Source organism: Anaerosporobacter mobilis DSM 15930, assembly GCF_900142955.1.
Lineage (GTDB): Bacteria > Bacillota > Clostridia > Lachnospirales > Lachnospiraceae > Anaerosporobacter > Anaerosporobacter mobilis.
The window spans coordinates 212,581-270,251 of record NZ_FRCP01000007.1 but is presented as its reverse complement, the minus strand read 5'-3'; the positions used below and the strand labels follow the sequence as shown (position 1 = coordinate 270,251).

Annotated in this window: 52 protein-coding genes and 1 tRNA gene (2 of these 53 only partly in view); 47 read left to right on the top strand and 6 right to left on the bottom strand. The window is 35.5% G+C overall.

What is annotated here, in order from left to right; genetic code table 11:
- On the top strand, positions 1-254 hold the 3' portion of the coding sequence (locus BUB90_RS06145; protein WP_073284640.1) for a DegV family protein. Its footprint begins 616 nt before the window's first position; the window shows 254 of its 870 coding nt (coding positions 617-870); the start codon falls outside the window, past its left edge; the stop codon is at positions 252-254.
- Positions 255-366: 112 nt separating this feature from the next.
- Here BUB90_RS06145 and BUB90_RS06140 read toward each other — a convergent pair whose 3' ends face one another.
- Positions 367-870 (bottom strand): GNAT family N-acetyltransferase, encoded by a 504-nt coding sequence (locus BUB90_RS06140; protein WP_073284638.1) that lies wholly within the window; start codon positions 868-870, stop codon positions 367-369.
- A 448-nt stretch (positions 871-1,318) separates the two neighbouring features.
- Between BUB90_RS06140 and BUB90_RS06135 the strand changes: the two genes are divergently transcribed.
- From BUB90_RS06135 to BUB90_RS06045, 20 genes are all read left to right on the top strand, one after another.
- A complete protein-coding gene (locus BUB90_RS06135; RefSeq protein ID WP_073284635.1) occupies positions 1,319-1,975 on the top strand; it encodes a TetR/AcrR family transcriptional regulator in 657 nt (218 codons plus the stop codon).
- A 77-nt stretch (positions 1,976-2,052) separates the two neighbouring features.
- Positions 2,053-2,922 (top strand): methionyl aminopeptidase, encoded by an 870-nt coding sequence (locus BUB90_RS06130; RefSeq protein ID WP_073284632.1) that lies wholly within the window; start codon positions 2,053-2,055, stop codon positions 2,920-2,922.
- 135 nt (positions 2,923-3,057) lie between these two features.
- The gene (gene rplS / locus BUB90_RS06125) at positions 3,058-3,405 is read left to right on the top strand and encodes a 50S ribosomal protein L19 (RefSeq protein ID WP_073284629.1); all 348 of its coding nucleotides are present in this window, start codon (positions 3,058-3,060) and stop codon (positions 3,403-3,405) included.
- A gap of 88 nt (positions 3,406-3,493) precedes the next feature.
- On the top strand, positions 3,494-4,099 hold the full coding sequence (gene lepB / locus BUB90_RS06120; RefSeq protein ID WP_073284626.1) for a signal peptidase I: 606 nt from the start codon (positions 3,494-3,496) through the stop codon (positions 4,097-4,099).
- 58 nt (positions 4,100-4,157) lie between these two features.
- On the top strand, positions 4,158-5,057 hold the full coding sequence (gene ylqF / locus BUB90_RS06115) for a ribosome biogenesis GTPase YlqF (RefSeq protein WP_073284623.1): 900 nt from the start codon (positions 4,158-4,160) through the stop codon (positions 5,055-5,057).
- 315 nt (positions 5,058-5,372) lie between these two features.
- The gene (locus BUB90_RS06110) at positions 5,373-6,143 is read left to right on the top strand and encodes a ribonuclease HII (protein ID WP_073284619.1); all 771 of its coding nucleotides are present in this window, start codon (positions 5,373-5,375) and stop codon (positions 6,141-6,143) included.
- A gap of 100 nt (positions 6,144-6,243) precedes the next feature.
- A complete protein-coding gene (gene fliK, locus BUB90_RS06105; RefSeq protein ID WP_170865447.1) occupies positions 6,244-7,788 on the top strand; it encodes a flagellar hook-length control protein FliK in 1,545 nt (514 codons plus the stop codon).
- 76 nt (positions 7,789-7,864) lie between these two features.
- On the top strand, positions 7,865-8,194 hold the full coding sequence (locus tag BUB90_RS06100; protein ID WP_073284611.1) for an EscU/YscU/HrcU family type III secretion system export apparatus switch protein: 330 nt from the start codon (positions 7,865-7,867) through the stop codon (positions 8,192-8,194).
- 94 nt (positions 8,195-8,288) lie between these two features.
- Positions 8,289-8,645 carry a YraN family protein gene (locus BUB90_RS06095; protein WP_073284607.1) on the top strand — a complete coding sequence of 119 codons (357 nt, stop codon included), beginning with the start codon at positions 8,289-8,291 and terminating at the stop codon, positions 8,643-8,645.
- A 16-nt stretch (positions 8,646-8,661) separates the two neighbouring features.
- Positions 8,662-10,266: a purple acid phosphatase family protein gene (locus BUB90_RS06090; protein ID WP_170865446.1), complete on the top strand. Its 1,605-nt coding sequence runs from the start codon at positions 8,662-8,664 to the stop codon at positions 10,264-10,266.
- 297 nt (positions 10,267-10,563) lie between these two features.
- Positions 10,564-11,916, top strand: coding sequence for an urease accessory protein UreH domain-containing protein (locus BUB90_RS06085; RefSeq protein ID WP_084139124.1), 1,353 nt, complete (start codon positions 10,564-10,566; stop codon positions 11,914-11,916).
- Positions 11,917-11,985: 69 nt separating this feature from the next.
- Positions 11,986-12,138: a hypothetical protein gene (locus tag BUB90_RS23430; protein ID WP_170865445.1), complete on the top strand. Its 153-nt coding sequence runs from the start codon at positions 11,986-11,988 to the stop codon at positions 12,136-12,138.
- Positions 12,135-12,644 carry a DUF2318 domain-containing protein gene (locus tag BUB90_RS06080; protein ID WP_330393754.1) on the top strand — a complete coding sequence of 170 codons (510 nt, stop codon included), beginning with the start codon at positions 12,135-12,137 and terminating at the stop codon, positions 12,642-12,644. The genes BUB90_RS23430 and BUB90_RS06080 overlap by 4 nt, the downstream gene beginning before the upstream one ends.
- A gap of 207 nt (positions 12,645-12,851) precedes the next feature.
- The gene (locus BUB90_RS06075) at positions 12,852-13,553 is read left to right on the top strand and encodes a response regulator transcription factor (RefSeq protein ID WP_073284597.1); all 702 of its coding nucleotides are present in this window, start codon (positions 12,852-12,854) and stop codon (positions 13,551-13,553) included.
- A 2-nt stretch (positions 13,554-13,555) separates the two neighbouring features.
- Positions 13,556-14,941 (top strand): sensor histidine kinase, encoded by a 1,386-nt coding sequence (locus tag BUB90_RS06070; RefSeq protein WP_073284594.1) that lies wholly within the window; start codon positions 13,556-13,558, stop codon positions 14,939-14,941.
- A gap of 84 nt (positions 14,942-15,025) precedes the next feature.
- A complete protein-coding gene (pgeF, locus tag BUB90_RS06065; protein ID WP_084139123.1) occupies positions 15,026-15,916 on the top strand; it encodes a peptidoglycan editing factor PgeF in 891 nt (296 codons plus the stop codon).
- Between the two features lie 301 nt (positions 15,917-16,217).
- Positions 16,218-17,537 (top strand): SPFH domain-containing protein, encoded by a 1,320-nt coding sequence (locus tag BUB90_RS06060; protein ID WP_073284591.1) that lies wholly within the window; start codon positions 16,218-16,220, stop codon positions 17,535-17,537.
- Between the two features lie 9 nt (positions 17,538-17,546).
- Positions 17,547-18,251, top strand: coding sequence for a hypothetical protein (locus BUB90_RS06055; RefSeq protein ID WP_073284588.1), 705 nt, complete (start codon positions 17,547-17,549; stop codon positions 18,249-18,251).
- Position 18,252: 1 nt separating this feature from the next.
- Positions 18,253-18,831 (top strand): hypothetical protein, encoded by a 579-nt coding sequence (locus tag BUB90_RS06050; RefSeq protein WP_073284585.1) that lies wholly within the window; start codon positions 18,253-18,255, stop codon positions 18,829-18,831.
- 14 nt (positions 18,832-18,845) lie between these two features.
- Positions 18,846-19,694, top strand: a complete 849-nt coding sequence (locus BUB90_RS06045) for an RDD family protein (RefSeq protein WP_073284580.1) — start codon at positions 18,846-18,848, stop codon at positions 19,692-19,694.
- Between the two features lie 84 nt (positions 19,695-19,778).
- On the opposite strand, the gene BUB90_RS06040 is transcribed toward BUB90_RS06045, so the two are convergent.
- Complete coding sequence (locus tag BUB90_RS06040) at positions 19,779-20,954, bottom strand: ribose-phosphate pyrophosphokinase (RefSeq protein ID WP_073284577.1); 1,176 nt, start codon at positions 20,952-20,954, stop codon at positions 19,779-19,781.
- Positions 20,955-21,270: 316 nt separating this feature from the next.
- Here BUB90_RS06040 and BUB90_RS06035 point away from each other — a divergent pair, with 316 nt between their 5' ends.
- From BUB90_RS06035 to BUB90_RS05995, 9 genes are all read left to right on the top strand, one after another.
- On the top strand, positions 21,271-22,581 hold the full coding sequence (locus BUB90_RS06035) for a DUF512 domain-containing protein (protein ID WP_073284574.1): 1,311 nt from the start codon (positions 21,271-21,273) through the stop codon (positions 22,579-22,581).
- 232 nt (positions 22,582-22,813) lie between these two features.
- Positions 22,814-24,139, top strand: a complete 1,326-nt coding sequence (der, locus tag BUB90_RS06030) for a ribosome biogenesis GTPase Der (RefSeq protein ID WP_073284571.1) — start codon at positions 22,814-22,816, stop codon at positions 24,137-24,139.
- Between the two features lie 4 nt (positions 24,140-24,143).
- Positions 24,144-24,770: a glycerol-3-phosphate 1-O-acyltransferase PlsY gene (gene plsY, locus BUB90_RS06025; protein WP_073284937.1), complete on the top strand. Its 627-nt coding sequence runs from the start codon at positions 24,144-24,146 to the stop codon at positions 24,768-24,770.
- 27 nt (positions 24,771-24,797) lie between these two features.
- Positions 24,798-25,811 carry an NAD(P)H-dependent glycerol-3-phosphate dehydrogenase gene (locus tag BUB90_RS06020; RefSeq protein ID WP_073284568.1) on the top strand — a complete coding sequence of 338 codons (1,014 nt, stop codon included), beginning with the start codon at positions 24,798-24,800 and terminating at the stop codon, positions 25,809-25,811.
- Positions 25,812-25,896: 85 nt separating this feature from the next.
- Positions 25,897-26,559, top strand: coding sequence for an SOS response-associated peptidase (locus tag BUB90_RS06015; protein WP_073284564.1), 663 nt, complete (start codon positions 25,897-25,899; stop codon positions 26,557-26,559).
- 306 nt (positions 26,560-26,865) lie between these two features.
- Entirely contained in the window at positions 26,866-31,230 is a 4,365-nt protein-coding gene (locus BUB90_RS06010; RefSeq protein WP_073284561.1) for a S8 family serine peptidase, read from the top strand.
- Positions 31,231-31,419: 189 nt separating this feature from the next.
- Positions 31,420-32,778 carry a DNA polymerase Y family protein gene (locus tag BUB90_RS06005; protein WP_073284558.1) on the top strand — a complete coding sequence of 453 codons (1,359 nt, stop codon included), beginning with the start codon at positions 31,420-31,422 and terminating at the stop codon, positions 32,776-32,778.
- A 136-nt stretch (positions 32,779-32,914) separates the two neighbouring features.
- Positions 32,915-33,166 (top strand): hypothetical protein, encoded by a 252-nt coding sequence (locus tag BUB90_RS06000; protein WP_073284554.1) that lies wholly within the window; start codon positions 32,915-32,917, stop codon positions 33,164-33,166.
- Between the two features lie 223 nt (positions 33,167-33,389).
- Positions 33,390-35,060, top strand: a complete 1,671-nt coding sequence (locus BUB90_RS05995) for a formate--tetrahydrofolate ligase (protein WP_073284551.1) — start codon at positions 33,390-33,392, stop codon at positions 35,058-35,060.
- 263 nt (positions 35,061-35,323) lie between these two features.
- Here the strand turns inward: BUB90_RS05995 and BUB90_RS05990 are convergent, their stop codons facing one another.
- Entirely contained in the window at positions 35,324-35,848 is a 525-nt protein-coding gene (locus tag BUB90_RS05990) for a peptidylprolyl isomerase (RefSeq protein ID WP_073284548.1), read from the bottom strand.
- A 227-nt stretch (positions 35,849-36,075) separates the two neighbouring features.
- On the opposite strand from BUB90_RS05990, the gene BUB90_RS05985 reads away from it, so the two are divergent.
- Positions 36,076-36,231 (top strand): hypothetical protein, encoded by a 156-nt coding sequence (locus BUB90_RS05985; protein WP_084139122.1) that lies wholly within the window; start codon positions 36,076-36,078, stop codon positions 36,229-36,231.
- An 83-nt stretch (positions 36,232-36,314) separates the two neighbouring features.
- The gene (locus tag BUB90_RS05980; protein WP_073284544.1) at positions 36,315-37,199 is read left to right on the top strand and encodes a sigma-70 domain-containing protein; all 885 of its coding nucleotides are present in this window, start codon (positions 36,315-36,317) and stop codon (positions 37,197-37,199) included.
- A gap of 169 nt (positions 37,200-37,368) precedes the next feature.
- Here the strand turns inward: BUB90_RS05980 and BUB90_RS05975 are convergent, their stop codons facing one another.
- From BUB90_RS05975 to BUB90_RS05965, 3 genes are read right to left on the bottom strand one after another with little or no spacing between them, the layout of a single operon-like run.
- Entirely contained in the window at positions 37,369-38,145 is a 777-nt protein-coding gene (locus BUB90_RS05975; protein ID WP_073284541.1) for a hypothetical protein, read from the bottom strand.
- The gene (locus tag BUB90_RS05970) at positions 38,127-38,861 is read right to left on the bottom strand and encodes an ABC transporter ATP-binding protein (RefSeq protein WP_073284537.1); all 735 of its coding nucleotides are present in this window, start codon (positions 38,859-38,861) and stop codon (positions 38,127-38,129) included. The genes BUB90_RS05975 and BUB90_RS05970 overlap by 19 nt, the downstream gene beginning before the upstream one ends.
- 55 nt (positions 38,862-38,916) lie before the next feature.
- Positions 38,917-39,303, bottom strand: coding sequence for a GntR family transcriptional regulator (locus tag BUB90_RS05965; RefSeq protein WP_073284533.1), 387 nt, complete (start codon positions 39,301-39,303; stop codon positions 38,917-38,919).
- 242 nt (positions 39,304-39,545) lie between these two features.
- Between BUB90_RS05965 and BUB90_RS05960 the strand changes: the two genes are divergently transcribed.
- From BUB90_RS05960 to BUB90_RS05885, 15 genes are all read left to right on the top strand, one after another.
- Positions 39,546-39,628: transfer RNA gene (locus BUB90_RS05960), tRNA-Leu, on the top strand.
- A 259-nt stretch (positions 39,629-39,887) separates the two neighbouring features.
- Complete coding sequence (locus BUB90_RS05955; protein ID WP_073284530.1) at positions 39,888-40,445, top strand: anti-sigma factor family protein; 558 nt, start codon at positions 39,888-39,890, stop codon at positions 40,443-40,445.
- Positions 40,446-40,523: 78 nt separating this feature from the next.
- Positions 40,524-43,211 carry a DNA polymerase I gene (polA, locus tag BUB90_RS05950; RefSeq protein WP_073284526.1) on the top strand — a complete coding sequence of 896 codons (2,688 nt, stop codon included), beginning with the start codon at positions 40,524-40,526 and terminating at the stop codon, positions 43,209-43,211.
- Positions 43,212-43,306: 95 nt separating this feature from the next.
- The gene (gene coaE / locus BUB90_RS05945; protein WP_073284523.1) at positions 43,307-43,915 is read left to right on the top strand and encodes a dephospho-CoA kinase; all 609 of its coding nucleotides are present in this window, start codon (positions 43,307-43,309) and stop codon (positions 43,913-43,915) included.
- Between the two features lie 77 nt (positions 43,916-43,992).
- Positions 43,993-46,101, top strand: a complete 2,109-nt coding sequence (gene pilM / locus BUB90_RS05940) for a pilus assembly protein PilM (RefSeq protein ID WP_073284520.1) — start codon at positions 43,993-43,995, stop codon at positions 46,099-46,101.
- Positions 46,102-46,104: 3 nt separating this feature from the next.
- Positions 46,105-47,802 (top strand): GGDEF domain-containing protein, encoded by a 1,698-nt coding sequence (locus tag BUB90_RS05935; protein ID WP_073284517.1) that lies wholly within the window; start codon positions 46,105-46,107, stop codon positions 47,800-47,802.
- A gap of 237 nt (positions 47,803-48,039) precedes the next feature.
- On the top strand, positions 48,040-48,834 hold the full coding sequence (locus BUB90_RS05930; protein WP_073284514.1) for an MBL fold metallo-hydrolase: 795 nt from the start codon (positions 48,040-48,042) through the stop codon (positions 48,832-48,834).
- A gap of 82 nt (positions 48,835-48,916) precedes the next feature.
- Positions 48,917-49,189, top strand: a complete 273-nt coding sequence (locus BUB90_RS05925; RefSeq protein WP_073284511.1) for an ACT domain-containing protein — start codon at positions 48,917-48,919, stop codon at positions 49,187-49,189.
- A gap of 36 nt (positions 49,190-49,225) precedes the next feature.
- Entirely contained in the window at positions 49,226-50,590 is a 1,365-nt protein-coding gene (locus tag BUB90_RS05920; RefSeq protein ID WP_073284508.1) for a PFL family protein, read from the top strand.
- A gap of 340 nt (positions 50,591-50,930) precedes the next feature.
- The gene (locus tag BUB90_RS05910) at positions 50,931-52,388 is read left to right on the top strand and encodes an aminoacyl-histidine dipeptidase (RefSeq protein WP_073284500.1); all 1,458 of its coding nucleotides are present in this window, start codon (positions 50,931-50,933) and stop codon (positions 52,386-52,388) included.
- 94 nt (positions 52,389-52,482) lie between these two features.
- Positions 52,483-53,706, top strand: a complete 1,224-nt coding sequence (locus BUB90_RS05905) for a CapA family protein (RefSeq protein ID WP_073284497.1) — start codon at positions 52,483-52,485, stop codon at positions 53,704-53,706.
- 81 nt (positions 53,707-53,787) lie between these two features.
- Positions 53,788-55,092 carry an LCP family protein gene (locus BUB90_RS05900; protein ID WP_073284494.1) on the top strand — a complete coding sequence of 435 codons (1,305 nt, stop codon included), beginning with the start codon at positions 53,788-53,790 and terminating at the stop codon, positions 55,090-55,092.
- A 117-nt stretch (positions 55,093-55,209) separates the two neighbouring features.
- Positions 55,210-56,085 carry a M23 family metallopeptidase gene (locus tag BUB90_RS05895; RefSeq protein WP_073284491.1) on the top strand — a complete coding sequence of 292 codons (876 nt, stop codon included), beginning with the start codon at positions 55,210-55,212 and terminating at the stop codon, positions 56,083-56,085.
- 75 nt (positions 56,086-56,160) lie between these two features.
- Positions 56,161-56,964, top strand: coding sequence for a GTP pyrophosphokinase (locus BUB90_RS05890; RefSeq protein WP_073284488.1), 804 nt, complete (start codon positions 56,161-56,163; stop codon positions 56,962-56,964).
- Positions 56,965-57,031: 67 nt separating this feature from the next.
- Positions 57,032-57,671: the 5' portion of an RsmB/NOP family class I SAM-dependent RNA methyltransferase gene (locus BUB90_RS05885; RefSeq protein ID WP_073284485.1), read on the top strand. The gene runs 833 nt beyond the window's last position; the window shows 640 of its 1,473 coding nt (coding positions 1-640); its start codon is at positions 57,032-57,034; its stop codon lies off the right edge, out of view.

The window sequence follows — 57,671 nt, the reverse complement described above, 5'->3', positions numbered from 1 at the left end:
AAGCGAAAAAAGTTATGATTGAAGCGATGCGAAAAGATATGGAAGAACGTTTTGGTTGTACGGAAGATAATCATACAATTCATCTACAAGCTGCTTATGCAGGGAATGAAGAAGAAGCAGTATCCTGGAAAGAAGAATTACAAAGTGAGTTTCCTAACTATGAGATTCATATGGACCCCTTATCATTAAGTATTGCATGCCATATTGGTTATGGCGCATTAGCAATTGCTTGCACGAAAAAAATAGAATTATAGACAGTATCAATGAAAACAATATCTTAAAATAGTAATTATAAAATAGTAATTTTATAAGAAAGACAATGATCAAGATAAAATAGTATTGAACATTGTCTTTCTTTTATTTTCTTTATTCTTTAATATAAGCCATGTCATATAAATCCCATTTTTCATCCTTGTAATCAAAGAATGCAGGGTGAAATTCTTCATCAATCATGCCAATCGATTTGTAGCAGTTGTGAGCAGCTTCGTTGTTAGCAAATACACCAAGAGTAACACGAGTCATCTTCAATATCTCGGTAGCATATTGAATTGCAAGAGAGACCATCTCTTTGCCGTAGCCTTTGCCACGATAAGTAGTATCTACCACAATGAAGCCAAGGTGAATACTTCGCTTCTCGTAATCTGCATTACGCATGGAAAAATGGCCCACAGGGGTACCATCTTCATCTAAAGCAACGAATATCCATGCGTTAGGATCTTCATCAAAACGATTTTTATATTCTATGAGTTGTTCCATAGTAAGTGGGTATGTAAACTTATTGGCACTCCACATGGTGAAAGATTTTTCGTCTTGGAACCATTGTAACAGATAAGGAGCATCACATAATTTGAAAGGTCGTAAACGTAACATAGTTGTCCTCCGAGAATTAGCTATTTTCTAGATATGGAACATATTTTGATATGGAACATATCTTGATAGGTTATATATCTTGATAGGTTATATATCTTGATAGGTTATATATCTTGATAGGTTATATATCTTGATAGGTTATATATCTTGATGTGTTATATATCTTGATGCGGTACATATCTTGATATAGTACATATCCTAATGTAGTACATGTCTTGAAATAATCTTATATCTTGATATGATATTATCTTAATAAAAGACTATATTTTGATATGGTAACATAAATTATCAAAAATTGCAAAACGTAATAAGATAATATAGTATGAAGAATTGACATTTAGGTCTATTAGAATTACAATTTAACTGATAGTCCACGAAATAAATGATTAGTTGCGAGTGAGTATTGAAGCGGATTATGAGTAACAGTTTGATAGAATAGGAGATACGAATGCCAAAACAAACATTTTTTAATTTACCACCAGCAAAACAGAGAAACATTGTATATGCTGCACTCACAGAGTTTACGAATAAGGGATATTTGCTTGGCAGTGTAGGAACTATTGCAAAGAATGCAACTGTTTCAAAAGGAAGTATGTATCAGTATTTTGAGGATAAGAAAGAATTCTATATCTACTTAACTGATTACGTATATTCTATGATTAAAACAACCATGAAGATGCAGTTGCAAAGCCACATACAAATAGACGCAAGTCTCGGTGTAGTTGCGGAACAAAGCAAGGAAATATTATGGGGAATCATTGATAGTTATCAATCTGAAATATGTTTCCTTTTTGCATCGAAGAATGAACAAGAAGCTGAGATACGTATGCATATTGATAAGTTAAGTAAAGAATTCAAGGAGCAAATAATACAGCCAATTCTTAAGCAGTTAATACAAAAAGGGAGTATACGAAATGATTTGGAATTAGAGTATCTTGTATTATACTGCCAGTCGGTTATGGGGATATGTAAAACTCCGTTATTGAGCGCAGTTAATTACCTTGAAGAGGAGAATAAGCTTGCTATTCAAATGAAGAAAGAAGAGTGGAATGTAATCTTTGATACTGTCATAAAGCTTGCAACGACGGGATTAAACCCTGAATAATAATATAAGGATTATCCACGACTACAGTCGTAGGAATTCGCTGACGTTAATAAATTAATATAGAAAGAAGAATTAGTATGAAATTAGGTAGAAATGATTTATGTTGGTGTGGAAGTAATAAAAAATATAAGAGTTGCCATCTTACATTCGATGAAAAGATTGCAGATTTTGAAGAACAAGGTGCGATGGTACCTTCAAGAGATATGATTAAGACACCAGAACAAATTGAAGGAATTCGTAAAGCAGGAAAGATTAATACCATGATTCTTGATCAGTTACAACCTTACGTAAAAGAAGGGGTAACAACAGAAGAGTTAGATCAACTAGTTAATAAGTTTACGAAAGAATTAGGTGGAATTGCTGCACCACTTGGTTATCAAGGGTATCCAAAGAGTGTGTGTACATCAATTAACGAAGTAGTTTGCCACGGAATCCCACACCCTAAACGCAAATTAGTAAGTGGTGATATTGTAAATATTGATGTTTCCACAATTGTAGATGGCTATTATGGAGATTCTTCACGGATGTACCTCATCGGTGAGGTAAGTGAAGAGAAGAGAAAACTTGTCGAGGTAACCAAAGAATGCCTTGAGCTAGGTGTAAAGGAAGTAAAACCTTGGAGTTTTCTTGGTGATGTTGGTTATGTTATTAATGAACATGCTAAGAAGCATGGATATACAGTTGTTAGAGAAATTGGAGGACATGGAGTAGGAATTGAATTCCATGAGGAACCTTGGGTAAGCCATATTGGTCAAAGAGGAACGGATATTCTATTAGTTCCAGGTATGATTTTTACAATTGAACCTATGGTTAATATGGGAAAAGCAGATGTCATCCAAGATGAAGAAGATGGTTGGACGATCTACACAGAGGATGGTATGCCATCAGCACAATGGGAATACATGTTACTAGTTACAGAAACAGGTGTAGAAGTATTAGCGCATTAAATTATGTAAATAATTCAAAATATACCTTGCATCATACTAAGATATGTGTTAAAATCAGTTGTTGTGAGATGAAAAGGGTGTTCCTCTGTTACGGAGTGTATTAAGAACATCTAAATTTTGAAGGAGGTCGCACAAATGAACGAAATTATTAAGAATATTGAAGCTGCTCAATTAAAATCAGAAGTACCTGAATTTAACGTAGGTGATACTGTTAAAGTATACGCTAAAGTAAAAGAAGGTAATCGTGAAAGAACTCAGATTTTTGAAGGTACAGTATTAAAGAGACAAAACGGAAGCTCAAGAGAAACTTTCACAGTTAGAAAAGCTTCTAATGGAATCGGCGTAGAAAAAACTTGGCCATTACATTCTCCAATCGTTGAAAAAATCGAAGTTATCAGACACGGTAAAGTAAGAAGAGCTAAACTTAACTACTTACGTGATAGAGTTGGTAAAGCTGCTAAAGTTAAAGAGCTAGTTAAATAATTAAACGAAAAGAAGGGACAAGTACACTTTGTATATTGTCCCTTTTTATTAATGATATGTAGTATATAGAGATGAGGTTGAGTGTTCCATGAAATATAATTTCGATTCCGATGATACAAACGTGAAAAGAAAGAAAATTATAAAAGAGGTTATTATATGGGTTGTAGAGATTATAGCGGTAATTCTGTTAGCGTATTTTCTTGTGGAATATGCAGTTGAGAAGACTACTGTAGTTGGTGAATCTATGGAAACAACTTTGCAAGAGGGAGATAAGATTGTTATCAACAAGCTTGCATACCGTTTCTCGAAACCAAAGCGATTTGATGTTATTGTATTCAAACAAAGTGGTAAAGAGCACAGCTATTATAATATAAAAAGAATTATTGGTTTACCGGGGGAGACAGTACAGATTAAAGATGGAGTTGTCTATATTAATGATGAACCAATTAAAGAAAAATCTGCAGTTGATGTGATTAAGAATCCTGGTTTATCGGTAGAACCAATACTACTAGAAGATAAAGAATATTTTGTACTTGGAGATAATCGTAATCTTAGTGAAGATAGTCGATTCGCCAATATCGGTAATGTGGTATTTGATGATATTATAGGAAAAGCATGGATTCGATTGAAACCATTCAATTTTGTCAATGAACTAAATCCTGCAATTGATACTACAGAAGAAGATAGTCAATAAATCGTTATGAAGCTTAATAACGCGTAGTTACGATAAAAGAAAGTAAGAGGTAAGAGATATGCATTTTCAATGGTACCCTGGTCATATGACGAAAGCAAAACGTATGATGCAGGAGGATATTAAACTAATTGATGTAGTCATCGAATTAGTAGATGCAAGAATTCCATTAAGTAGTAAGAATCCAGATATTGATCAAATAGCAAAGAATAAATCTAGAATTATTCTATTGAATAAATACGACTTAGCCAGTCAACAACAAACAAATGCTTGGAAATCTTGGTTTGAGGAAAAAGGGTTCTTTGTAGCCCTTGTTAATTCAAAAAGTGGAACAGGTGTTAAGAATGTACATGAAGTAATCCAACAAGCATGTAAGGAAAAGATTGAACGGGATCGCAAGAGAGGAATTATGAATCGTCCTGTTCGTGCGATGGTAGTTGGCATTCCTAACGTAGGAAAATCTACCTTCATCAATAGCTTTGCTGGTAGAGCTTGTGCCAAAACAGGGAATAAGCCGGGTGTGACAAAAGGAAAACAATGGATTCGTTTGAATAAGAATGTGGAATTGTTAGATACACCAGGTATCTTATGGCCAAAATTCGAGGATCAATTAGTGGGCCTTAGATTAGCATTCATTGGTTCTATTAAAGAAGAGATACTTAATATGTCAGAATTATCTCTTGAATTAATCAAATTCTTACACGAGCATTATAAAGGAATGTTAGCTAATAAGTATGAAATCGAAGAGTCAGAAGATTCATTAGAAACACTAACCAATATTGCTGTGAAACGTGGTTGTAAGCAAAAAGGGGATTTACCAGATATAGATAAAGCAGCAAGTATTGTAGTTGATGATTTCAGAAATGGTAGAATCGGTAGAGTTACTTTAGAGTTCCCTATTTTCGAAGAAAAAGAAGAAACGGAAGAAGTTGATGAAACTATAAAAGAAGAAAACAACTAAAATTATGAACCATAGGAGTGTATTTTGCACGCCCTATGGTTTTTCTGATTTCAGTTATGATAGTTAGAAGGGAAAGGTGTCTACTTATATAGTAGAAAAGTTCCGTGTCGTAATGGTGATGGATATAGTAACCGAAGACAGAATATGCTACAATGTAACTTATGAGAAGTGTAAGACTGTAGTTCTGAAAGAGCTATAAGTTAATAAGTCTAGGATTCATTTGATCTCACAGAGGATTTAGTGGGGATAAAGTATTGTATATGACGTTAACTGGGTCTAGCGGATTGACATAGAGAGGAGAAGTTTAACATAGATATGGAGAAGAAAATAACAGACATAAAGAAGGAATTAGAATCAGCCGATATCTCTAACATAGATGTTGTTCTGAATCAATATAGAGAGGATACTAGAAGTGGTGTCGTCAAATTAATTGCAAAATATGAGAAAGAAAAAGAAAAACTTGAAAAGGAAAGAGAACGCTCCTATGAGATGCGAAGCTTTGAAAGACAATATAGCGGAGAGTTCCATGCAATCTGTGGAATTGATGAAGTAGGGAGAGGGCCTTTAGCAGGACCTGTAGTTGCGTGTGCAGTTATCCTTCCGACTGATAAAGAAATCCTATATCTTAATGATTCTAAGCAAGTTAGTGAGAAAAAGAGAGAAGAGCTATATGATGTAATAATGGAAAAGGCAGTAGCGGTTGGAATCGGAGTTGTACCACCAAGTGTCATTGACGATATTAATATCCTACAGGCAACTTATGAAGCCATGAGAATTGCCATTAGTAAGTTAGAAGTAAAGCCAGATTTACTTCTTAATGATGCGGTAACAATACCTGGTGTAAATATAAAGCAAGTACCAATTATCAAAGGAGATGCTAAGAGTGCATCAATAGCAGCGGCTAGTATTGTTGCCAAAGTTACAAGAGACCGTATGATGGTTGATTATGATACACTGTTCCCTGGGTATGGTTTTGCAAGTAACAAAGGGTATGGATCCAGTGAACATATTAAAACGTTGAAAGAAGTTGGTTCTACTCCAATTCATAGGCGTTCCTTTATTGGGAATTTCACGAATGAAAAGTAGCAAAATTACTTCAAGAGTTTAAATCATAAGGCTCTAGAAGGTAAGGCTTTAGATGGGAAGAAGATCCGTTATTGCTTATATTGTAAAAGGAGGTAGGGAGATGAATTTTTCATCACAGTCATATCAAGTTGGTAGTGGTAAAGGAACAAACAATTCGTTGTCCTTACATTCACTACAAGGAGCTTCAAATTCAGCCTATATGAATAGTAATGGGAATGCCTCCTTAGGACAGTTATCTAGTGGTAAGGTGTTTCAAGGAACCGTCGTTGATATTCGTAATAATCAAGTTACTATTCAGATTGATGAACAATTGGTACAAGCTAAATTTCAAGATATGGTAAACATCTGTATTGGAGAGACATTGAAGTTTGTTGTACGAGAGAATACAGGAAAACAAGTTACGATAGCACCCTATCACGATCAGCAAGGTAATCCTACTGATGGAGCGATTTATAAAGCACTTGAGGCAGCAGGATTAGCTCCAACGGATAAAAACATTGATATCGTTAACACTTTATTAGATCATGGAATGGCGGTTGATAAACAGACAGTAACGGCATTTATATCGGCATCGTTACGGTATCCTGACATACCATTATCACAATTTGTTGATATGCTTAAGAATAATATGTCATTAACGAATTCCAATATCGATTTGTGGAATACATTTTTAGGAGAGAAGTCCAATTTCTCTGCTAATCTACAACAAGTAATGAAAGAGCTGTCAGTTGCAATTAGTGACGCTTATGTGAATGGTGACATACAAGCGGGAAGACAACTCTTAGAGACGATTCTATTGCCAAATCAAACACCTAATTCAGAGGTAGTACAGACTCGAGTTGATAGCTTAACGTGGGATGAGTTATTGAAGGTACTGCAAGAGAAGGATATGTCTAAGATACAAGGAATGGATGCAAAGTCAATATTGGAAATTGTGAAACAGCAACTTGAGCAAGGTAATGAATCAAAATTTATGGAGAATTTCTTAAAGAGCGATGCTTTCTCACAAGCAGTAACGAAAGAACTAACTAGTCAGTGGGGAATAACACCCGAGCAATTGCAATCGGAAAGTCTGCGACAAGTTAGTACTCATATGGAACAACAAATACAAGCATTTTTGAATATTTCCTTTCAAAATCCAGAGGCTGCTAATCAGTTGCAACAGGTACTTCAGTTAGCTACACAGAATGTAGCCGCAACGAATCAGATGAATCAACAGATGGCGCAGGCCAAAGGGGAAAATCATATGTTTGACTTGCTTTATTCGCAGATTCCACTGAAATTAAAAGGACAATTAAAACATAGTGATTTATATGTATATCGGAATAAGCAAAACACTGGTGCTTCATCAAAAAGTATGAGTTTATTGTTGCATCTTAATATGGAATATCTAGGAGATATGGATATCATGATTAAGACGCAGGATTATCATATGAATGCAGTTTTCTCATTATCAGATGAAGAAGCGTATGAAATAGTGAAAGAACATCTAATAGAGTTAGAAGATAATCTAAAGGAAAAAGGATATTTCTTTACGGCTTCGGCTAATATAAAAGAGACGTTAGAAGGTGGCATTCAAGAATTGTTTGAAGAGGATAATAAGGAAGGTACTGTAAAGAGGTATTCTTTCGATGTGAGAGCATAGAGTAGGATTTTAATTGAGAAAAAGGGGTGTGCAGTTTCTTAACCCTCTAAAACCTAGGAAGGAGCAAGTTAATTATATGGACTTAAATAGTAAAGAACGAGAAAATCAGACACATAGAAACAAAGCCGCCGTTGCATTGTCCTATTCACCGGATGAAACAGCGCCAAAAGTTATTGCAAGTGGTTATGGATATCTAGCAGATAAGATTATTGACAAAGCTCAGGAAGAAGATGTACCGATACATAAGGATAGCAAGTTAGCCAACACCTTATCAAAACTTGATGTTGGTGAGTATATCCCTCCAGAGCTATATAGTGTTGTAGCGGAGATTCTTGTGTTTGTTGATAATATGGACCGTATTAAAGGAAGAGTTATGACGGATTCAAACAAGGATAACAATTTCTAATATCCCTAATCATAACAAATCAAGTACACGAAGCAATGTTGATTATACATAATTGGCTAGCTATAGTATAACTAAGGTTGTTTGAGGAGGGAGCATGGGAGAGTATAATAAGAGGAAAATTGGTTCAGAGAAAGAAAAAGTAGCTGCATCGTATCTGATAAATCAAGGGTATTCTATTGTTGAGATGAATTTTTTCAGTAGAAATGGGGAAATTGATATTATTGCAAGAGATGCGAACTACCTTGTGTTTGTTGAAGTGAAATACCGAAAGGATCAAAAGCTAGGATTTGCTGTGGAAGCGGTGAACTATGGCAAGATGCAGTCTATTATAAGGACAGCTAGATACTATATGTATAGCCATGGATACGCAGAAGATACGCCATGTAGATTTGATGTAGTTGCGATTCAAGGGAGTGAAGTATCTCTAATTCAGAATGCATTTGGGCAATAGAAAGGATTTGAGGTTCTTGCATAGGAAGGCGAAAGCTATAAAAGCAGTTGTTATCCTATGTCTTAGTATATGGCTTTCAGCAGTTGTAGGCTTCGCGGCTGGTAACGATGATTGGACGGAAGCGAAGAAGACCATTTCGGCAACTGATGGAGCCTGGGAAGATTGGTGTAAGCAATGGGAACTGTGGAAAGATAGTCCGCTGCAGATGGCATTAACACCAGGAATGAATGAATCAGAGATTAATTTTTCTTGGTATTCAACTAAGGAGGATAAGAAATCTAGGATTCGTATAGGAGACAATGAACAATTAAGAGATGGAAGTACTCTTATAGTAACTACGAAGAAGGCAACGAAGGGATACTATTATAATCAAGCGGTTGCAACGAACTTAGATATCAATAAAACATACTATTACAGCTATACAATTGATGGAAGATGGACAAAAACTTATAAGATTCAGACGAAGAATCCAGCAAACTTTCAATTCGTTTTTGTTGGTGATCCGCAAATTGGCTCCTCTTATGATAACATTCCAGATGGGGAGAGCGGTAAACAAGGGCAGGACAGAGCAGTGTGTAACGACAGTTTTAACTGGAACAGTACGTTGCAGGCAGCATACAATCATGTGAAGAGTCTAAGTTTTATCGTTACGGCGGGAGATCAGATACAGAGCAGGAATCTTAAAGATTCGGAAGCAAACTATAAGACTTTTGATAAGAATGAAATCGAATATGCAGGATATTTATCACCAGTGTTGTTGCGTAGTATACCGGTTGCAACGACGATTGGTAATCATGATAGTTTAAGTGGTAATTATAGTTATCATTTCAATAACCCCAATAGTAAAACGGGTTATGGTGCTACGTATGCAGGAGCGGACTATTATTTTACGTATGGGGATACTATATTCTTGATGTTGAATACGAACAATACAAATGTGGAAGAACATGAGAAATTCATTCGTGAAGCAGTAAGCAGTAATAAGAATGTAACATGGGGAATTGTTGCTATGCACCAAGACATCTTTGGATCTGGTGAACATTCTGAGGATGAGAACATTATAGCCCTTCGAACAGCGCTATTACCAATCCTTCGTAAGTATGATATTAATTTGGTGTTGACAGGACATGATCATACTTATGCAAGGGCGTTTATTGCAGATGATGACACGAAGTATGATGCGGAGGCAGTTGAGACGGGAAGCTTTGCTAATTCTACTAGTGTAGTTAATCAAGGTAGGGTGAGGAATCAAGGATTTGAATGTTCAAGAAAGATGATTTCTGCACTGACAATGAATGCTAGAAAAGTTCTAGCTTTTACTAAGAGTTATTCCCTTATGGAACGAGGAAGCGAGCATATGATACAGTTATATGCAAAGGCATGTGATGATACTGTACGATATTCTAGCGGTAAGGGTATTCTGTTCATAACCGCAAACTCTTCATCAGGAAGCAAATATTATAAGCTACTAGAAAATCAACAGGATTATGTAGGTGCTCGTTCTCAAGAAAACCAATCCTCTTATACAATTATAGATATAACGAAAGAGCGAATTCAGTTAAACACCTTCTTTACTGAAAGTGGTAAGAAAGTAGATAAAACAATTATAATTACAAAGTAAGTAATATTTATTTGATGAAACAGTCCCTAGATTATAAACTAGAGGACTGTTTTTTGTGTATATAGTTCAGCATGAGTTTTATGTAGCATATGTTTTAAGAATCTGGAATAGTTTCAATCCAGTTACCCAAACCATCTATTTTTATCTAATATAAATTCATTATATGCCTCTTTTGAAGTAAAAGGATGAGCTTAATTACACATTTGTTAAGCTAATATATACAGGCATCTTAATCTACATATTTTCTACAAATCTCTTTGATACTATGAAACCATCAATCAAAGGAGGTCACCCTATGTGGATGCAAATGTAAAAACGAAAAAGCTGCGTATCGGTGGTATGACATGCGTGAACTGTCAAAATACAATTCAGAAAAAATTGCGCAATACAGCTGGAATAAAAAAAGCAGAAGTAAGTTATAATGGTGGAACGGCAGTAATTACATATGATACAGATATTATATCTTTAGGGGACATTACTGCGGTCATCAAAAGGCTAGGCTATGATGTGCTGAATCGCACGCAGCCTACTACAAATTCGAGACGAACCATTGGCCTACTTATTATAATTCTTTCGGTTTATATATTGATCCAGCAATTTGGTATCTTGAATCTGCTTGTACCGAGTCAGCTTGCTGAAACCAATATGGGATATGGCATGATGTTTGTGATTGGACTTATCACCTCCGTTCATTGCGTAGCAATGTGTGGAGGTATCAATCTGTCGCAATGTATTCCTCAGAGCGGGACAATCAAAGAAGGTAGTCGCTTTTCGGCTTTACGTCCGGCCTTTTTGTATAACCTTGGGAGAGTTATCTCTTATACAATCGTAGGTTTTATTGTAGGTGCACTTGGCTCGGTCATTACTTTTTCCAATACCGCACAGGGAGGATTAAAGTTAGTAGCAGGTGTGTTTATGGTGATTATGGGAGTCAATATGCTTGGTATCTTCCCGTGGTTACGTAGGCTTAATCCACGAATGCCAAAGATATTCGCTAGTAAAATTAATGCAGAGAAGGTAAAGAGTAGGAGCACATTTATCGTTGGTATGCTCAATGGATTGATGCCCTGTGGTCCCTTGCAGGCTATGCAGATTTATGCCTTGTCTACGGGTAGTCCGATTGCGGGTGCCTTGTCTATGTTCCTATTCAGTCTTGGAACCGTGCCTTTAATGTTTGGACTCGGAGTACTCAGTACAGTACTCAGTAAAAAGTTCACGAAGAAAGTTATGACAGTAGGTGCTGTGTTTGTTGTAGTTCTTGGCTTATCCATGTTTTCACAGGGCTGGAGTTTAGCTGGTTTTATCGATCTGCCATTGCTATCAGGAACTTCAATCAAGGAAGGGGCTGAATCAAGTGTCAATGTGAAAGATGGTGTTCAAGTAATAAACAGTACCCTTTCACCAGGGAATTATCCGTCGATTACCGTTCAGGCAGGAATGCCCGTTAGGTGGGTTATAGACGCACCAAAAGGAAGCATTAACGGTTGCAATTATAAACTCTATATTAATGAATATGGTATTGAACATCAATTCAAGAGCGGTGAAAACATCATTGAATTTACCCCAACCAAGTCGGGAACTTTTAACTATAGTTGTTGGATGGGGATGATTCGTGGAACAATAGCTGTGACAGGAACAGATGCAAAGTAAAGAATATAGTCGACGTTATAAAAGTTTTGCAAATGCCTTTTAAAAACCAAGATTAAAGGAGAAGCAGTTATGGCCATTTTAATAAGTCACTGGCATTGTATTTTACCAGTTGTAGGTATTATCATTGCAGCATTCCTTCTGCGGGATAAATCTAGTAATAATGAAAAGAATGACGACAATAGGCTGAACAGCCAATTAAATTCATATGAGGAGAGAAAATGATGAAAGCAAATAATAAAAAAATTCGTTTACTAATGGGTGCAATTCTAATGACGGTTGGTGTTGTAGCTCTTACAGGCTGTAGTAAAAAAGCAAATACCGGAGCATCGTCTAAAGATGCTGAAGTAGTTTCTTCGGGTGATAATCTTGTAATTCCTGTCGACAAAATTTCAGAGAAGGCATCCTTTTATCCAGTTGAAGTAGATGGTGTCGACTTAGAAGTTGTAGCGGTAAAAGCTTCTGACGGTACAATTCGTACGGCTTTCAATACTTGTCAAATCTGTTATGGTTCAGGACGTGGGTATTATAAGCAAAACGGTGATGTGTTGATATGCCAAAACTGTGGAAATCAGTTTGCGATGGATCATGTAGAAGTAGAATCTGGTGGATGTAACCCATGGCCTATTTTTGATAAGGATAAAACGGTAGATGACGATAATATAACAATTTCTTATGATTTCTTAAAAGAGTCAACAGGAATTTTTGCGAATTGGAAAGTAGAGTATTAATAGGATTTTAATATTGCATTCACACAAAGTAATTTAATGGATACGACCGCTAGTTATTGAATTTAACAAGAAAACAAACTATAATAATAATGGAATTAAGCAAAAAGGGAAACTGTAATCTTAGCAGTTTCCCCTTTCTGGTGTTTGTAATAGGTGAAATATTTTTAGAAGATAGAATAAAGTTGTAGTTAAAGAAAGGAAATAAAATTGAAAAAAGAAAATAAAAACATTTTAATAGTAGATGATGAACCTAAAATACTGGAGGTCGTTTCTTCCTTTCTTGAAAATAAAGGCTATTCCACCTTTACTGCTGAAAACGGGCAACAAGCTTTGAAAGTTTTCGAGCAGGAAAATATATCGCTGGTTGTTTTGGACCTTATGATGCCAGGCATATCAGGCGAAGAGGTATGTCTTGCAATTCGGAAACAATCAAGAGTTCCAATTATTATGTTGACGGCAAAAGCAGACGAAGACAATTTGTTACAGGGGCTCAGACTAGGTGCGGATGACTATATTAGGAAACCTTTCAGTTTGAAAGAGTTACATGCTCGGATAGAAACCGTATTGCGTAGATCGGGTGATGATCTAACTCCGTTAACCGTAAAAAACTCATGGAATGACGGTGACTTATGTGTTGATTTTGAGAAAAATATAATAAAGAGAAAAGAAAAGATTGTTAGTCTGACACCTAATGAATTAAAAATACTATCGGCGCTTATTAAGTATCCTGGTAAAGTGTTCACGCGTTCTGAACTGATAGAAATCGCCTTAGGAAGTGATTTTGATGGTTATGACCGAGCAATTGACAGTCACGTTAAGAATCTCCGACAAAAAATCGAGGATGATCCAAGGTCACCTGTTTACGTACTTACAATCCACGGGGTGGGTTATAAGTTTGGAGGTGAATAAAGATGAGAAGACTGCGGTCACAATTATCCCTTACAATTATGATGACGGTACTGTTTACTATAGCTGTAATTAGTCTCTTGTCAAACATAATCATTAATCGTGAATTTGAGATATATAAAGCAGAGCAGCAGAAAAAGAAAGCCGATAATATCGTAGCTAATTTCACGCAACAGTACGACTGCATAACAAAGGAATGGAATATTGAATTTATTCATGGTATGGGCATGTTCGCATTATATGATGGCTACATTATCAAAGTTTATGATAAAAGCGGTGAAATAGTTTGGGATGCACAAAACCATGACATGGCTATGTGTGCGCAAATTATGCATGAGATAACGGAAAGAATGATAGAAAGACGACCTGATATTAGTGGTGAATTTGTCTCACATGATTACACGATTACCGTGAATGGTCGGGAGATAGGCTCTATGGTGGTCAGCTATTTCGGACCGTTTTTTTTCAGTGAAAGTGATTTTCATTTTTTAGATACCTTAAATGTTGTACTTATAGTAATTGGAGTTATATCGCTATTCCTATCTTTGATAATTGGAAGTTTATTAGCAGCTCGTATCGCACGTCCAATAAGAAAGACGGTATATATTGCGAAACGGATATCAGAAGGCAATTATTCCATACGTTTTGAAGGTAAGACAAAATTAAAAGAACTAGATGAGCTTGCAGCTGCTATCAACTGTCTTACAGAGGGGCTTGCCGAGCAGGAAAACTTAAGAAAACGACTCACCGTAGATGTTGCACACGAACTGCGGACTCCACTCACAACACTTGCCTCGCACCTAGAAGCGATGATCGAAGGCGTATGGGAGCCAAGTGTAGATAGACTGCAAAGTTGCTACGAAGAAATCAGTAGGCTTTCGGGATTGGTGTCTGATTTGGAGCGCCTCGCTAAAACAGAAAGCGATAATCTGATATTAAATAAATCGGATGTAGATTTAATGGTTATAGCACATTCTTGTTACGACAGATACGAAATAGAAGCGAAGAAGAAAAATATTTCACTCGTAATAGCAGGCAGTTCAACAATTGTACATGCGGATAAGGATCGTCTGAGTCAGGTAATGGAAAACCTACTTTCTAATGCGATTAAATATACACCTGAGTATGGTCACATTCGTATTGAAGTAAGGGATGCAGAGGAAAGCAGTATTATTATGATTGAAGATGATGGAATAGGTATCCCAGAACAAGAGCTATCTCTGGTTTTTGAGCGTTTTTACCGTACTGATAAGTCTCGTAACCGAAAAACAGGAGGAGCTGGAATAGGACTTGCTATCGTGAAGTCTATTGTAACGGCACATGGAGGAACTGTGCAGGCGGAAAGCAGTGCAGAACAAGGCAGTCGTTTTACCGTAACATTGCCGAAATAAATGATAGACATTTTGACACCATTATCCCCAAAATGATATAATGGTGAGGTATTACCGTAAAAGAGTGTATAGATTGGAGTAATTATGAAAGACATACAATTAAAATATAAAGATAAAAATCAAGTAAGTGATATTACCTATAATGCAGAAGGTCAAAAAGCGGGAGAATTACACTTTGATGGAGACGTTGGATATATTGTATATCCTGTATTGGAGAAACTGCCTTATATAAAGCATGGTTTCTCAACTCGATTAGGTGGAGTAAGTAAAGAACATCTCACATCGATGAATCTTAGCTTTTCTAGAGGTGATGAAGAAGAGAATGTTAGGGAGAATTACCGTAGAATCTGTAGAGCAATTCATATTGATCCAAGTGATTTGGTATTCTCAGACCAAGTACATGATACGAAGATACATGTTGTAACTGAGAAAGACAGAGGAAAAGGGTATCGTTATCCGAGAGAACTAGAAGGGATAGATGGCTTGATTACGGAGTGTCCCAATATTCCACTTGTTACGTACTATGCCGATTGTGTCCCTTTGTATTTTGTAGATACTAAGAACAAAGCAATCGGATTATCTCATTCTGGTTGGAAGGGTACGGTAAATAAGATGGCTGTGCACACGGTTAGGGCTATGAACGAAGAATTTGGTACCAATCCAGAAGATGTAATTGCGGTAATTGGACCATCTATCTGTAGAGACTGCTATGAGATTAGTGAAGATGTAGCTATGGAATTTGTGAAAGCGTATCCTAAGGAAATTGCAGATACCTTGTTAGAAAAGAAGACAGGCGGAAAATATCAACTTGACTTATGGTTAGCGAATCAAGCAAATTGTGTGGAAGCAGGAATACCAAGCGAAAACATAACGAATTCAAATATCTGTACTTGTTGCAATCACGAGGTGTTCTTTTCACATCGTGCATCAAAGGGAATGCGTGGCAATCTAGCAGCATTTCTATCTATAGAATAAATATCAAAAAACAACATTGTTATTAATTGATTAGGGTGTCAAAAGTCATTTTATATTTTTTTGAGGGCTTTTGACACCCTAAGCTTTAACTTAAACATCGCACATTTTTATCGTCTTTCTCCCATCCATAATAAAATGTATATCGCGTTTCATGTAACCCAGTTTGTTACTTCCTTACTAAATTATGTATGATTTGAATTGAAATAAGGGAAAGTTAATGTTAAACTAATTACGGATTAATATAGTAAAAATTAAATAATATAAAATACATAGGTAATAAGTATTATCTTTAGGAGGCATTATGGCAATAGTTGAAGTGGTTAAGTATAACGGAGGTCCAGATGTATTTGCTTGGAAATATCCTAGTGAGGAGTTAGGTACTTGGACACAATTAATCGTTAATGAGTCTCAAGAGGCGGTATTAGTTAAGGGTGGAAAAGTACTTGATGTGTTTGGTAGCGGAAGGCACACGCTAGATACATCGAATATACCAATCCTAAATAAGGTGGTGAATCTACCATTTGGTGGGCGTTCTCCTTTCACAGCAGAAGTGTGGTATATTAACAAAGTCTATTCATTGGATATCAAGTGGGGAACAGCATCCCCTATACAGATACAAGATCCAAAGTACGGAGTGTTTATTCCTATACGTTCCAATGGTGTTTTTGGAATCCATATCGAAGACTCAAAGAAATTCTTAATTAAATTAGTAGGTACACTTTCGATACTAGATAAGGCTAGTATTGTGAAGTTTTTTAGAGGCTTATACATAACGAAGGTAAAAGATGCCGTATCCCAATACTTAATACATAACCAAGTCAGTGTACTTGAAATAAATGCATATATTGATGAGCTATCCACTTTTATGAAGGAACGTATTGAACCAACCATGAAAGAATATGGTATTACGCTTGTTAATTTCTATGTGAATGATCTTAGCATTCCAGAGGATGATTCAGCTGTAATCAAATTAAAGGATGCACTAGCAAAACGTGCAGAGATGAATATCATTGGCTACAATTATCAACAAGAGAGATCCTTCGATACGTTAGAAGGGGCAGCTAAGAATTCAGGTTCATCAGCAGCACCGATTATGGGAGCAGGTCTTGGACTTGGAATGGGCGTTGGACTTGGCGGTACGGTAGGTAATGCCTTTGGTTCAATTTCAGGAGAAATTAACACAAGTAATGGTGCTACGAATAAACATAAGGAATGTCAAAAGTGTCATGCTACGATGAAGAAAGACCAGCGGTTTTGCGGTACCTGTGGATTTGATACAGAGAGTGCAGGGGAAGATGATAAGAATAGTAAGAATGCAGGGACTACATGCAGTAGTTGTGGAGCTAAGTTAGATAAGAATATGAAGTTTTGTTCGGAATGTGGCAATAAATATAATCCATGTCCACAATGCAGTTATGACATGCCTGATGATGCTACTAAGTGCGATAAATGTGGATATGAGAAGCCAAAAAGCTGTCCTGGTTGCGGAACCATGGTTTCAAGGAATGTAAAATTTTGTCCAGAATGTGGGATATCATTGGAGAAGAATTGTCCTAAGTGCGGTATATCCATAGAAGGATCACCTAAGTTCTGTCCAGAATGCGGTGAGAAGCTAGAATAGGGGGAGAAGATGAAGAACAGGAACAGCGCAATCTCAATTATTGGAGTTATTATAGTAGTATTCACTGGTATATTATTTGCTTTGTTGACAGAAGATAGGAGAACATCAATGTTTATTTGTCTTGGTTTCATCGTAGGAGCTGAGATTGTGTTATTTGGAGGATTATTAACCATTGAATATTTAAGTAGAACTACATCGCAAATCATAGTAAGAACAGTATGCGGTATTACCTTAGGTGTTGGCTCGATAGCTTCCATTCTTGTATCGTGTATCTATATGGGCCGAGATGTTGATAGTTTACGAGGATTTTATTCATGGCAACTAATCATTTGGGTGCTTGCGATTATAGGAATTACGATTGGTTTCTTCACGGCATCGAGTGTTAAGGCTTCGGATACTAGAACAATGAATACGGTAATGACATTGACTCTTGTAACCGATCAGCTTACCTCCTTAAGTGATGATAGTAGGAATACGAAATATGCAGATCAACTCAAAAAGATAGCAGATGAGTTATGCTATAGTGATACCTCATCACTTGTACCAAGTGACGAGCTTATTCAGAATGCAGTAGCAAAGTTAGAAGTAGTTTTAGTACAAGAGTATGGAGAAGATGAAAAGGATACCGAAATTAAAAATCTACTTTCGGAGATTCTAGTATTAATAAATAAAAGAAAACAAGAAGTAAAGTTAACTAAAGTGGGGGGAATCTAAGGTGAATAAAGGAAAAGGCGCACTTGTTATAAGTAAAATAATAGAGAAGATACAGTTGTTTTTTGGAGTAATCTTCACTTTTACATTTAGCTATTCTACCATAACCTTTATAATTGACAGAGGGGCATTAAATGAAATTATCTTAGCCATTGTAATGACAGGTTTAGGAATATGGCTAATTATACTGAGTAAGAAAAGAAAAAAATTAATTTCTGATTTTAAAACTTATGTGGCCAGATTATCTACTGATCCAACTGGTTCTATTGAGAATCTGGCGCTTGGCTTAGGGGCTTCTCAAGATGTAGTTACTAGGAACTTGCAACAAATGATTATTAAGAAGTATTTTGTTAATGCTTATATTGACTCTGAGAATAACCGAATTGTATTAGCACATGTTGGGGGACAAATGAATAATACCTCTAATACCATGCAAACTGCGAGTAATCCTTATATGAACAACCAGAATGCTAAAGATATGGAATATGTGAGTGTAACTTGTAAGAATTGCGGTGGAATTAATAAAATAACAAATGGTAAAGTGGGCGAATGTGAATATTGCGGTTCTCCTATTAATAGATAGAAAGGTAAGAAATTATGGCAAGAGAAGCAAAAAGCTCACCTTCATGGGGAGTGGTAATCTTTTTATTAATAATATTTTGGCCAGTTGGCTTATATCTATTATTTAAAAAAATCTCAAAAGGGAATACTTTAGGAGAAGGAAAAGTACTCAGAGTAGTCGGATGGATGTTTATTGTATTAGCTGTCGTATATATTTCTCTAAGCGAATCTAACTTAGTGGTATCAGAAAATGGTGAAAGTGTAGAAAGTACTATTGAAGTATTAAGGGGAGTAGGAAGCTTTTTCTTCATTGGTGGAGGAGTTATGCTATTCATGGCTAGAAGTAAACGAACGAAAACCAACAGATATAGAAAATACATAGCAATTGTTGAAAATAACAGAGTAAGACAAATAGATAGTATTGCTAGTGCATTTCCAACCACTTATGAAAAAGCACATAATGACCTAATAGAAATGATTAATAAAGGTTTCTTTGAAGGTGCTTATATTGACGAAAGTAAACGGGAAATTGTACTTGTAAATTCAGTTACAGAAAGTAACATAGCGGGACAATTGCAGGGAAATCAACCACAATATAATCAATCACAATTTATCCAAGATCCACTTAGTCAACTACTGTTTGCAGAGCAACAATTACAACAACAACTAATTAAAGGACAACAGCCAAGTAAACAATCAAGTCCATATAATCAGATACATGTTAGTCAAACAATAATTACAAACCAACAGCCATTTACAGAACCAAAAGAACCTCCAAAAAAGAAAGAACCTCGTATTGTTATCTGTAAAAACTGTGGAGGAAATAATAAGATTCTTGATGGTGAAGTTGGCGAATGTGAATACTGTGGTTCTCCTATAAAGTAAGATTAGATTAAAATAGAAAAGAAGTAGTAAAAGGACTGTTGTACAACTAATAAAGAGTTTGTACAACAGTCCTTTTAAATGGTACTACTTTCTAATCTCAGCTAAGAGTTCTTGAATTCGTATTGTAGGATCTAATATATCGTTAACGGAGGTATCATGATTTAACGTATTGATTATTAAACTAATGTACTTACTTAAGTCAACGCTTGTATAGTATGGCTTATTCTTTAATTCCTCTGATGCGTATGCTAAGTTAGTAGTATAGATTCGACTAATAACACCATCTTCATAAGCTTTATCAAAACGTGCAAAGCCTTCTGAGAATAAACCGAAAGTAGCAGCGATATAGATGTTTCTTGCATGGCGTTTCTTAAGTTCATAAGCAGTTTCAATCACGGTTGTACCAGTTGCAATCATATCGTCAACGACGATAATGTCTTTATCCGCTACATTATTGCCTAAGAATTCAAAACCAAGCACGGGATTTTTGCCATGTGTATTCTCTTTGGTAGTATAGTTTCTTCTCTTATAGAACATACCCATATCAACCCCAAGAACATTAGCATAATACACAGCACGACTCATACCGCCGTCATCTGGACTAACAATCATTAGGTTTTCTTTATCGAAGGTAATATCATTTTGTGTGTGAGCAATCTCACGAATGAATTGTAAAGCAGTGGTAAAATTATCAAAACCCTGTATTGGGATAGCATTCTGTACGGTAGGATCATGAGATTCGAATGTAATAATGTTCTTAACACCCATATTTGCTAGTTCTTGAAGGGCGGTAGCGCAGTCAAGAGATTCTAATACATTACGACGGTTTTGTCTATTCTCATAAAGATAAGGAAGAATAACGGTTGTACGATATGGTTTTCCATTACAAGCAGCGATAATACGCTTGATATCTTGAAAGATATCATCTGGAGAAGTGAAAGTTGTATATCCAGAAGCTTGATATGCACCACTATGATTGGTAACATCGGCAATAATATATAAATCCTTTCCGCGAACGGATTCATTTAACTTTGCTTTTGCTTCACCAGTACCAAATCGAAAGCAATCTGCATCTAGAAGATAACTATCGGATTGATAACCGATTCGAGCAAGTGCATGGGCTTTTTCTCTTGCGCTATCATTATTTCTACTATGGATAATGTCATTGTTCACTAAAGAACCAAGATCTTCACAGCTTGAATGAGCGTATATTTTAAGGGGAGCGACTGGAATATATTCGCTGAATGAGACTTTTGTCATGAGTACCTCCTATTTGTGTCACACGTAATTATTCTCTATCATTTATAACACCCTAAAACAAATTCGTCAATAAGAAACAATAGTGATTAACTATGACATGGTAATTATGCATGAAAAAAAGTTCCAGATAAAACAGTAGCATAAATGGACTAAAGTAAAAAGCAAGTTTACAAGTAGTCGATTAATTGGTATTATATAAGTTATGCTTTAAAAATATTTGGGTAATTATATAGTTAAGATGATTTATAAGAAGCGAATAGACGGAATGCATACGAACTTATTAGTGGAACCATATAGATAGAAAGGAAAGAAAGCCATGTTAAAAAAAGATCATATTGTAAAAAGTGTGGCTGCAGGCAGCATAGCCGATGAACTAGATATAGAACCAGGAGATATTCTATTAAGAATTAATGGAAATGAGATACAAGACGTATTTGATTATCATTATTTGGTCAACGACGAATTCCTTGAACTACTGATTCTTAAACCAAACGGTGAAGAGTGGGAATTAGAGATCGAGAAAGAGTACCAAGAAGATCTTGGGATTGAATTTGATGAAGGATTAATGGACAAATATCGTACTTGTCGTAATAAATGTATCTTTTGCTTTATTGATCAGAATCCAAAAGATATGAGAGATACTATATATTTCAAAGATGATGATTCTAGATTATCATTCTTACAAGGTAATTATATTACATTAACTAATATGTCAGATGAAGATATTGACCGAATTATCTTATATAAATTAGCTCCAATTAATATTTCAGTCCATACTACCAACAAAGAACTTCGCTGCAAGATGTTAAATAATCGTTTTGCAGGGGAAGCACTAGATAAGATTAAGAAACTCTACGAGAACGAAATCGAAATGAATAGCCAGATAGTATTATGTAAAGGCTATAACGATGGGAAAGAACTTGATAAATCAATTGAAGATTTATCACAGTATATACCTTATATGCGAAGTTTATCTGTTGTTCCGATTGGTTTGACAAAGTACCGTGATAATCTTACTCAAGTTGAGAAATTCACGAAGGAAGATGCAATACAGGTATTAAAACAGATACACTCATGGCAAGAACGAATTAAAGAAAAACATGGATCAAGATTCGTATTTGCTAGTGATGAGTGGTATATTACAGCTGGACTTCCAATTCCAGATGCAGATTGTTATGAAGGTTTTGGACAGATCGAAAATGGTGTTGGTATGGTACGCTCTTTAATAGAAGAAGTACAGGATTATCTTGAGGAAGTAGAAGGTAATACAAGCGCAAGAAAGATATCAATGGCTACAGGTAAGTTAGCAGCGCCATTTATAGAAGAATTAGCAAAAGATGTTACGACGAAGTATTCGAATATTGAAGCCAACGTATATGCAATTGAAAACGAGTTCTTTGGTAAAGATATTACAGTAGCAGGATTGCTCACAGGACAAGATATTATTAAACAGCTCAAAGGAAAAGATCTTGGAGAGTATTTGATATTACCAAGTGTATTACTAAGAGATGATGAAGATGTATTACTTGATGATTTACGTATCTCTGATATAGAAAGAGAACTTGGAATTAAGATAAGAATCTGTAAAGAAGATGGAAAATCATTTGTAGAAACTATGGTATCATAGATAAAATGAGTTTGTAATTAGCAGAAAAACATTTGTAAATCAAAATAAGAAACAGTTTACAAAAACAACAATTATTGTTATTATGTTAAAGACAAGTAAATAAAATTAGGTGAACTGAACCCCATGTAATTTTATTTAGAGAACAGAATGAAGCGATAGAGAATAGTAACTAGTTTGGTGGAAGTGTTGAACTAGTAAATCGATGTAAGATATAAGTTAAGGAGAAATAGAAATGAGTAAACCGATTGTAGCGATTGTAGGACGTCCAAACGTTGGAAAATCTACATTGTTTAATGCTCTTGCCGGGGAAAAAATCTCAATTGTTAAGGATTATCCAGGAGTAACAAGAGATCGTATATATGCTGATGTCACTTGGTTAAATTATCAATTCACAATGATTGATACAGGTGGTATTGAGCCAGAAAGTAAAGATTTAATGTTAAAGCACATGCGTGCACAAGCTGAAATCGCAATTGAGACAGCAGATGTAATTTTGTTCATAACCGATGTACGTCAAGGCGTTGTAGATTCTGATTTTAAAGTAGCAGACATGCTTAGAAAATCAGGCAAACCAGTTATCTTAGTTGTTAATAAGGTAGATAGTTTTGAAAAGTTCATGCCAGATGTATATGAATTCTATAATCTTGGAATTGGTGATCCAGTTCCTGTATCTGGCGCTTCTCGTCTTGGTATGGGTGATATGCTTGATGAAGTAGCAAAACACTTCCCAGAAAGTGCGACAGAGGAAGAAGAGGATGAAAGACCACGTGTTGCCATCGTTGGTAAACCAAACGTAGGTAAATCATCAATCATCAACCGTCTAGTTGGAGAGGAACGTGTTATCGTATCGGATATAGCAGGTACAACACGTGATGCTATCGATACAGCAATTACATGGCAAGATAAAGAATATGTATTCATTGATACAGCTGGTCTTAGACGTAAGAGCAAGATAAAAGAAGAATTAGAACGTTATAGTATTATCCGTACAGTAACAGCGGTAGAACGTGCCGACGTTGTTATAGTAGTAATCGATGCAAGCGAAGGTGTAACAGAGCAAGATGCAAAGATTGCTGGTATTGCCCATGAAAGAGGAAAAGGTGTTATAATTGCTGTTAATAAGTGGGATGCCATTGAGAAGAACGATAAAACTATCTATGAGCATACAAAGAGAATTCGTGAGATTTTATCTTATATGCCTTATGCAGAGATCGTATTTATCTCAGCTAAAACAGGACAACGTGTTAATAAAATCTTTGATATAATGGATGTTGTTATTCAAAATCATGCACTTCGTGTTGCAACTGGTGTGTTAAATGAAATCTTAATGGAAGCAGTAGCAATGCAACAACCACCTTCAGATAAAGGTAAACGTTTGAAACTTTACTATATAACACAAGTAGCTATTAAACCACCAACTTTTGTTATCTTTGTAAATGACAAACAATTAATGCATTATTCATATACTAGATATATTGAGAATAAGATTAGAGAGGCGTTTGGTTTTTCTGGTACCTCACTCAAATTTATAATCCGAGAAAGAAAGGAGAAAGAATAGAATGATCGATATATTGATTTGCTTATGCATTGGATATGCATGTGGTTGCATTTCAACTGGTTATATAGTTGGCAAGGCAAATAATATAGATATAAGAAATTATGGTAGTGGGAATGCTGGTACAACGAATGCAATACGTACGTTAGGAGTAAAAGCGGGGGCGATTACTTTCCTAGGTGATGCATTTAAAGCATTGATACCTATTTTAATAATTCGATTATTTTTGTTTCAAAATTCTGCTATGGAGTCGCAATTATTAGCACTCTATACGGGACTCGGAGTTATACTAGGCCACAATTATCCTTTCTGGCTACATTTTAAAGGCGGAAAGGGAATTGCTGCCACAGGCGGCGTTATTCTAGCATTCGACTGGAGAGTCGCTTTAGTTGCATTGTGTGGTTTTGTGATTATTACAGCAGTTACAAGATATGTATCCTTAGGTTCTTTATTGGTATCCATTATCTTTCCGATTGGTGTTGTACTGTTTTATCGAAATAATCCACAATTCCTACATATGCTAATTGTCAGTTGCTTTTTCACAGTGTCAGCTTTTTATAAACATAATGGTAATATAAAAAGACTGTTAAATGGAACAGAGAACAAGTTAGGACAAAAAGTAGATGTAAAATAACGAAGTTACCGGGAGGTATTGTGATAAATGAGTAAGGTTACGGTATTAGGAGCGGGAAGCTGGGGAACAGCGCTTTCAATCGTATTAGCAAATAATGGTCATGAAGTAATTCTTTGGTCAGCATTACAACCAGAGATTGAGATGTTACAAACGCATAGAGAACAGATCGATAAATTACCAGGAACGAAATTACCTGATAATATAGAGATAACAGGAGATCTTCCTTATGCATGTGAGAATCCAGATTTAATAGTTTTCGCAGTTGCATCTCCTTATGTGAGATCTACTGCAAAGCTTGCAGCGCCTTTTATTAAAGAAAGCCAAATGGTAGTTAATGTAGCAAAAGGTATTGAAGAAACTACATTAATGACTTTAAGTGAGATTATTGAAGAGGAACTTAATAATGCAGATGTAGCTGTATTATCAGGCCCTAGTCATGCGGAAGAAGTAAGTAAAGGCATACCAACTACCTGTGTAGTAGGTGCTCATACTAAGGAGACAGCATGTTTTATTCAAAACATATTCATGAATGAAAGATTTCGTGTATATACAAGTCCAGACATCGTAGGCATAGAATTAGGTAGTTCTTTAAAGAATGTAATCGCATTAGCGGCAGGTGTTGCTGATGGTCTTGGTTATGGAGACAATACAAAGGCTGCCCTAATTACAAGAGGAATTGCAGAGATGAGTCGTCTTGGAATTGCTATGGGTGGAAGAATGGAAACCTTCGCTGGTTTATCAGGTGTTGGTGATCTAATCGTTACTTGTACAAGCAAACATAGCCGTAATCGTGGAGCTGGATACCTTATGGGCAAAGGCTACACAATGAAGGAAGCGATGGATGAAGTAAAGCAAGTAGTTGAAGGTGTATATTCAGCAAAAGCAGCACTTGGATTAGCTAAGAAATACGATGTATCTATGCCAATCGTAGAACAGATTAATAAAGTTTTATTCGAGGACAAGTCTGCGAAAGAAGCAGTAACTGACTTATTACTTCGTGATAAGAGAAGAGAATATTCTGACCTTGAGTGGGAAAAATAGAAAATAGATAAAAGCACGCTATGGAACGAACTTTACGTAAATTTCATAGCGTGTTTTTGGTTTTTAAAGATAGGAGGCGTAAGCTATGTGCGGTAGATATTATGTAGATGATGATACAGCAAAAGAGATACGAAAATTACTAGAACATCTAGATGCTAGGTTTGATAGAGGAAAAGAAGGAAAAGTAGATAAGAATTATGTAAGCGAAGAAGTTGTAAAATCCAGAAATGATATGATAAAAAGGGCATTAGAAGTACGTGGTGAAATCTTTCCAACTAATAATGTTCCTATCTTAGTTGGTGATAGGAAGATTGAGCTAACTATGTCCAAATGGGGATTTACAGCGCCAACTGGGAAAGGTGTATTGATTAATGCAAGAGCAGAAACTGCATTCGAGAAGAAAACCTTTCGTGAGAGTCTGATAAGTCGTAGGTGTGTTATACCAGCAGCAGGATTTTACGAATGGGATTCGGATAAGAACAAGATCTATTTTACGATTCCAGAAAAGCGATGTATGTATATGGCTGGCTTATATCGTTTTGAAAAAGAAGAGAGTAGATTTGTTATTCTAACAACGGCAGCCAACGCTTCCATGAAAGACATACATGACCGAATGCCATTAATTCTTGATGAGGAGACGGTGCCTGAGTGGATTTGTAATAATAATGAAACCAATAAATTGCTTCATCGTGTGCCAGCTCTTCTACATCCTAACGCCATGTATTATCAACAAAAACTTCCGTTTTAATAGTTAATACAAATAAGTGGTATTATACTTGACATTTGGAGGAATAAACACTAGAATATTTGTAGTTAATTGTATAAAGTTTACAAGTAAAGATGCTTGATACTGTGAAACCCATAATAAGGAAACAGATCAAGCATTTTTGTATTCCGTTACTTTAATACGGCAAAACAGTGCTTTGATGAAGGTGGAATAAATTACAATATTAATGCATGTATATTGTGAAACAAGCATATGTAATAAAAGGTACAAGTTGTACTATGTACTATGCAATTAACTACAAAACTATAATAGGAGAGAGGGAATAGAATGCGTAAAAGATGGTTGGCAGTTGCTATAGCAACAACACTTACGTTCACTAGTATTGTTCCGCCACAATACTTACATGCGGCATTAGATCCTAACTATGCTAAGAGTGAACTTGCAGTTTCAAGTGGTACAAAAGAGAAACAGGCATTATCAAACAATATTGTAGAGGATAGCCTCTATCAAAAAGATGAAGACGTTACGATTATCGTTGAGCTAGACGATCATTCATTATTAGATCGATATGATAATGGTAACAGTACATATCAAGCAAGAAGTTATAGCACAGATGTAAGCTCATATCTTGAATCTGATGAAGCGCTATTAACTAACGAAGAGATGATTCAAACACAGAATCAATTTGCGTCAAGTATTAAGAGTATGAATAAGGCGCGCACTACATCAAGTGAGGTGTTGTATCATTACACAACGGTTATGAATGGATTTGCAATAAAAGTAAAATATGGACAGCTTAAAGAAATAAACAAAATGCCAGGAGTTAAAGCCGCATATGTTACGAGAACCTATGAATTAGAACCAGATATGACCACAAGTAATGGAATGATTGAATCAGAAGTTGCACATGCTCTGGATTATAACGGAGAAGGTATGGTAGTGGCTATTCTAGATACAGGCTTGGATACAGCACATGAGGCATTCGCAGAAGAAGGATTAACTGCTGAGGGTCTATCAAGTGCAAAGATTACAGAAGATGTAGTTTCTCAGGCAAAAGCAACGAAAGATGTAGCGGATGGCCAATACATCAGTGCAAAAGTTCCATTCGCGTATGATTATGCAGACAAAGACAATGAGGTTACGCCATCGGTAGAGGCAGTTGAGGTGTATAGTAACGATCATGGAACCCATGTAGCAGGCACAGTAGCAGGAAATAGTACTACAATTCAAGGTGTTGCTCCGCAAGCCCAGCTAGTGATTATGAAAGTGTTCAGTGATGTGGGAAAAGGAGCAAGTACGGAGGATATACTTGCAGGCTTAGAAGATGCTGTTAAGCTACATGTTGATACAATTAATATGAGTCTTGGTTCTGCTAGTGGATATTCTATAGGAGAAGAAGAAGGTGTACAAGAAGTATACGATCGTATTGTTGCAGCTGGTATTAACCTAGCAGTATCAGCAGGTAATAATTATAGTGCAACATACAATAATGAGGCAGGTGGTGCTTTCACAAGCAACCCAGATACTTCAGTTGTAGGATCGCCATCTACCTATACTGCATCGACGTCTGTTGCAAGTTGCATTAACACACATTATTATTCCCATTACTTCAAGTTATCAGAGCAAGTATTTGGTTATTCTGAGACAGCCGTTGGAAGTCAACCTGCGTTAACAGGGCTTGATACTGCTGTAGATGGAAAGGGAACTGTGTATGATTATGTGGTGGTTCCTAATGTAGGAGATGTAGAGGACTATCAAGGCGTTGATGTAGCAGGTAAAATCGCGGTTGTAAATCGTGGTAGCATTTCTTTCAATGAGAAGGTAGTGAATGCAGCAAGCGGTGGAGCAATTGCAGTAGTCGTTGCGAATAATACAGATGGAACAATCAACATGGCTATTGAAGATTATACAATCCCAGCTGTATCTGTAACGAAGGTACAGGGGGCTGAACTTAATAAGGCAGCGGATAAGAGAATAACTATATTTAGTAATGTGGAACATTTTGTATCAAGTGATGCGAAGAAAATGTCTGATTTTTCTTCTCCAGGAGTAACGCCAGACCTTAAGTTAAAACCAGAGATTACGGCACCTGGTGAGAATATTTATTCTTCCTTGCCATTCCATAATTCCTATGGTTCTATGTCTGGTACGTCTATGGCAGCACCTCACATAGCTGGAACGTTTGCCTTGGTGAAACAGTACATAACGAAAGAATCCTTAGACGCGGTAAGGGGTGGAAGTGCAGAATTAGCCAATCAATTACTAATGAGTACGGCAATGCCATTAACGGATGAGAATGGCGTATATTATTCTCCTCGTAAGCAAGGAAGTGGACTTGTTAATGTAGGCAATGCAGTAACAACACCTGCGTATCTATATGTAGACGACCAAACAATTAATTATAGACCCAAATTAGATATTAAGGATAGCGTAACAGGTGAATATGAAGCAGATTTTGTCGTTCAATCCGCAACAGGTGCAGCTATTACATATAAACTCGATGCTGTAACATTAACGGAGACGGCAGATGAAGATGGTTATATTCTAGAACAATCACAGGATATCTCTAATATGGTAGCAATTGAGTATAAAGTTGACGGAGTAGTTAGTGATACTGTTACAGTACCTGCGGGAGGAAGTGCTACAGTACGTGTCAATATTACCTTATTAGATGGTGCTAAATCTTATATCGACGACACTTTTGAGAATGGTGAATTTGTTGATGGATTTATCTTCTTAACATCAGAGGAAGGAAACAAGGCATTATCTCTTCCATTCATGGGATTCTATGGGGATTGGGCAAAGGCACCTATCATGGACAACTCAACTATATATGATAACTATTGGTATGGTACAGGTGATAATCAATTATATCAACAAGCAGTTGGCTACCTTTTGGCAGATGAAGGTTCACATTTATTGGGAGTAAATCCTTATGATGATATGGCGTATTACTTATTAGGCAATGGATATAGTGTATACTCGTATCCGAATTATTATAGGAATTACATGTTACAGCTTGATCCAAACAAGATTGCGATTTCACCAAATGGGGATGGCTATAACGATGATTTGTATGGTACACAGTTTAGCTTGTTAAGAAATGCACGTACAATTACAAGTAGAGTAACAGATTCCAGTCAAAAAGTAGTATATGAAAATGGTTGGGAATTCGAAACAAAGACTACCTATTATAGTGCAATATCAGCGATGAATCCGTCCTTTGATAAGCTGGAATGGACACCAGGAACGATTAAAAACAATGATGTATATACCTACTCGGTATCAGGTACACTGGATTACGAAGGCTCAGAACGAAACGTAAAGAATAGTATCAGTTTCCCTATTACAATTGATATTGAGAATCCAACACTTAAGAATCTTAAGATTGTAAAGGAAGCTAATAAGGTATATGCAACATTTGATGTAACGGATAATCAATATGTAGCGTTTGCAGGTTTGTATGATTTAACAGGTAACGCTATCACAGTAACCGATCAGGCGGCTGGAGAATCTTATACAGTGGGAGAATTGGTAAATGAGCCTACGAAAGCAGCAACCACAGCAATGAAATTAGAACTAACTGATTACGTAGCGGCAACGAAAGATAATTTCGTTATTCGTCTTTGTGATTATGCGGGTAATGAAAAAGCATTTACCTGTACGCAAGCAGGTACAATAATTGGTTCTAGTAGTGGTGGTTCAGAAGGAGGTGGAACAACTCCAGGAGTTCCAGATCCAAAACCAGACTATGACTTAGATAATAATACAATCGAAATTAATACCGAATCTGAAGTCACAGAGATTAAACCTGCTGATTTAAAGGAGACAATTGAGAATAAGGATGTTACTGAAATCACTGTAGTTGTCACACAAAAAGATACTAGTAATATAATTAAGTTGACAAAGGAAACGTTAGATGCTATTGCTACAGCCAATAAGGATTTAACTATTGTGATCAAGGCTGTAGATGGTAAGGTTGTGGGAACCTGGACGTTTAAAGCATCAGATGTAAAGAATGTATCCGGCTTATATGATGATATTATCTTGAATATTCAATCTACAACTGTAACAGAAGCGAAACAAGCGGATCCTACGATTAGTAAACTATTTGGTGATGCAAGTGTGTATGGCATCTATGTAGATTTAGGCCAAAAACAAGCGCTTGTTGCAGAAGGTAAATTATCTGTCTCGTTCGCTCGTGTAGAAGGTGTAAACAAAGGTAGTCGTGTATATATCTATCGTGTAAACGAAAAAACAGGTAAGCTAGAAACCATCGTGGGTGGCTATTCACAATATGTTGATAGTGATGGTATCGTAACATTCCCTGTATTAGATGGCGGAAAATATGTAATACTTACAACAAAGGCAGATTCAAAACAAATAACTTCTCTACAGAGCCAGATAGCAGTAAAAGTAAAGAGTAAGACCGTAAATAAAGGTACATCAACTACAGTTGCTGTTGATCTTCCTTCCTGTTTACAAGCTGTAACAAAACTTACTGATAAAACGACTTCAGAAGGTGTTGGTGCAGTAACAATCTCTTACAAAACATCGAATAAGAATGTTGCAACCGTTAATAAGAGTGGTAAAATTACAGCAAAGAAAAAAGGAACAACAACAATAACAGCTATAATTTCTTTGTATAATGGAAAGCAAAAGGTCGTTAAGATGAAGGTTACTGTTAAGTAAGTTAATCGTATTAAAGAAGGCTACTGTATGAAAGCAGTAGCCTTCTTTGCTTATGTATAGTAGAAAGATTCGTCTTTTACAGTGTATCGAGTATTCTGCTGAATAATCAATATTATGTAGTTTGTGAAATAATTGCTATTTACGCCGAACAAATGTTCTGATATAATGCAAATAAGAGGTGGAGTAAGAATGGATAGAGTAATTTTTCATATTGATGTGAATTCTGCTTTTTTGAGTTGGGAAGCGGTATATCGATTGAAAATTCTAGGTGAGGAAACGGATTTAAGAGAAATTGCGTCTGTAGTTGGCGGTGATGAAAAGAAGAGGCACGGAATTGTGCTGGCAAAATCAATTCCTGCTAAGAAGTATGGGATACAGACAGGAGAGTCTTTAGCAGAAGCGAGAAAAAAGTGTCCCAATCTTACGATTGTTCCGCCTCAACATGACTTGTATAAACAATGTTCAGAATTGTTTATTCAGTTGTTACGAGAGTATACACCCTGTGTAGAACAATATAGTATAGATGAAGCGTATATGGATATGAGTGGAACACTTTCTTTACATGGGTCACCAGTAGTAGTGGCCAATGCAATTAAAGACCGTATCTATAGAGAATTCGGTTTTACAGTGAATATTGGTGTATCTAGTAACAAATTGCTTGCTAAGATGGCTTCTGACTTTAAGAAGCCTAATTTAGTGCATACGTTGTTTCCAGACGAAATCGAGAAGAAGATGTGGCTACTTCCTGTTTCGGAACTATTCTTTGTAGGAAGAGCTACCTCGAAGAAATTATTTGCGATGGGAATTAAGTCGATTGGTGATTTAGCAAAAGCAGATAGTAATATACTAAAAGCACATCTAAAGAAACATGGAGAGATAATCCATAACTTTGCGAACGGAGTTGACGATAGTGTTGTATTAACAGAGACAATTGCGAATAAAGGATACGGAAACAGTACAACAGTACCATTTGATGTAACAGACCGAGATACAGCACTAACGATTTTGCTATCGCTTAGTGAAATGGTAGGAGCCAGATTAAGAAAAGATCATGTCTATATACGAGTGATAGCTGTAAGTATTGTAGATTGTGAATTCCATCATGTTTCTCACCAGATGACATTGTTAGAACCAACCAATTTAACGAATGAGATACATGCAGCTGCTTGCCAGTTGTTTGGTGAATTATGGAATGGGGAACCGCTTCGCAACTTTGGCGTTCATACAAGTCGAATTGAAGAACAGGGAGCATCAAGACAATTAAATTTATTTGAATTAGGACTTAAGAACGAAACGGATCAAGTGAAAGAGACAGTTGATTATCGAATAACAGAGAAACCGAATGCATTACTTAAGAGAGAGAAGTTAGAAAAACTAGATCAAACGATAGATCAGATTCGTTTAAGATATGGTATGGATTCCATTAAACGTGCTAACTTTGTGAATAGTAAATTGGATCATATGTCAGGAGGCTCATCAAGTATTACACTACCAAAGCAAAAAGAAAAGGGAAAGCCTTTTGATCCCGCAAAGGGATTGAAGTTATAATTAACTAACTCAAACTTCGCCCATAAAACTTCATTTAGAGTGGGTTTATCGCCTACTATAACGGTCAGCTACTCCTTGAAATCTTCAAGTGCGAAGTTTGAGTTACCTAATAAGAAATTTATAATGAGGTAGAGAAATGAATGTTCCAGTTGATGTAATAGCAACTTTTAATACAGTTGGAAAAATTAAACCGAATTATATAAGATTAGAAGACTGCCAACATGGATTGCAGACGTATAAGATTGCACAGATTGAACAGGTGAAAGAAGAAAGATATGCTGGTATGAACATGCTGTTGTTTTGCTGTAGCGTACCCATGGGAGAAGTGATACAGACAATTAAATTACGATACCACATTGATACCCATAAGTGGATGCTTGTACATTAGTTTTGGTTTTATTGTACTTGATTCTGTTGTATAAGTATGGGTTAACAAAACGATAAGATTTGATAATACCGTAATAAGTTGAAAAATGAGATACCCTTTGTTATAATGAATATGGTTTATAGAGTGTTTTCAATAATGGCAGGAGAAACTTATTGGTTTTGCAGTGCCAAGTAGAGTGGCCTGCAAAGGTTACTAGGAGATAATAAGATGGAGGCTCTAATTAATGAAAACAGATATTCAGATTGCACAAGAAGCACAAATGGAACACATTAAAGAGATAGCAAAGAGACTTGAAATTGGTGAAGATGACCTAGAATTCTATGGTAAATATAAGGCCAAATTCACAGAGGAGTTATGGGAAGAAGTAAAAGATAGACCAGATGGTAAATTGATTTTAGTTACTGCTATTAATCCAACACCAGCAGGAGAAGGTAAAACAACAACTTCTGTAGGGTTAGGAGAAGCGTTTGGAAAATTGAATAAGAAGGCGGTTATCGCACTTCGAGAACCTTCATTAGGACCATGTTTTGGTATTAAAGGGGGTGCAGCAGGTGGTGGATATGCACAGGTTGTACCAATGGAAGATTTGAATTTGCATTTTACTGGTGATTTTCATGCAATCACATCTGCTAATAATCTATTAGCAGCTATGCTAGATAACCATATCCAACAAGGTAATATATTGAATATTGATCCAAATCAAATCGTATGGAAGCGATGTCTTGATATGAATGATCGTGTACTTCGTAACATCGTGGTTGGTCTTGGACGTAAGGTTGATGGTACTGTAAGAGAAGACCATTTTATTATTACAGTTGCATCAGAGATTATGGCAATCCTCTGTCTCGCTGCTGATATGAAGGACTTAAAAGAAAGACTTGGTAGAATTATTGTAGCATATAATTATGAGGGTGCACCAGTAACGGCGAAAGAATTGAATGCAGTCGGGTCTATGGCAGCATTATTAAAAGATGCTTTAAAGCCAAACTTAATTCAAACATTAGAACATACACCAGCGATTATACATGGTGGACCGTTTGCGAACATTGCACATGGTTGTAACAGTGTAAGAGCAACAAAGACAGCTCTTAAACTTGCAGATTATGTAATTACAGAGGCTGGATTTGGTGCTGATCTTGGTGCGGAAAAATTCTTTGATATCAAGTGTCGTATGGCGGGATTGAAACCAAATGCAGTTGTTCTTGTAGCAACAGTAAGAGCATTGAAATATAACGGTGGAGTAGCGAAAACAGATCTGTCAGCAGAAAATCTTGATGCCCTAAAGGTTGGTATTGTGAATCTTGAAAAACATATTGAAAATCTACAAAACTACGGGGTGCCGGTTGTTGTTACGTTGAATCGTTTCATGACAGATACAGATGCAGAACTTGATTTTGTGAGAGAATTCTGTGAATCACGTGGTTGTGAATTTTCTTTATCCGAAGTATGGGAAAAAGGTGGAGAAGGTGGCATTGACCTTGCACAGAAAGTAATTAAGACAATTGAAGAAAAACCAAGTAACTTCAAAGTACTTTATGAAGACAACTTATCAATTAAAGAGAAGATCGAGACAATAGCTAAGAAGATTTATGGGGCATCAGAAGTAACATATGATGGACAAGCTTCAAAAGCAATTGAGAAGATTGAAAATCTTGGTTTTGCTACTATGCCAGTTTGTATGGCAAAGAATCAATACTCATTATCTGATGATCCTACTTTATTAGGAAGACCAACTAACTTCCCTATACATATACGTGAAGTATATGTATCTGCAGGAGCAGGATTTGTAGTAGCAATTACTGGTACAGTAATGACTATGCCTGGTTTACCTAAGAAACCAGCAGCGGAAGGTATCGATGTGAATGAAGATGGAGTAATTACTGGATTATTCTAAGCGGTATTGATTAGATATTTAATTGTAACAAACTTTTATAGAAAGCATGTTTTTATAAAAGACAGTTTTTATAGAAGATGAGTTTTTGTAGAAAACATGTTTTATAGAAGTTAAGTTTATATAGAAAACAAAGTATCTTATAATGATAAATATAGTAAAATCCCCTCATGTTGAGATAAAACTCTCTATATGAGGGGATTGCTATGTAATAGTAATTACCTGCTATTACATAAAACATTCTTTAATTCTATGCTTAAATAATATTAGTATTTTTCTGGTTCTGGATAATCAACACCGAATGTATCAACTGTTACTGATTTCATAACTTGATCATGAGTTGGTCTATCAGAATAATCTGTTTGAGTATCAGCGATTTCATTTACTACATCCATACCTTCAATTACTTTACCGAAAGCAGCATAAGCGCCATCTAGGTGAGGTGAGTTTTTGTGCATAATGAAAAATTGTGAACCTGCTGAGTTTGGCATCTGTGAGCGAGCCATAGAGATAACGCCTTCTGTATGATTTAAGTTATTGTCAAATCCGTTCGATGCGAACTCACCTTTGATTGAGTAACCTGGGCCACCCATACCAGTTCCGTCAGGACAACCACCTTGGATCATGAAACCTTTAATTACACGGTGGAAGATTAAACCGTTATAGTAACCTTTATTTACTAAAGAGATAAAATTGTTTACTGTGTTTGGTGCGATTTCAGGATACAGTTCTACTTTGATAATTCCACCAGTTTCTAATTCAAATGTTACAATAGGATTTTTTTCTGCCATTTTTGTTCCTTCTTTCTTGTGATTGATAGATAACTGCCATATACATTATTTACATATTTGGCAATGCTATGTATATGATAATAGAAAAAATAACTGTTGTCAAAGAAAATGTAAGATAATCAGGAAATTAAAAGATATAGCCAAAAAGTCGTTTCTTTGATACAATAATGTTAGCATACCATTTTGCCTTCTTTATGGTGTAAGTATTTGAAGCTTATAGAAAACATATGGAGGCTTTGAAGGAAGAATTAGCTGATATTGCAATTCACTTATTAGGTCTAAGCGAAATGCTTGGAATAAATCTTGAAGAGAAAATTAATAAAAAGATAATCAAGAATAAAATAGAGCAAATAAGGAAATTGGTGGAGTTACGGTTAGAATAAGTGATTAAAAGTTTATGACTATGAAGGATATAGCTCTAAATAGGGATAGACTTTTCATAATAATATAGAGGAGTAATAAAAGGATGCAAGATAAAGAGAATTTCTTAGCTATGTTAGCTGCCATAGTTGATTTAGCTAAAGCGCAAGATAATATAATTACGATGGACGAGATTAAGGAGTTGCTTGATGACTCTGCATTTACTGCCGAACAGATGGGACATGTATATGAATATCTTGCTGCAAATCAGATTAGAATTCAAGGATATATTCGTAATATTAAAGCTAATGATGAAGATGTTAATATAACTTCAATAGATAATGCCACTGAGAGCGATAATGAACAAGAATATCTAGACGAAGAAAGTAAGAAGGCATTACATGAATTAAAAGAGAGAGAAGAACGATTCGAGAAGGAAGAGGCTTCCTATATAAAGATGTATCTAGAGGATCTAGAAGCCATATGTCCTAAGGTTGATGGTGAAATGAATATGCTTATCAATTCATTACGAAAAGGAAATCGTTCTGCTAAGGAAAGACTTCTTGAGCTTCATCTTCGAGAAGTGGTAGATATTGCAAGGAGTTATAGGGGGAAAGGGCTTTTTGTTGGTGATTTAATCCAGGAAGGTAATATTGGATTAATGACTGCTTTAGAAGAAATCTGCACTGGAGCTAATCGTGTGCCAACAGAATCTATTCCTGATACGCTGGAATATATAGTAAACCGAATTCGCGAAAGTATGGAATTCGTAATTCACGAACAACAAGATGATAAGATCTTGGAAAATCGTATTGTTGAGAAGATTAATTTCATTAGTAGTTGTGTGAAAGATTTAGCAGAAGAGTTTGGTAGAGAAGCAACACTAGATGAATTAGTGGAGTTCACTAAATTAGAAAAATCAGAGATAGCAGATATTATGGAGTTAGCAAAAGATGCGTTATCTGTTTCAAATGATGAGGAAGAAAAATAATTAAAGGACAATAGTAAAAAGAGCTATAATGAAGAAGAACTATAATAAAGAAGAACTATAATAAAGAAGAACTATAAAAAGAAGAATATTGAGAATATTAAAGAAGAATATAGAGAAAAGACTTATGTGGGCATATTCAAGTATGGTCCATATAAGTCTTTTTTTGATACTATTCAAGATTTAATTTCTTTTTTAGAATATAATGAATACCTAAATAGAAGATTACTGTAATGAATATAGAACCAAGTATCATAATAGGTAAAAGGATGTGAATGTATGAAAGTATATTATTAGGATCCTTCACAAGTATTCCTATCGGCACAATTGCAATTAAAGCAACAACTTGTAATATCGTACTGAGTGCAATATATGCAATTAGGGAGCCTATTAGTTTGTTTTGGGTAATCATCTGGCCAATTGATATGCATAAATAGTAGAATAAGGTCTGTAATGCTATCGCTAAAATCACTAAGATAATTAAATAGAATATATTCCCTATACCAAGATGATCTACATAGTTTGATAAGGAGAAAGATTGCATTGGTATATCTAAATGAACTGAGCGAGAAACGGTATTACCTACAAGGAAGATGCTAGCGAATACCAAGAAAAAAGTAACAATTATGCTAAGCATAGCAGTAGTTAGTTTTGATAGTATTAGCGCATGTGTACTTGCTGGTAAGGTAAACATTAGATAACCTTCTCCAGTCATAAAGTTCTTGTAAAAACGGTAGATTACTAGGACGATTGTAAAAGCAGACAACAAAATCAAACTTAGGATATATCCGAAAAAGAATAAATTTGTTATGAATGGTAACTTATCAGTAATAAATGTTATATAGCTAAGACCTATTACCGTGATTGTAGTGAAGAATAATATGATGTATAATGGAATCAAGTAGCGTAAGTTAGCTTTGCATTCATGTTTTAATAATTTGGTATACATCGAAACACCTCCCTAAAATAAGAATCAATTGTCATATGATTGTCGTTGCGAATGCTATCTGCGCTTTCGTGAAGCATTACCGTTCCGTTGTTTAAAAAGATAGCTTCGTCTAAAATCATTTCAATTTCGGTTATCAGATGAGTAGAGATTAGTACAGTAGCATCCTCTGAGTAGTTTGTTATTATTGTGCTTAGAATATAGTCTCTTGTAGCAGGGTCAACTCCGCCGATAGGTTCGTCGAGACAATAGAGCATGGCGTTACGGCTCATGACTAGAAGGAGTTGTAATTTTTCTTTCATACCTTTTGACATTGATTTCATCTTCATCTCAGGTTTTAGATTAAGTAGTTTTAGCATCTCAAAAGCCTTCTTGCTATCAAAATCGCTATAAAAATCAGCAAAGAAATCTATAATTTGCTCGGCGGTCATATAGCTACTAAGATACGTTGCATCAGGAAGATAGGATACTATTTTTTTAGTTTCTACGCCAGGTGTGTGACCGCCTATCATGATTTCTCCTTTGTCTGGTACAAGTAAGCCGTTAATCAACTTGAGAAGGGTAGATTTCCCACTTCCATTTGCACCTAATAAACCGATGATTTTACCACGATTAAGCGTTAGCGTAACATTCGATAGAGCATGAATGTTTTGAAAAGACTTGCAGACAGAGTCGCAGGTCAATATGATATCTGATGAATCTGTATTATATGGTTTCATAGATTTCGTCCTTTCTAAATGGGTTCTAATTGCTATCGTTTAGAGTTTCGTTGTTTCACAGTTTGGCTATGTGATCTGAAGATTGTGCTGTTTCTGCTGCAACAAATCTCTGAATTTCCTGGTCAGTGAAACCAAGAGTCTTCATGTGTGTAATAAAATCCTGTACCTCTTTTTTGGCAATTTCTCGTTTCATAGTTTCTAACAACTCCTTATTATCAGTTATAAAACGCCCGCTTGTTCTTTGTGAATAGACGAGCCCATTTCTTTCTAGTTCTGCAAGTGCTTTTTGCATCGTATTTGGATTTACCATTGCATGAGCAGCAAGTTCGCGTACGGAAGGAAATTTGTCCCCGGGTTTGTATTTGCCAGAGAGAATGTCCCGTTCGATTTGTTCCATGATTTGCAGATATACTGGTTTTTCACTGTTTAGTTCAAAACTCAAAATGTATCGCCTCCTTTATTAATTGGATTGTATCACTGTATTAAGTGGTTAATACAATAATACAATTGATAGTAAATATTGTCAAGTGTTAAGTTTAATATGGTTGAATTTTCGGTATTGCATGAAAATTTTGAAAAATTCACTTGCATTTTTCTTTTTAATATGGTATCATAAATTTGTTGATAGCAGCTTTGGAATATTGTTATCAAATATTCATACATAATTATGAGTGTGAATAAAAAGCCGGCATGTCGGAATGGCAGACGAGGCAGACTCAAAATCTGTTGGTGGCAACGCCGTGTGGGTTCAAGTCCCACTGCCGGCATATAATGAGATGATTAAGTTCCGCATTAGAGTATTTGTTAAACAAATATTTTAATGCGGATTTTTCGTACTAGAGAGAGAATACTATAAGGTAATTATTTGTGATGTATGAATTTAATGAAATAATTCCTTTTTAAAAAGTAGTGTTCGTGTTATTATATAGGTAAAGCCAATTATCAGAATGGTATCATTGGCATTTGGAAATTATTATTTAGGTAACTAAGATAATAAGGACTTTGGAAAGGAGTATGTTTAATAATATGACTTGCAAAGAAGCACAAGATCTAATTATGCCATACATTAATGACAAATTAGATGTCGATCAATTAGAAGAATTTTTAGAGCATATCGAATATTGTTCGGATTGCAAAGAAGAATTAGAAGTTTATTTTACGCTCCTAACTGGTATGAAACAACTTGATGAAGATAAGAATTTATCAGGTAATTTGCACATTGATTTTGAAAAATCATTACGTAAGTCGGAGGAGAGAATACGTAGAGCAAGACTCAATTATGTACGTAAGAGAATGATTTATGTAATTATTTGTTGTGTGTTTTGTATTATGTTGAATATAAATCCAAGTGCAGTAACCGAGCTAGAGGCTCCAGATGAAAATCTAGAAGAAAGTACGTATTTTATGGAGTATTATTATTTTTTGGACAAACAGACTATGTTGAATAAAGAAATTGAGAAGCATTATGAAGAGATGATGGAATATATTTTAGAACGCCAAGCAAATAATATCATTGATATTAAAAGCGGTATTACTGGTAAGCCAATCAATAATAATAGCGGTATAAAGGAAGATTTAAAATAAAATCGATGTAGCATATTAATATGTAGATGTCAGATTAATATAGATTATAAGAGTTGGACGTGGAAAGGAATTAACAAAATGAGTGATAAAATTGTATTGATAGATGGAAATAGTATTATAAATCGTGCTTTTTATGGAGTTCCAGATTTAACTAATTCAGAAGGCATTCATACAAATGCGATTTATGGATTTATTAACATCATGTTAAAAATATTAGAAGAAGAACAAGCAGGGTATCTAACAGTTGCGTTTGATATGAAGCATCCAACGTTCCGCCATATCAAATATCCAGAATATAAAGGTACTAGAAAAGGAATGCCAGATGAATTACGTGAGCAGATACCGCTATTAAAAGAGGTGTTACATGCTATGGGAATTCGTACTGTTGAGAAAGCCGGTTATGAGGCCGATGATATTCTAGGAACGATTGCTACGAGATGTAGTGAACAAGGAATGAAAGTTTCTTTAGTTTCTGGAGATCGAGATTTATTACAGCTTGCATCCGATACGATATTAATACGTATTCCGAAAACAAAGCGGGGCGGAACGGAGATCGAGAATTACAATACTGCGGAAGTAGTTGAGAAGTACCAAGTTACACCTGCGCAGATTATTGATTTGAAAGGGTTAATGGGTGATGCATCGGATAATATACCAGGTGTTCCTGGTATTGGAGAAAAGACAGCAGCTAAGATTCTTTCAGCATTTGAGACGGTAGAGAATGCCTATGCTCATATTGATGAAGTTATGCCGAATAAAGCGCGAGAATCCTTACGTGAACATTACGACTTGGCAGTGTTAAGTAAAGATCTTGCAACAATTAAAGTAGATTGTGAACTTGAATATACCTTAGAAGAAGCGAAGATGCCTTCCCTTTTCACACCAGAAGCATTTGCGTTATTCAAACGTTTCGAATTCAAAAGCCTTTATAATAAGTTTGAAGGAGACGTGAGTCGTAACGATAAGCTGGAAGAAAAATTCATAGAAGTTACTTCCAAAGAAGAAGCGGAGAAGATTTTCCAATCGATACTAGCGTTAAAAGAAGCTAGGGACCTAAAAGAACTCGTTACGGATGGAATTAGTACAGACCGAGTAGGTCTTATGTTTGCTTGTTTGGAAGGTACTATAGTAGGGGTAGCGGTAACCTATTCCGAGGATACGTGTTATTATCTATCAGCTAATGAAGTGGTATCAGTGGAATATATACTTGAGCAAGTAAATACAATAATAGAAGAGAATATTATGCTATCGGCTGTATCGCTAAAGGAAATGCTTCCATATATCCAAGCAACGAGCACCAGTAAAATCTATGATATGGGGCTTGCTTCCTATGTAATGAACCCGCTAAAAGACACCTATCATTATGATGATATTGCAAGAGATTATCTAGAGATAACGGTTCCTTCAAGGGAAGAATTGTTTGGTAAGACGAAGGAAAAAGAAGTCTTTGAAAACCAAAAAGAGGTATATAAGAATTTTATATGTTATCATAGTTACATTGCCTATCTTGCTTTAGAGAAGTTAAGTACACAGTTGTATGAGGCAAATTCTTTGGAATTGTTTGTGGATATTGAGATGCCACTCATCTATACTCTATATGATATGGAATGTAGAGGGATTCGCGTTAATAAAGAAGCGTTGAAGGAATATGGAGATCAGTTAGAGGTTCGTATTAAAGAATTAGAGAAAAAGATTTATGAACATGCAGGGGAAGAGTTTAATATTAACTCGCCAAAGCAATTAGGAATCATCTTATTCGAAAAATTACACATGCCGTTTGCTAAGAAGACGAAGACGGGCTATTCCACATCGGCAGATGTATTAGAGAAGTTACGTAGCGAAGACCCAGTTATCGATGAAATCTTAGAATATCGTCAATTAACTAAATTAAAATCTACGTATGCAGATGGTTTGGCAACATATATTGCTGAGGATAATCGTATCCATGGTAAATTCAATCAAACAATTACGGCGACAGGACGTATTAGTAGTACAGAACCAAACCTTCAGAATATTCCAATACGTATGGAATTAGGTCGTCAGATCCGTAAAGTTTTCATACCAGAAGATGGATATGTATTCCTTGATGCGGATTATTCGCAAATCGAATTACGTGTTCTTGCTCATATGTCTGATGACGAGAGACTTATTGAAGCTTACAAACAGGAACAAGATATTCATAAAATAACTGCATCACAAGTATTCCATACACCACTTAATGAGGTGACGAATGCACAACGTAGTAATGCAAAAGCTGTTAACTTTGGGATTGTATATGGAATTAGTTCATTTAGTCTTGGTCAAGATCTTAATATAACGAAGAAGGAAGCAGATGTATATATTAAGAAGTATTTTGAAACGTATCCAAGGGTCAAGGAATTCCTTGATAATCTTGTTGAAGAAGGTAAGAAAAATGGCTATGTTACTTCCTTGTTTAATAGAAGAAGGCCAATACCAGAATTAAGCTCAAGTAATTTCATGCAACGTTCTTTTGGGGAACGCGTTGCTATGAATTCACCAATTCAAGGTACAGCGGCAGATATTATTAAAATTGCTATGATTCGTACAAATCAGAAACTGAAAGATCTGAAGTTAAAATCTAGATTGTTGTTACAAATCCACGATGAATTATTAATCGAGACACACAAAGATGAAATTGAACAAGTTGCAAACATTCTGAAAGATGAGATGCAGGGAGCAGCAACGCTTCATGTACCTCTTGAAGTAGAAGTTAAGCAAGGCAACAACTGGTACGAAGCGAAGTAGCGTTTTTAAGCAATTGGTAGACTCAATTTATATTCTATGTATGTATGATGAGTTTGCAAGTGCAGATTACTATATGGAAGGAATCGTACTCGTTTATGAAGATAATTGGATTAATGGGTGGTGTCGGCAGCGGTAAGTCAACTGTAGCCGACATCTTAGAAAAAAAATATGGAGCACATCTTATTATTACAGATGATATTGCGAAAAAGTTATATGAAAAAGGGGAAGAGGGGTACCATCGGATTGTTTCTTACTTTGGTAATGAAATCCTTAGTGAAAACGGTGAAATTAATCGCAAGAAATTAAGTGAGATTGTTTTTGCAGATAAAGAAAAACTAAAGAAACTGAACTCCTTTATTCATCCCTTAGTAATGGAAAGTGTTCTTGATGTAATTGAAGAGATAAAGCTTGCTAATGAAAACAAAACGAAAGAGCAACAAGTTCCTTATATTGTTATAGAAACCGCTATATTGATTGAGGCAGGATATCGTGATTTATGTGATACTGTGTGGTATGTAGCGGTAGATGAAGAAGTGCGTAAGCAAAGATTAATGAATATCCGCGGCTATTCAGAAGCAAAAATTGATGCAATTCTAAAAAATCAAATGAGTGATAAGGATTTTAGTGACAATTGTGACAAAATATTGTATAATAATGGTGAATTGTATGATTTGGAGAAAGAGATACAATTTTTACTAGTTTAACATAGATAAATATGCTATAATTAGTATAATATAAATATAAAAGATACTAAAAAGCACGATTCTGGGGGCAACATTCAATGGAACAGACAAGATATCCAAAACATATGGTATTCGGATTAGATATCGGTACAAGAAGCATTGTAGGTACAGTAGGCTATCGAGAGAATGATCACAACTTCACAGTAGCTGCTATATGTGTGAAAGAACATGATACTAGAGCAATGTTAGATGGTCAGATTCATGACATTGGAAAGGTATCAGAGTCAATTGCTTTCATTAAAAAAGAGTTAGAAAAAGAGCTTGATGTGACGTTAACTGATGTATGTATTGCGGCAGCAGGTCGTGTACTTAAGACGATTACTGTAAGAGCAGATTATGAATTTCAGACGGAAACATATGTAACAGATGTACACATCCACTCGTTAGACTTATTGGCTGTAGAGAAAGCTTATGACAATATTCGTGAAGAGATGCAGAAAGAGAATATCGATTTTTATTGTGTAGCATATACACCTGTACATTATTATCTGAATGATTATCCTATACTGAAATTAGATGATCATAAAGCGAATAAGATTAGTGTTGAGCTATTAGCAACATTTTTACCAGAAGAAGTTATTGATGGTTTATATAGTGCTGTAGAGAAAGCAGGATTACAAGTAGCGAATTTGACATTAGAGCCTATTGCAGCAATTAATATAGCAATACCCGAGAAATTCAGAATGCTTAATATTGCGTTAGTTGATGTTGGTGCAGGTACATCAGATATATCAATTACAAGAGATGGAAGTATTATTGCATATGGTATGATACCATATGCAGGTGATGAACTTACAGAAGCGATAATGCAAAAATTTTTGGTAGAATTCTCAGTAGCAGAGAAGATAAAACTGGCTTGTTTAAAGAAAAAGACAGTAACCTATAAGGATATTATGGGAATATCTCATAAGACTTCCATAGAAGAAGTGAAAGAAGCGTTACAAGATACCGTTTCATTTATAACGAAGAATATAGCAGACAAGATTATAGAGCTAAACGGTGGAAAAACAGTTAGTGCTGTATTCGTGGTAGGCGGTGGCGGAAAGATTCCTGGGTTTGTAGAAACCCTAGCACATAATTTAGAACTATCAAAAGAGCGAGTTGCACTTAGAGGCGAAGAAGTATTAAGAGAAGTGCATTTCTTGCCAGAGAAGATTAAGAAGGACCCGCTGTTAGTTACTCCAATTGGTATCTGTCTTAATTATTATGAACAGAAGAATAATTTTATCTTCGTTAATGTGAATGGAGAACGTATAAAATTATATGATAATAACAAGCTTACTATTGTTGATGCAGCAATTCAGTTTGGCTTTCCTAATGAGAAATTATTCCCAAGGAGGGGCAAGGCAATTCAATATACAGTAAATGGTCAGACGAGGATGACTCGTGGTGAATTAGGTGAGGCAGCTGTTGTTAAGCTTAATGGTAAAGAAACTGGTATTAATACTCCTATTGTTCAGAATGATAAGATAGAGATATTAGAATCAACAACAGGAAAGGATGCTGAGATTTTTATTAGCCAATTACCTGAATATCAAAGCACTATAGAGTTCCAGTTTAATAATAAAAAAATTATATGTCCGAAGTTTGTAGTAGCTAACCAAAATCTTAAGTCAGAATATTATTCGATTTGTCATGGGGATTGCATCGAGATTCTTAATTACTATACTTTAGGACAAATATTAGAGTTTATGGATTTACCATATCAAGAAGATATTAAGGTGAATAACGTCTATGCGAGCGTTGATGATAAAGTCTATGAGAACTTTTCGATTGCCTATGGAAATATTAATGAGATGAGTTTTCGTGATCTCAATGTAGAATCGCTAGACACTGCTTTGATTGAAGATAATGTAGAACAAACATCATTTAATCGTGAGAATACAACAATGGGTGCAGTAGAGACTAGTTATCATACAAACACAACCCAAACAACCAACAAAGAGATCCATATACTGGTGAATGGACAAAGAATAACGCTAAAAGGAAAAGACAAATATATTTTTGTTGACATACTTGACTATTATGAGTTCGATATGACGGTAGCAAGAGGAACATCGTTAGTTCTTAAGGTAAACCAACAATCAGCGGAATTCTCAAGTTCAATTGAGAATGAGGATGTAATTGATATATATTGGGAGGAATAAGTCGTGGTATTAAATAAGAAGATATTAACACAGAAGAAGTTTTCACAATTACATAGGTATTTGCTTGCTTTCTTTCTTTTGTATTTAATGGAACGTTTTGCCCAAACGAATTCGACTGACTATGTATGGCCATTTGTGATTATTATTCCTGTATTTACAATGGATTTATTACTTTCAATTAAAAATTATATGAATAGTAGAAATGTCGTATATATGTTGCGGTTTGTTGAGGTTACAGTTGCGGCAGGGTATACAATTGTTGCTACTGCTCCATATAATCTTGGGTTATCTGTGTTATGTCTTGTGTTATTTTTTAGTGAGTATGTAATGGCATTTGATTTTGAGGATATTTATTATCGAACGATAGCGGTACTAACTGGATCGATTCCGCTGGTTACGTTATTAATTATTGATGCTGTTATATCGAGAGAGGTGAAAGAACGATTATTTCCCATTTCCTGTATTTTTATACTATTAGTGGTTTTTTGTACGTTTGTAATTACTCTTTATGCGAAAGTGGTGAACGAATATAATTTTCAAGTATTTGCCCAATCGAGACTGATTGAAGATATTAATCAAACAAACGAAGATTTAAGATTAAACCAAGAAAAAGTTAAAAAATCAAATGAGCTTTTGGGAATGCAAAAAGTAAAGCTAGAGCAGGCCTACAAAGAGATAAATAGTGTAAACAATGAGATGATGATTCAGAATGAGATTGTTAAGTATATCTCTTCCTCGCTTGATATTGATAATTTAATGACGCTAATTACAGAATCCGTCCTTGAAGGTATGGGGCTTGACACCTGTATATTAGTTTTGAATCCGACAGAAGAGAACAAAATTAATTATAAAGCGCGCACGAAGTATGGTATGAACGAAGATAAAGAATTTGGTGAGTTAATAGAGAAGGGGTATTTCAATAATTATTTAGCGGATTCAAAAGTTTTTGTAGATAATGATGCGAATATACACAAGTATCCGCTACCCTCGAAAAGCGTGACGGGGTCCGTATTAATGGTGCCATTGATTAAACAAGAAGTTCAAATTGGAATACTGATTGTTACACACGCAAAAAAAGATTATTTTATATCAAATGTAGGATTTTTTGAAGGTATAGTAGCTCAATTTTTGGTTGCTATTGATAACGCTAATTTATATGCGAAGATGGAGAGAATGGCTAAGCATGATGGTTTAACGGGAGTGTATAATCGTGGACATCTAACCCAACGTTTCAATGAATATCTAAATGCAGCAATTTTGAATAAGACATCCTTAACAGTTGCATTATTCGATATTGATAAGTTCAAGAAAGTAAACGATAGCTATGGGCATCTGTTTGGAGATGTCGTTATTAAGACAATTGCTTCTTTAGCAAAAGAAGTTGCAGAGTCTTCGAATGCTATGGTTGGACGTTATGGCGGCGAGGAGTTCGTTCTAGTATTTCCTAATCGAGGCTTAGAAAGTTCACTTACCTTAGTGGAAGAATTGCATAAGAAGATAAGAGATACCGAGTTGATTCATAATGGTGAATCCATTCATATTAATACAAGTATTGGTATTACTTCTTATCCTGAAACCTGTAAAAATCCAAGTGAATTATTAAACCGTGCAGACTGGGCTATGTATTATTCAAAACAAAATGGTAGAGGTAGGATTACAATTGATAGTGATTCTATTCGAGAAGCTGTCCTACTCAAATAATTTAGAGCTAGAGTTGTTGCATACTATTTGCAGTAGGCGACAACTCTTTTTATGTTATATTTCGAGAGAGTTAGGCACGAGAATGTGGTAAATTTCAGCCTGTTCACTTGGCTAAACAAGTTCTGATTTATAAAATTTAGTAGATTAATGTGATAAGGTGTGTTATAATGTCATAGATTTGTTGAAATGTAAATAGTATTTTGATAATGAATGGTATCAATAGAAAGTCAGGTAAACATGAATTTATGTAGTATAGCAAGTGGTAGTAGTGGTAATTGCATATATGTTGGTAACACGAATACAAATATATTAGTAGATGCAGGAATTAGTAAGAAAAGGATTGAAGAAGGACTACACAGTGTTGATATTAATCCTGAAAAATTAGATGGTATTCTCATTACACATGAACATTCTGATCATGTATGTGGGGTTGGCGTTATGGCAAGGAAATATCATATGCCGATTTATGGTACGGTGGAGACGATAGCAGCAATGCTCAAGACAAAGAATGTTGGACGTATTCCTGAAGAGTGTTTTCGATATATACAGCCAGATGAATCTTTTATGATTAATGATATTCAGGTGAATCCTTTTGCGATGTCTCATGATGCAAGCAATCCGGTTTGTTATACTTTCGAAGCAGAAGGTCACAAAGTAGGGGTAGCAACGGACTTAGGTAAATACGATGATTATATTGTATCGAAGTTAGCGGATTCTGAAATCTTATTGCTAGAAGCAAATCATGATGAGAATATGTTGCAAGTAGGGGCTTATCCTTATTACTTAAAACGTCGTATATTGGGTGATAAAGGTCATTTATCGAATGAAAATTCAGGGAAGTTGATTCGTACATTATTACATGAGAAGATGAAATATGTATTCTTAGGACATCTAAGTAAAGAAAACAATTTTCCAGATCTTGCGTATGAAACGGTGAAGTTTGAAGTAGAGGCAGATGGTAATGAGTTATCAAAAGCTGTATCGATTCAAGTTGCAAATCGAGAAGTTCCATCCGAATTCGTATCTGTATAAAACTTAAGTGTATAAATAATGGTACAGTAACTGAACAGGTTACCTGTTTTGATAATATTATATAAACTGGAGGAGATTCAAGATGAAAAAAACAATTATTACAGTAGTGGGAAAAGATAGCGTAGGAATTATTGCGAAAGTATGTGCGTATCTTGCAAACAATAAAATCAATATCTTAGATATTTCACAAACAATAGTTCAAGGCTACTTTAATATGATGATGATTGTTGACATGAATGAAGCACCAAAGAAATTCGATGAAGTTGCAGTTGAGATGGAACAAATCGGCGAGGAAATCGGAGTAATCGTTAAAGTACAACATGAAGATATCTTCAATATGATGCACAGATTATAAGAGTCATAAAGTAGCGACGAGAAAGGGTTGAATCGTATGATAAACATTAATGAAGTAATTGAAACGAATAAGATGATTGAGCAAGAAAACCTTGATGTAAGAACAATTACGTTAGGTATAAGTTTGCTTGATTGTATTGATAGTAATTTAGAGAAGTTAAACAAGAACATCTATGATAAAATTACTACAGTAGCGAAAGATCTTGTATCAACAGGACAAGATATTGAGAGAGAGTTCGGTATTCCTATTGTTAATAAGAGAATCTCTATAACACCAATCGCTTTAATTGGCGGAGCAGCATGTAAAACATCAGAGGATTATGTTACTATAGCGAAAACACTTGATGAAGCAGCTGTGAAAGTAGGGGTTAACTTCATTGGTGGCTATTCTGCTTTGGTTTCTAAAGGAATGACAAAGAGTGATGAATTATTAATTCGTTCCATTCCAAAAGCATTATCTGTTACAGAAAGAGTCTGCAGCTCGATTAATGTAGGTTCCACAAAAACAGGTATTAACATGGATGCTGTTAAGTTAATGGGAGAAATCATCTTAGAGGCAGCTGAGTTAACAAAAGAAAGAGACTCGTTAGGATGTGCCAAATTAGTAGTATTTTGTAATGCTCCAGATGATAATCCTTTTATGGCTGGTGCTTACCATGGTGTAACAGAAGCTGATGCGATTATTAATGTTGGAGTTAGTGGACCTGGTGTTGTTAAAAAAGCACTTGAGAGTGTACGTGGTGCTGACTTTGGTACATTATGTGAAACTATCAAAAAGACTGCATTCAAGATTACAAGAGTAGGACAATTAGTTGCTATGGAGGCTTCTAAGAGAATGGATATTCCATTTGGTATTGTTGATTTATCGTTAGCGCCAACTCCAGCAATTGGTGATAGTGTAGCTGAAATCTTTGAAGAAATCGGACTTGAATACGCAGGTGCTCCAGGTACAACAGCTGCGCTTGCATTATTGAACGATCAGGTTAAAAAGGGCGGTGTAATGGCATCTTCTTATGTAGGTGGCCTTAGTGGTGCATTTATTCCTGTTAGTGAAGATCAAGGTATGATTAATGCAGTGGAAGCGGGTATGTTAACATTAGAGAAGTTAGAAGCAATGACTTGCGTATGTTCAGTAGGTCTTGATATGATTGCAATTCCTGGGGATACGAAAGCAACAACAATCTCTGGTATCATCGCAGATGAGATGGCAATTGGTATGATTAATCAAAAAACAACAGCAGTTCGTTTGATTCCTGTAATTGGTAAAAAAGTTGGTGATAGTGCTGAATTCGGCGGATTACTTGGTTATGCTCCAATTATGCCGGTTAATCAAGCAAGTTGTGATAATTTTGTTAATCGTGGAGGAAGAATTCCTGCACCAATTCATAGTTTTAAAAATTAGTTTGAAATCCATACAGTATATATAATAAACGTTTATATATGAGAGGAACTGTTAGATTAACTGCGATTAAGTTGTCTGACGGTTCCTTTTTTGCAAGGTCACCAGTATTAAATGGGAGTTTTAATTGGCGTCGTCGAGCTAGTTTCAGCGAATCTTCTTGAATTTTCAAAATGATAATAATATAATAATAAATAGATATACTAAGAGTGAAAGAGTTAGTAATATCTTTGAAAGACCTATGCATTGCTTAATTTCATTCTATTATGTTAGCAGTATCAGATGTTAGATTGTAATATGCATGGTGCAAATACGAATAAGCAAAAGATTGAGAGGTAATAAAATGAGTAACGTTTTAACTGAAATTGATTATAAGAATATATTTAAATACTTTGAAGAAATTAGTGCCATACCAAGAGGATCAGGTAATATGCAAGCAATTAGTGATTACTTGGTATCGTTTGCAAAAGAACATAATATTGAATATATTCAAGATGAAGTTTTGAATGTAGTTATGATAAAAGAAGCTACAAGTGGTTATGAAGATGCTCCAGCAGTGATTTTACAAGGGCATATGGATATGGTTTGTGAGAAAGAATCTTGGAGTAGCCATGACTTTGATAAAGATGGACTAGAATTAGTTATTGATGGTGATTATGTTCGCGCCAACGGAACAACTTTAGGTGCAGACAATGGTATCGCAGTTGCATATGCATTAGCTATACTTTCTGATGATACTCTAAAACATCCACGTTTAGAAGTTATCATCACAACAGATGAAGAAACTGGTATGGATGGCGTAATTGGACTTGATACAACACCATTGAAAGCAAAATATATGTTAAACCTTGATTCAGAGGACGAGGGTGTAATCCTTTGTAGCTCTGCAGGTGGTTTGAATGGTACTGTTACGTTACCATTGCAATACGAAAACGTAGCAGATGGAGGACAAGCTTTATTAGTCGCTGTTACAGGATTACAAGGTGGACACTCAGGAGCTGAGATTCATAAGAATAGAACCAATGCTAATATCATGTTAGGTAGAATTCTTATGAAATTAGGAAAAACAAAAGAATTTGCATTAGTGGATATCCATGGTGGTAACAAACATAATGCAATTCCTCGTGAAGCTGTTGCTACTATTGTTGTACCATCTAGCCTTGCTAATGATGTTATAACAACAATCGATGCTATTGCTAAGGATATTACGAATGAACTTGTTACAAGTGAACCGAATGCAAAAGTAGAAGTAAGCGTAAGTGATAACCAAGTTGCTAAGACATTTAGCAAAGACTGTACAGATAAGATTATATATATGCTTGTAACAGCACCATATGGTGTATTAGTAATGAGTTCAGATATTGAGGGATTAGTTGAAAGCTCTGTTAATATGGGGATTTTACGAGTTGTTAATGATACAATGGAATTCAATTTTTCAGCACGTAGTTCACTTAACTCATACAAGCATTATGTGTCAGATAAATTGGAGTTACTTGCTAAATCAATTGGAGCAAGTTATGTGATGGATGGCGAATATCCAGCGTGGGAATATAAGAAAGAATCTGGTTTCCGTGAATTACTTATCGATGTATTCAAGAAACAATATAACCATGAACCTGTTGTAACAGCAATACATGCAGGGTTAGAGTGTGGTATTATATCTGAGAAGATGGAAGGAATAGATATTGTTTCAATTGGACCAGACATGGCGGATATCCATACACCAAAAGAGAGATTAAACATTAGTTCAACAAAACGACTATATGACTATGTAGTTGCAGTACTTGAAGCGATTAAATAAATAGGTTTAACACTGATAAGTTAGCTCTAGGACAAAGTTCTAGAGCATTATCAGGCTTGTTAAGTAGTTTTAAAAGTGTAAGAGAGGAATGCGTGTGAAGAAACGACGACTATATAAACTGTTACTGTTTGATGTAATTGCACTTGCAATAATATTTGTTGCAGTTGTATGTATTCGATTGGATATTTCATTCGAAGTTCAAAATCACAAGGCAGATCAATCCGAATTATTATTCACACAAACACTTATGAAAAGTACAGAGACACTTGCAAAAGAGCGTTTGAGCCTCAGTGTAGCTGGTTTTAATAATAAGGATTGGTTGGTTGATGATGAGCGCCCATCACAAGAAGATGTAGTGGAAGAAAATACAACTGTACTTGATGAGGTACATATGGCAATTGCTGGTGATGTGTTGTTCTCTACCTCTCCGCTGAATAAGTATGATTCGGGGAATGGAATAACATCAATACTTTCTGCGGACTTATTAGATACGATGAATTCTTCCGATATAACAATGGTAAATTTGGAATTCCCTTTTAGTACAAGAGGAGTTCAGATGGAAAATAAGCAGTATACATTTAAAGCAGATCCCTCTAGAGGTCCTATTCTTAAGGAAATGGGTGTGGATATCGTTTCGTTAGCAAACAATCATACTTTGGATTTTGGAACGGAAGCTTTACTTGATACTATAACGACCTTACGGGAGTATAATATTCGATCAGTAGGTGCAGGAGAAGATTTAGAGGCAGCGAAAAACCCTTCTGTTATAACTATAAAAGGGAGAAACATTGCAATCTTAGGTGCATCGAGGGTAATACCCGTTACAGATTGGAATGCAACAAAATACTCACCGGGAGTTTTTACTACGTATGACCCGACTCTTCTTATAGAAGAGATTAAGTTAGCGAAGCAAAGTAACGATTTGGTTATCGTATATGTGCACTGGGGAATAGAAAAAGAAGAATATCCGAAGGAATACCAACGTACCATGGCGAAGCAATATATTGATGCGGGGGCTGACTTGGTATTAGGAAGTCATCCACATGTATTGCAAGGAATTGAGTTCTACAATGGAAAACCAATAGTATATAGCCTTGGAAATTTTGTTTTCGGCCATACAATTGAACGTACTGTCTTGTTAGATGTGACAATTGATGAACAGAATTTATGTAATATACGATTAATACCTTGCGAAACAAAGGACGCCTATACGCATACCATCACATCGGATGATAAAGTTCATGAGTTTTATTCTTATTATGAAGGAATTTCATATGGTATTAAAATAGATAAATATGGGAATGTTATAAAAGAATAAAAAACTATCATCTATTGACAAGATGTGATATAATGTGTTGAATATTTGTTTGCAATACATAAAAACATAGGAGTTATGAGAATGAGAGATAACGAAAATAATAGTGATTTTAATACATCCGAAGATGATATGTTGAATGACATAACAAGTTCGTTGGCAGATCAGATTAATCAAGAAATAGATGCTATGATAAGTATTTCGGATGAGGAAGATGAAAGCCCAGATGATTATGTAGAAACAAAGAAAAAAAGTAGATTTCCTAGATGGCTAAAGATATTATCAATTGTATTTTCTGTAGTAATGGTTGTTTCAATCGGAGGAATGTACGCGGTTAGTCACTATCTAGACCGTATCAACTATACAGACTGGAGTAATACAGAAAAGTTATCGGAAGAATTTGATCAAGATGATATAGATGGTCTTGATGTAGTGGATCCGAATAGTATTAGTTTAATCAGTGGAGGTTCGCTTCGTACGGATCAAGATGTTATTAATATTCTGTTGGTTGGTGAAGAAGCAATGTTTGATGGTGGCTCAAGAGGTCGTACAGACAGTATGATGATTGCTACAATTAACGTCAAACAAAAAGCGTTGAAATTAACTTCTATTATGAGGGATTTATATGTAGCCATTCCAGGATACAGCGATAATAAGTTGAATGCGGCTTATCATAATGGTGGAATGCCGTTATTAAAACAAACAATTGAAGAGAATTTTGACATTGAATTAGATGGATCTGTACTTGTAAACTTCGCTGGCTTTGAAGAAATTATTAACCGCCTTGGTGGTGTTGAAATTACATTGACAGCAAACGAAGCAGCTTATTTAAATCGTACAAACTATATCTCAAACCCAATTTATCGTAATGTAAGAGCTGGTACACAGACTCTTAATGGTAACCAAGCCCTAGGATACTCAAGAGTTCGTTATGTTAGAACAGAGACAGAAAGTGATGATTTTGGTAGAACGTCAAGACAAAGAACGGTATTGAACGCTATCTTTGATAAATATAAATCAAAATCATTACCAGAGTTAGTTACGATTTTATATGATATCTTACCACTTGTTACAACAGATATTAATAAGTCTACAATTATGGATTATTTAACAACTGTTGTTACACTTGGTACAACAGAGCTTGAAACAATGCGTATTCCTGTAGACAATGCATTTAGTAATAGTAGTGTAAGAGGGATGTCTGTATTATTACCAAACAGTCTACAAGATAACATTGATGCTTTGCACACATTTATATTTGGCTCAGAAGAGAACGCAACCTTAGGCACAGAAGGTGAATCTACGGGGGAAGCGAATCAAGGCAGTAGTAACACAAACGGAACAACTTCTTCTGTAGGTACTACCAATTCAACCAGGATGCAACCTTAAGATATAAGAGTTTCTATAGTTTCAATATACTATAGAAACTCTTTGTTTTTGCTCTTTGTTCTAAATAATTCTAATATACATATAATACCATGTATGTGGAAAGGACAGGGAGAGCATATGAAGAGAAAGAAAGATAAAATTCTGATTGTTGCAAGCATTCTAGTTTTAGCAAGTATTAATGTGTTTCTACTTAGCTATATACATACTACGTTATCCTATCAAAACATGGTTCGTAAGTTACATACTTTAGATGTGAATATGGAACTTTTCCGAAGTATGGAGTTCAAAGAGAATTCTCTGGAGATGCTCTTATCGGAGAATGACAAGAAACATCCCGACAAGATTGAAAACATTACGTTATCCATGATGCTCAATTCGTATTCCTGCACGAAGAAAGGCATATTTAAATATCAAAAGCTATCAGAAACCATGGTTAAGAAAGTGTGTGAAACACAGATATATCAAAAATTATATGAAAGATATAAGACAATCCTAACAGATATTCAGTATTTTCCTGTGCCGGAAGATCTAGATAAGAAGTATCTAGTTAGTTTTGAGAATTCGTGGGGGAATCCTAGGACATATGGTGGAGATCGAAGACATGAAGGAACGGACATTATGGCAAAAGAGAATATACGTGGAATCTATCCGGTGGTAAGTGTATCAGATGGAGTTGTGGAAAACAAAGGCTGGCTAGAACAAGGTGGATATCGTATTGGAGTTCGAAGTGAAAGCGGAGCGTATTATTATTATGCTCATTTGTATTCTTATGCACCTGACTTAAAGGTGGGGGATAAGGTCCTTGCAGGACAATTATTGGGGTTTATGGGAGATAGCGGTTATAGCAAAGTAGAAGGAACCACAGGAAACTTCGATGTTCACCTGCATTTTGGAATATACTATATGGAGGGTGATGAGGAAACAAGTGTGAATCCATATTATATACTTAAGTATCTTGAACATTATAAATTATCATATGCATTTGGTAAGTAATGATAAAATTATGAGGAAAGTTTACAACTTTTGTGTTATAATTAAAAATACGTGAAGAAAGGTAAGGTGAGGTCTATGGAGATACAATTGTGGAGGGAAATATTAGACCCATATGAACTGGCAGTCGATGAATTGGTAGTTAAGTTTAATCATATTATCTCAGAATATCGCAACGCAGGTGAATATTCACCCATTGAACAAGTAAATGGTAGAGTGAAGAAGATATCTAGTATCTTAGAAAAGGCACAGAAGAAAAAGATACCATTAGAGCATATAGAGGAACAAATTGAAGATATTGCAGGTATCCGTATTATCTGTCAATTTGTAGAAGATATAGATAAAGTAGTTGAATTAATCAAATTAAGAAATGATATGGAGATTAAGTCTATTAAAGACTATATTGGCAATAAAAAAGAAAGTGGGTATCGTAGTTATCATTTAATTATCTATTATACAGTACAGACTTTACAAGGTCCAAAACGTCTACAAGCTGAGATACAGATCAGAACGCTTGCTATGAACTTTTGGGCTACAATTGAGCATTCTTTGCAATATAAGTACAAGCACAATATGCCACAACATATTAAAGATAGGTTGTGGAAAGCGTCAGAAGCGATTATAATATTAGACCAAGAGATGTCATCGGTAAGAGATGAGATTATGGATGCGCAGAATTCATTTAGTATTAAGGCAAGTGTTGTATCGGACATCTTAACTAATATTCAGAATTTATATAAAGTAGCAAATCAAAGAGAAGTAGTAAAGATTCAAGATGAGTTTTTACGTATTTATCAAAGTGGTGATTTGGAACAATTAGAGCGTTTCAACAAAGAATTAGATATCATCTCAGAAGGATATCGTGCACAAAGTTTGAAATAGTAAAAGATTGAATATTTTATTAAATGATAGTAAATAAGTTTGCAAAAGCAGACGGTAAGGAGTTATTGTGGTATTACCTAAGAAATTTGAAGATAGGATGAAAGAACTGTTAGGAGAAGAATTCAATGAATTTCTACACAGTTATAATGATAAATATAAAACAGGTTTACGAGTAAATCGATTAAAGTTAACAGGTGAGGACTTTGCGGTAATTAGTCCCTGCCCAATAGAGCCAATTCCTTGGACAACCAATGGTTTTTATTATGATGGAAAGAATCAACCAGCAAAACATCCATATTATCATGCTGGTTTATACTACATCCAAGAACCGAGTGCGATGCTACCAGCAGCCTTACTTCAGGTAGAACCAGGCGATAAAGTTTTAGATGTGTGTGCTGCTCCAGGAGGTAAGAGTACAGAATTGGCTGCAAAACTTGGTGGGACAGGTGTGATGGTATCGAACGATATCAGTAACTCGAGAGCGAAAGCATTACTAAAGAACATCGAATTGTTCGGAGTAAGAAATCCACTTGTTATCAGTGAAGATCCTGCTAATTTAGTGAAATATTTCCCCGAATACTTTGATAAGATTCTTGTGGATGCACCATGCTCTGGAGAGGGGATGTTTCGTAAAGATCCAGCTATTATGAAGAACTGGGAGCAATATGGTGTAGAGTATTATAATAACTTACAAAAGAATATTATAC

Bases quoted from the DNA above. Each gene is read 5' to 3' on its own strand.
- BUB90_RS06040 (WP_073284577.1), bottom strand. From the start codon at position 20,954: ATGACAAAAGTCTCATTCAGCGAATATATTCCAGTCGCTCCCCTTAAA.
- BUB90_RS06100 (WP_073284611.1), top strand. From the start codon at position 7,865: ATGGACTTAAATAGTAAAGAACGAGAAAATCAGACACATAGAAACAAA.
- BUB90_RS06015 (WP_073284564.1), top strand. From the start codon at position 25,897: ATGTGCGGTAGATATTATGTAGATGATGATACAGCAAAAGAGATACGA.
- BUB90_RS06130 (WP_073284632.1), top strand. From the start codon at position 2,053: ATGAAATTAGGTAGAAATGATTTATGTTGGTGTGGAAGTAATAAAAAA.
- BUB90_RS06060 (WP_073284591.1), top strand. From the start codon at position 16,218: ATGGCAATAGTTGAAGTGGTTAAGTATAACGGAGGTCCAGATGTATTT.
- BUB90_RS05910 (WP_073284500.1), top strand. From the start codon at position 50,931: ATGAGTAACGTTTTAACTGAAATTGATTATAAGAATATATTTAAATAC.
- coaE (WP_073284523.1), top strand. From the start codon at position 43,307: ATGAAGATAATTGGATTAATGGGTGGTGTCGGCAGCGGTAAGTCAACT.
- BUB90_RS05900 (WP_073284494.1), top strand. From the start codon at position 53,788: ATGAGAGATAACGAAAATAATAGTGATTTTAATACATCCGAAGATGAT.
- ylqF (WP_073284623.1), top strand. From the start codon at position 4,158: ATGCATTTTCAATGGTACCCTGGTCATATGACGAAAGCAAAACGTATG.
- BUB90_RS06055 (WP_073284588.1), top strand. From the start codon at position 17,547: ATGAAGAACAGGAACAGCGCAATCTCAATTATTGGAGTTATTATAGTA.
- BUB90_RS06010 (WP_073284561.1), top strand. From the start codon at position 26,866: ATGCGTAAAAGATGGTTGGCAGTTGCTATAGCAACAACACTTACGTTC.
- BUB90_RS05895 (WP_073284491.1), top strand. From the start codon at position 55,210: ATGAAGAGAAAGAAAGATAAAATTCTGATTGTTGCAAGCATTCTAGTT.
- polA (WP_073284526.1), top strand. From the start codon at position 40,524: ATGAGTGATAAAATTGTATTGATAGATGGAAATAGTATTATAAATCGT.
- BUB90_RS06020 (WP_073284568.1), top strand. From the start codon at position 24,798: ATGAGTAAGGTTACGGTATTAGGAGCGGGAAGCTGGGGAACAGCGCTT.
- BUB90_RS05990 (WP_073284548.1), bottom strand. From the start codon at position 35,848: ATGGCAGAAAAAAATCCTATTGTAACATTTGAATTAGAAACTGGTGGA.
- BUB90_RS05890 (WP_073284488.1), top strand. From the start codon at position 56,161: ATGGAGATACAATTGTGGAGGGAAATATTAGACCCATATGAACTGGCA.
- BUB90_RS06000 (WP_073284554.1), top strand. From the start codon at position 32,915: ATGAATGTTCCAGTTGATGTAATAGCAACTTTTAATACAGTTGGAAAA.
- BUB90_RS05925 (WP_073284511.1), top strand. From the start codon at position 48,917: ATGAAAAAAACAATTATTACAGTAGTGGGAAAAGATAGCGTAGGAATT.
- BUB90_RS05970 (WP_073284537.1), bottom strand. From the start codon at position 38,861: ATGAAACCATATAATACAGATTCATCAGATATCATATTGACCTGCGAC.
- BUB90_RS06005 (WP_073284558.1), top strand. From the start codon at position 31,420: ATGGATAGAGTAATTTTTCATATTGATGTGAATTCTGCTTTTTTGAGT.
- BUB90_RS06035 (WP_073284574.1), top strand. From the start codon at position 21,271: ATGTTAAAAAAAGATCATATTGTAAAAAGTGTGGCTGCAGGCAGCATA.
- pgeF (WP_084139123.1), top strand. From the start codon at position 15,026: ATGAAAGACATACAATTAAAATATAAAGATAAAAATCAAGTAAGTGAT.
- BUB90_RS05975 (WP_073284541.1), bottom strand. From the start codon at position 38,145: ATGTATACCAAATTATTAAAACATGAATGCAAAGCTAACTTACGCTAC.
- BUB90_RS06140 (WP_073284638.1), bottom strand. From the start codon at position 870: ATGTTACGTTTACGACCTTTCAAATTATGTGATGCTCCTTATCTGTTA.
- BUB90_RS06135 (WP_073284635.1), top strand. From the start codon at position 1,319: ATGCCAAAACAAACATTTTTTAATTTACCACCAGCAAAACAGAGAAAC.
- BUB90_RS05985 (WP_084139122.1), top strand. From the start codon at position 36,076: ATGGAGGCTTTGAAGGAAGAATTAGCTGATATTGCAATTCACTTATTA.
- BUB90_RS06080 (WP_330393754.1), top strand. From the start codon at position 12,135: ATGATGAAAGCAAATAATAAAAAAATTCGTTTACTAATGGGTGCAATT.
- rplS (WP_073284629.1), top strand. From the start codon at position 3,058: ATGAACGAAATTATTAAGAATATTGAAGCTGCTCAATTAAAATCAGAA.
- BUB90_RS05995 (WP_073284551.1), top strand. From the start codon at position 33,390: ATGAAAACAGATATTCAGATTGCACAAGAAGCACAAATGGAACACATT.
- BUB90_RS05955 (WP_073284530.1), top strand. From the start codon at position 39,888: ATGACTTGCAAAGAAGCACAAGATCTAATTATGCCATACATTAATGAC.
- pilM (WP_073284520.1), top strand. From the start codon at position 43,993: ATGGAACAGACAAGATATCCAAAACATATGGTATTCGGATTAGATATC.
- BUB90_RS05980 (WP_073284544.1), top strand. From the start codon at position 36,315: ATGCAAGATAAAGAGAATTTCTTAGCTATGTTAGCTGCCATAGTTGAT.
- BUB90_RS05920 (WP_073284508.1), top strand. From the start codon at position 49,226: ATGATAAACATTAATGAAGTAATTGAAACGAATAAGATGATTGAGCAA.
- BUB90_RS06095 (WP_073284607.1), top strand. From the start codon at position 8,289: ATGGGAGAGTATAATAAGAGGAAAATTGGTTCAGAGAAAGAAAAAGTA.
- BUB90_RS06110 (WP_073284619.1), top strand. From the start codon at position 5,373: ATGGAGAAGAAAATAACAGACATAAAGAAGGAATTAGAATCAGCCGAT.
- BUB90_RS06070 (WP_073284594.1), top strand. From the start codon at position 13,556: ATGAGAAGACTGCGGTCACAATTATCCCTTACAATTATGATGACGGTA.
- fliK (WP_170865447.1), top strand. From the start codon at position 6,244: ATGAATTTTTCATCACAGTCATATCAAGTTGGTAGTGGTAAAGGAACA.
- lepB (WP_073284626.1), top strand. From the start codon at position 3,494: ATGAAATATAATTTCGATTCCGATGATACAAACGTGAAAAGAAAGAAA.
- der (WP_073284571.1), top strand. From the start codon at position 22,814: ATGAGTAAACCGATTGTAGCGATTGTAGGACGTCCAAACGTTGGAAAA.
- BUB90_RS06045 (WP_073284580.1), top strand. From the start codon at position 18,846: ATGGCAAGAGAAGCAAAAAGCTCACCTTCATGGGGAGTGGTAATCTTT.
- BUB90_RS23430 (WP_170865445.1), top strand. From the start codon at position 11,986: ATGGCCATTTTAATAAGTCACTGGCATTGTATTTTACCAGTTGTAGGT.
- BUB90_RS05930 (WP_073284514.1), top strand. From the start codon at position 48,040: ATGAATTTATGTAGTATAGCAAGTGGTAGTAGTGGTAATTGCATATAT.